The organism is Cupriavidus sp. 207A1, assembly GCF_057798955.1.
Map to the genome: position 1 here is coordinate 112033 of NZ_JBYOJO010000017.1, position 44876 is coordinate 156908.

At 70.3% G+C, this 44876-nt stretch carries 34 protein-coding genes (1 of these 34 running past the window's edge); 19 read left to right on the forward strand and 15 right to left on the reverse strand.

Annotation, left to right across the window (positions count from 1 at the left end; genetic code table 11):
- Positions 1-432, reverse strand: the 5' portion of a protein-coding gene (locus AC3FMM_RS26330; protein WP_116312551.1) for a LysR family transcriptional regulator. It extends 597 nt beyond the left edge of the window; only the first 432 of its 1029 coding nucleotides appear in the window; it begins with the start codon at positions 430-432; its stop codon lies off the left edge, out of view.
- A gap of 240 nt (positions 433-672) precedes the next feature.
- On the opposite strand from AC3FMM_RS26330, the gene AC3FMM_RS26335 reads away from it, so the two are divergent.
- Positions 673-2151: a glycine betaine ABC transporter substrate-binding protein gene (locus tag AC3FMM_RS26335; protein ID WP_115711639.1), complete on the forward strand. Its 1479-nt coding sequence runs from the start codon at positions 673-675 to the stop codon at positions 2149-2151.
- Here AC3FMM_RS26335 and AC3FMM_RS26340 read toward each other — a convergent pair.
- Positions 2148-3566, reverse strand: coding sequence for an aminotransferase-like domain-containing protein (locus AC3FMM_RS26340; protein WP_488687685.1), 1419 nt, complete (start codon positions 3564-3566; stop codon positions 2148-2150). The genes AC3FMM_RS26335 and AC3FMM_RS26340 overlap by 4 nt on opposite strands.
- 157 nt (positions 3567-3723) lie before the next feature.
- On the opposite strand from AC3FMM_RS26340, the gene AC3FMM_RS26345 reads away from it, so the two are divergent.
- The 3 genes from AC3FMM_RS26345 to AC3FMM_RS26355 are packed head-to-tail and all read left to right on the forward strand — an operon-like array spanning position 3724 to position 7118.
- Positions 3724-3909, forward strand: coding sequence for a DUF2970 domain-containing protein (locus tag AC3FMM_RS26345; protein WP_012352788.1), 186 nt, complete (start codon positions 3724-3726; stop codon positions 3907-3909).
- A 13-nt stretch (positions 3910-3922) separates the two neighbouring features.
- Positions 3923-5248, forward strand: coding sequence for a c-type cytochrome (locus AC3FMM_RS26350; RefSeq protein WP_115709446.1), 1326 nt, complete (start codon positions 3923-3925; stop codon positions 5246-5248).
- Between the two features lie 7 nt (positions 5249-5255).
- Positions 5256-7118: an NAD(P)-binding protein gene (locus tag AC3FMM_RS26355; RefSeq protein WP_488687686.1), complete on the forward strand. Its 1863-nt coding sequence runs from the start codon at positions 5256-5258 to the stop codon at positions 7116-7118.
- 7 nt (positions 7119-7125) lie between these two features.
- Here the strand turns inward: AC3FMM_RS26355 and yihG are convergent, their stop codons facing one another.
- Positions 7126-8028, reverse strand: a complete 903-nt coding sequence (yihG, locus tag AC3FMM_RS26360; RefSeq protein ID WP_488687699.1) for a 1-acylglycerol-3-phosphate O-acyltransferase, YihG family — start codon at positions 8026-8028, stop codon at positions 7126-7128.
- A 196-nt stretch (positions 8029-8224) separates the two neighbouring features.
- A complete protein-coding gene (locus tag AC3FMM_RS26365; RefSeq protein ID WP_115711641.1) occupies positions 8225-9181 on the reverse strand; it encodes a SphA family protein in 957 nt (318 codons plus the stop codon).
- A gap of 212 nt (positions 9182-9393) precedes the next feature.
- On the opposite strand from AC3FMM_RS26365, the gene AC3FMM_RS26370 reads away from it, so the two are divergent.
- The 13 genes from AC3FMM_RS26370 (at position 9394) to AC3FMM_RS26430 (ending at position 26996) form a co-directional block, all read left to right on the forward strand.
- Positions 9394-10542 (forward strand): BamA/TamA family outer membrane protein, encoded by a 1149-nt coding sequence (locus AC3FMM_RS26370; protein WP_115709452.1) that lies wholly within the window; start codon positions 9394-9396, stop codon positions 10540-10542.
- 136 nt (positions 10543-10678) lie between these two features.
- On the forward strand, positions 10679-11911 hold the full coding sequence (locus AC3FMM_RS26375) for a formylglycine-generating enzyme family protein (protein ID WP_488687687.1): 1233 nt from the start codon (positions 10679-10681) through the stop codon (positions 11909-11911).
- 58 nt (positions 11912-11969) lie between these two features.
- Entirely contained in the window at positions 11970-13043 is a 1074-nt protein-coding gene (locus AC3FMM_RS26380; protein WP_115709456.1) for an HAD family hydrolase, read from the forward strand.
- Between the two features lie 65 nt (positions 13044-13108).
- Positions 13109-14866 carry an arylsulfatase gene (locus AC3FMM_RS26385; protein WP_116312558.1) on the forward strand — a complete coding sequence of 586 codons (1758 nt, stop codon included), beginning with the start codon at positions 13109-13111 and terminating at the stop codon, positions 14864-14866.
- Between the two features lie 69 nt (positions 14867-14935).
- Positions 14936-17584, forward strand: coding sequence for a fused MFS/spermidine synthase (locus tag AC3FMM_RS26390; RefSeq protein ID WP_488687688.1), 2649 nt, complete (start codon positions 14936-14938; stop codon positions 17582-17584).
- On the forward strand, positions 17581-18555 hold the full coding sequence (locus AC3FMM_RS26395; protein WP_473704041.1) for an AAA family ATPase: 975 nt from the start codon (positions 17581-17583) through the stop codon (positions 18553-18555). The genes AC3FMM_RS26390 and AC3FMM_RS26395 overlap by 4 nt, the downstream gene beginning before the upstream one ends.
- 22 nt (positions 18556-18577) lie before the next feature.
- A complete protein-coding gene (locus AC3FMM_RS26400) occupies positions 18578-19600 on the forward strand; it encodes a DUF58 domain-containing protein (RefSeq protein WP_115709464.1) in 1023 nt (340 codons plus the stop codon).
- The gene (locus tag AC3FMM_RS26405) at positions 19597-20112 is read left to right on the forward strand and encodes a DUF4381 domain-containing protein (RefSeq protein ID WP_115709466.1); all 516 of its coding nucleotides are present in this window, start codon (positions 19597-19599) and stop codon (positions 20110-20112) included. The genes AC3FMM_RS26400 and AC3FMM_RS26405 overlap by 4 nt, the downstream gene beginning before the upstream one ends.
- Positions 20099-21166: a VWA domain-containing protein gene (locus tag AC3FMM_RS26410; protein ID WP_488687689.1), complete on the forward strand. Its 1068-nt coding sequence runs from the start codon at positions 20099-20101 to the stop codon at positions 21164-21166. Before AC3FMM_RS26405 ends, AC3FMM_RS26410 begins: the two co-directional genes overlap by 14 nt.
- A complete protein-coding gene (locus AC3FMM_RS26415) occupies positions 21166-22833 on the forward strand; it encodes a VWA domain-containing protein (RefSeq protein WP_488687690.1) in 1668 nt (555 codons plus the stop codon). Before AC3FMM_RS26410 ends, AC3FMM_RS26415 begins: the two co-directional genes overlap by 1 nt.
- Positions 22830-24245: a BatD family protein gene (locus tag AC3FMM_RS26420; protein ID WP_488687691.1), complete on the forward strand. Its 1416-nt coding sequence runs from the start codon at positions 22830-22832 to the stop codon at positions 24243-24245. The genes AC3FMM_RS26415 and AC3FMM_RS26420 overlap by 4 nt, the downstream gene beginning before the upstream one ends.
- Before the next feature lie 45 nt (positions 24246-24290).
- Entirely contained in the window at positions 24291-25988 is a 1698-nt protein-coding gene (aspT, locus tag AC3FMM_RS26425) for an aspartate-alanine antiporter (protein WP_488687692.1), read from the forward strand.
- 129 nt (positions 25989-26117) lie between these two features.
- Positions 26118-26996, forward strand: coding sequence for a class II glutamine amidotransferase (locus tag AC3FMM_RS26430; protein ID WP_115680231.1), 879 nt, complete (start codon positions 26118-26120; stop codon positions 26994-26996).
- 30 nt (positions 26997-27026) lie between these two features.
- Here AC3FMM_RS26430 and AC3FMM_RS26435 read toward each other — a convergent pair whose 3' ends face one another.
- From AC3FMM_RS26435 to AC3FMM_RS26485, 11 genes are all read right to left on the reverse strand, one after another.
- Positions 27027-29450, reverse strand: coding sequence for a spermine/spermidine synthase domain-containing protein (locus AC3FMM_RS26435; protein WP_488687693.1), 2424 nt, complete (start codon positions 29448-29450; stop codon positions 27027-27029).
- A gap of 40 nt (positions 29451-29490) precedes the next feature.
- Positions 29491-30192, reverse strand: a complete 702-nt coding sequence (locus AC3FMM_RS26440; RefSeq protein ID WP_414249152.1) for a protein-L-isoaspartate(D-aspartate) O-methyltransferase — start codon at positions 30190-30192, stop codon at positions 29491-29493.
- 154 nt (positions 30193-30346) lie between these two features.
- Positions 30347-33127 (reverse strand): Hsp70 family protein, encoded by a 2781-nt coding sequence (locus AC3FMM_RS26445; protein WP_488687700.1) that lies wholly within the window; start codon positions 33125-33127, stop codon positions 30347-30349.
- Between the two features lie 28 nt (positions 33128-33155).
- Positions 33156-35024 carry an Hsp70 family protein gene (locus tag AC3FMM_RS26450; protein WP_488687694.1) on the reverse strand — a complete coding sequence of 623 codons (1869 nt, stop codon included), beginning with the start codon at positions 35022-35024 and terminating at the stop codon, positions 33156-33158.
- The gene (locus AC3FMM_RS26455; RefSeq protein WP_116312567.1) at positions 35021-35593 is read right to left on the reverse strand and encodes a DUF2760 domain-containing protein; all 573 of its coding nucleotides are present in this window, start codon (positions 35591-35593) and stop codon (positions 35021-35023) included. The genes AC3FMM_RS26450 and AC3FMM_RS26455 overlap by 4 nt, the downstream gene beginning before the upstream one ends.
- A gap of 38 nt (positions 35594-35631) precedes the next feature.
- The gene (gene rpoD, locus AC3FMM_RS26460; RefSeq protein ID WP_116312568.1) at positions 35632-37596 is read right to left on the reverse strand and encodes an RNA polymerase sigma factor RpoD; all 1965 of its coding nucleotides are present in this window, start codon (positions 37594-37596) and stop codon (positions 35632-35634) included.
- 329 nt (positions 37597-37925) lie between these two features.
- Positions 37926-38384, reverse strand: coding sequence for an Lrp/AsnC family transcriptional regulator (locus AC3FMM_RS26465; protein ID WP_062799292.1), 459 nt, complete (start codon positions 38382-38384; stop codon positions 37926-37928).
- Positions 38385-38440: 56 nt separating this feature from the next.
- Positions 38441-39004, reverse strand: coding sequence for a cysteine dioxygenase family protein (locus tag AC3FMM_RS26470; protein ID WP_488687695.1), 564 nt, complete (start codon positions 39002-39004; stop codon positions 38441-38443).
- Between the two features lie 200 nt (positions 39005-39204).
- The gene (tolA, locus tag AC3FMM_RS26475) at positions 39205-39969 is read right to left on the reverse strand and encodes a cell envelope integrity protein TolA (RefSeq protein ID WP_115709484.1); all 765 of its coding nucleotides are present in this window, start codon (positions 39967-39969) and stop codon (positions 39205-39207) included.
- 126 nt (positions 39970-40095) lie between these two features.
- The gene (locus AC3FMM_RS26480) at positions 40096-40464 is read right to left on the reverse strand and encodes a VOC family protein (RefSeq protein ID WP_115709486.1); all 369 of its coding nucleotides are present in this window, start codon (positions 40462-40464) and stop codon (positions 40096-40098) included.
- 74 nt (positions 40465-40538) lie between these two features.
- Positions 40539-41234: a TetR/AcrR family transcriptional regulator gene (locus tag AC3FMM_RS26485; protein WP_115711648.1), complete on the reverse strand. Its 696-nt coding sequence runs from the start codon at positions 41232-41234 to the stop codon at positions 40539-40541.
- A gap of 344 nt (positions 41235-41578) precedes the next feature.
- On the opposite strand from AC3FMM_RS26485, the gene AC3FMM_RS26490 reads away from it, so the two are divergent.
- Together AC3FMM_RS26490 and AC3FMM_RS26495 are read left to right on the forward strand one after the other, a co-directional pair.
- Entirely contained in the window at positions 41579-43303 is a 1725-nt protein-coding gene (locus AC3FMM_RS26490) for an AMP-binding protein (protein WP_488687696.1), read from the forward strand.
- Between the two features lie 56 nt (positions 43304-43359).
- Positions 43360-44876, forward strand: a 1517-nt coding sequence (locus AC3FMM_RS26495; protein WP_488687697.1) for a carboxyl transferase domain-containing protein, incomplete at its 3' end; no start/stop codon positions are given.

Here is a 44876-nt window from a genome sequence, read left to right on the forward strand (position 1 = left end):
GTCGGCGGCGCCGGTCAGCACCGCGTGCACCACCTGTTCCGGCGACTGGCTCTGCACCGCCACGCGTTCCGGCGCGCACAGCCCGCGCGCGAACGCCAGTGCCAGCGCCGGCGGCAGCAGGCCCGCGGCCAGCGCGGGCGTGGCGGCAATGCGCAGCGGCCGGCCATCGCCGCGCGCCAGCGCCGCGGCGCGCGTGCGGATCCGTTGCATGCCCGCCAGCGTCTGCTCGACCTCGTCGTAAAGCAGGAAGCCTTGCTCGGTCGGGCTGACCCGCGGGCCGCTGCGTGTGAACAGGGCGAAGCCGAGCTCCGCTTCCAGTTCCTGGATCAGACGCGTGATGGCCGGCTGCGAGCGGCCGAGCAGCCGCCCGGCGGCGGTGACGCTACCGGTGGTGACGACTGCGGCGAAGGCTTCCAGTTGCCGGATATCCATGGGGCTCGAGAGGATTGGGGGCGCGCTAACGGGTTGTATGTCTAAACTGGATTCTGACGCCTTCAACATGCAGATTGCAAATACTATTTCGGGATAAGTTCATGCGCCGCCTATGATGTAGCGATGCCGGGCGCACACCGGCGCCATATCGGGACGGACGTGTTGGCCGGGATTCGTGGAAGTCGGGCAGGCGGCAGGGCATGGCCCGTGCAGCAAAGGCTGGGCCTGGCCCTGGCATGGGTGCTGGCGGCCGCACTCGGCGCAAGCCTGCCGGCCTATGCGGCGGATCCGCTGCGCGTCGGTTCCAAGCGCTTCACCGAGTCCTACATCCTTGGCGAACTGCTGAGCCAGGCCGCGGGGCCGCCCGGCACTGCGCAGCACCAGCCCGGCCTGGGCAATACCGCGATCGTGTTCGCAGCGCTGAAGGCCGGCAGCATCGATCTCTACGCCGACTACACCGGCACGCTGGCCGCCGAAATCCTCAAGCTGCCGCCCGGCGCCGGGCTCGACCAGATCCGGCGCGCGCTGGCGCCGATGGGGCTGGGCGCGGGGATTCCACTGGGATTCGAGAACACTTATGCGCTGGCCGTGTCCGACGCCCGCGCCGGGTCGTTGCAGCGCTTGAGCGATCTTGCGGCGCAGCCCGGGCTCAGGCTCGGGCTGTCGCACGAGTTCCTCGGCCGCGCCGATGGCTGGCCCGGGCTGGCCAGCCGCTATGGCTTGCCGCAACGCCCGCTCGGGCTGGACCACGGCGTTGCCTACGAGGCGCTGGCGGCAGGGCAGGTCGATGCCATCGACATCTATTCCACCGACGCCAAGATCCGCAAGTACCGGCTGCGCGTGCTGGCGGACGACCGGCATTACTTTCCGCGCTACGACGCCGTGGTGGTCTACCGGCTCGACGTGCCGCAGCGCTTTCCGCAGGCCTGGCAGGCGCTGCAACACCTGGCCGGACGCGTCAGCGCTGACGACATGATCGCCATGAACGCGGCGGCGGAGCTCGATGGCCAGCCGTTTGCCGCGATCGCGCGCGCCTTCCTCGACGGTGGCGGAGCGCAGGCAGCGCATGCTGCTGACGCTCAGCGCAGCCGGCTGCTGGCCGCGCTGTTCGGCCCCGACACCGCGCGCCTGGCGCGGCGCCATGTCGGGCTGGTGGCGGGCGCAGTCGGCGCCGCGACGCTGGTGGGCGTGCCGTTGGGGATGCTGGCGGCGCGGCGGCGCCGCACCGGTCAGGTGGTGCTGGGCGCGGTCAGCGTGCTGCAGACGGTGCCGTCGCTGGCGCTGCTGGCAATGCTGATCCCGCTGCTGGGCCGCATCGGCGTATGGCCGGCCATGGTGGCGCTGTTTCTCTATGCGCTGCTGCCGATCGTGCGCAATACCGCCACCGGGCTGGAGCAGGTGCCGCAGGGCATGCGCGACGCGGCGCGCGCGCTGGGGCTGCGCGGCGCGCAGGTGCTGCGCTATGTGGAGCTGCCGCTGGCGTTGCCGGTGCTGCTGGCCGGCGTCAAGACCGCGGCCATCATCAGCGTGGGCACAGCCACCATTGCGGCGTTCGTCGGCGCCGGCGGTTTCGGCGAGCGCATCGCCACCGGGCTGGCGCTGAACGACACCACGCTGCTGCTCGCCGGCGCGATCCCGGCTGCGGTGCTGGCGCTGCTGGTGCAGGCCGGGTTCGAGGCGCTGGAGTGGGCGCTGCGCCGGCAGCGGGATGCGCGCTAGGCCGCCTGCTGCTGCGCGATGAGCCGCCCCAGCGTGGCCACGGCGGCATCGGCCTGGTCGTTCCACAGATGCCCGTAATTGAGCCGGATGCAGTTGCGGTAGCCTTGCCGCGCCGAGAAGATCGGTCCCGGCGCGATGCCGATGCCGGCTTCCAGCGCGGCATGGTGCAAGGCCAGCGCATCGAACCCCGCGGCAAACTCGACCCACAGGAAATACCCGCCCTCGGGCCGCGACACCCGCACCTCTTCCGGAAAGTGCTGGCCGATCGCGTCGATCATCCGCCCCTGCTGCATCTCCAGCACGTGGCGCAGCTTGCGCAGGTGCTTGTCGTAGCCGCCGTGCTGCAGGTATTCGGCCAGCGCCACCTGCGCGGGCACGCCGGCCGACAGCGTGGTCATCAGCTTGAGCCGCTGGATCGCCTCGCCAAAGCGGCCCGGCGCGACCCAGCCGATGCGGAAGCCCGGTGCCAGGGTCTTGGAGAACGAGCTGCAATGCATCACCAGCCCGTGCGTATCGAAGGCCTTGGCCGGCAGCGGGCAGCGGTTGCCGAAGTAGAGCTCGCCATAGACGTCGTCCTCGATCAGCGGTACCTGGTGGCGCGCGAGCAAGGCCACCAGCGCCTTCTTCTTGTCCTCCGACATGCTGGCGCCGAGCGGATTCTGGAATTGCGTCATGAACCAGCACGCCTTGACCGGATGGCGCGACAGCGCGGTGCCGAGCGCGCCCAGGTCAATGCCTTCGGCGGGATCGACCGGAATCTCGACGGCCTTGAGCCGCAGCCGCTCCAGCGCCTGCAGCGAGGCGTAGAAGCCAGGCGACTCGATCGCGACCACGTCGCCCGGCTGCGTCACCGCCATCAGGCACAGGTTCAGCGCCTCGAGCGCGCCGTTGGTGACCACCAGGTCTTCGGCCGGCTGCGGCGCGCCCGCGCCCAGGTAGCGCAGCGCGATCTGGCGGCGCAGCGCGGCATTGCCGGGCGGCAAGTCGTTGACCGAGTACCACGGGTCGAGTGCGCGGCCGGCGCGCGCCAGCGACTTGCCCAGCCGCTCCCATGGAAACAGCTCGGGTGATGGAAACGCAGAGCCGAACTGCACCAGGTCGCGGTCGCGCGCGCCTTCGAGCACGGCGAACACCAGCTTGGAGATGTCCACCTGCGTCGACACCTGCCGCGACGGGCGCGCCTGCGGCTGCGGCAGCTCACGCCGTGCCGGCCCCGCCACGTAGTAGCCGGAGCGCTCGCGCGCCCGCACCAGTCCGCGCTCTTCCAGCCGGTAATAGGCCTGGAACGCGGTCGACGGGCTGACGCCGTACTGGGCCACGGTCTTGCGGATCGACGGCAGGCGCGTGCCCGGGGGCAGGCTGCCGTTGCGGATATCGGCGGCCAGGGTTTCGGCCAGGGCTTCGTACCGTTTCATGGTGGGGGGCAGGGCGGCGGCGGTCAGGGGATTATCGCCCGGACGCAGCCAACTGATACGTAAATTTTCCAGTTATCTGATGCTGGTATGGCTGGCGGCGACGGGCCATAATCGGCCTCTCGTCCCGATACCCGTTGCCCTTGTGCAAGGAGATGCCATGAACCCGTTGAGGCTGTTGCGGACCGTGCTGTGGGGCTTCTTCGGCCTGCGCCAGGGCAGCGAGCACCAGCGCGACCTGGACAACCTGCGCCCGGTGCCGCTGATCGTGACCGGCGTGGCCGTTGCCGCCGGACTGGTGGCCTGCCTGGTGCTGGCGGCCAACTGGGCCGTGTCGGCGGCATGAGCTGACTGCATCCATGCGCTTTCCTTTTCACGGGCCTGGCCTCGCTTTGTTCCGCGCGTTGCGCAATCTCGCCGGGCTGTCCGTGGCGCTGCTGCTGCCCGCGGGCCTGGCGCAGGCCGCCGGCGACGCGCAGCAGGTCGAACGCGGCCGCTACCTGGCCCGCATCGCCAACTGCGCCGCCTGCCATACCAGCACCGGCGGCAAGCCCTTTGCCGGCGGGCTGCCGATCCGCACCGCGGTCGGCACGCTGTATTCGACCAATATCACGCCCGATGCCGCCAGCGGCATCGGCGCCTACACGCTGGCCGAGTTCGACCGCGCCGTGCGCCATGGCGTGGCGCGCGACGGCAAGCGCCTGTATCCGGCGATGCCGTACCCGTCGTACGCGCGCCTGCGCAGCGACGACGTGGCGGCCCTGTACGCCTACCTGCGCGCCGAGGTGGCGCCGGTCGCGCAGCGCAATCCCGCGCCGCAGATGCGCTGGCCGTTCGGCATGCGCGGCCTGCTCGCGGTGTGGAATGTGCTGTTTCTCGATGACGATCCGGTGCGCAACGACCCGGCGCGCGATGCCGCCTGGAACCGCGGCGCGTACCTGGTGCAGGCGGTGGCGCACTGCGGCGCCTGCCATACGCCGCGCGGCACGCTGTTCGCCGAGAAGGGCCTGGACGAGCGCAGCCGGCATTTCCTGTCCGGCGCCAGCGTCGAGGGCTGGTCGGCCACCAACCTGACCGGCGACCAGCTCACCGGACTGGGCGCCTGGTCGCGCGCGGACATCGCCGAGTTCCTGCGCACCGGGCGCAATGCGCACGCGACCTCGTTCGGCCCGATGTCCACGGTGGTTTCCACCGCCACCCAGTACATGAGCCCGGCCGACCTCGATGCGGTGGCCGCCTATCTCAAGTCGCTGCCCGGCGCGCGCGGCGAAGACAAGCCGTTCCGGCCCGATCCCGCCACCGCGCAACAGCTGCGGCATGGCCGCTTCGACCTGCCCGGCGCGCGCCAGTACGCGGTGTTCTGCATGCCGTGCCATGGCGCCGACGGCAAAGGTTTCGCCAGGGTATTCCCACCGCTGGCCGGCAACCCGACCGTGGCCGATCCGGATCCGGCATCGCTGGTCAACCTGCTGCTCGACGGCGCCGTGACCGCCCGGGTGGGCACCGCGCCGTCGGACTACCACATGCCCGGCTATGGCTGGACCCTGGACGACCAGGAGCTGGCCAACGTGCTGACCTTTATCCGCGGCAGCTGGGGCAACCGCGCCGCGCCGGTGGCGGAGGCCGACGTGGCCGCGCGGCGCCGGGCCCTGGCCGCGCAGCGCCAGGCCGACGCCCAACCATGAGCCGCCGATGACGATCACCCGAAGAGACTTCCTCAATGGCACCGCGCTGGCGATTGCCGCGGGACTGGCGCCGGCGCAGCTGCTGCACGCGCAGCCGCGCGCGGGCGCGCCGTCCGCTGCCTACCCGCCGGCGCTGACCGGCCTGCGCGGCAACCATGCCGGCACCTACACGCTGGCTCACAGCCTGGCGCGCGAAGGCGCGAAGTATCCCGCGGTGCTGGCGCGCGAAGCCTTCGACCTGGTGGTGGTCGGCGGCGGCCTCAGCGGCCTGGCGGCGGCGTGGTTCTACCGCCGCCGCTTCGGCGCCAACCGCCGCATCCTGATCCTCGACAACCACGACGATTTCGGCGGCCACGCCAAGCGCAACGAGTTCACGGTCCGCGGCAAGCGGCTGGTGACCTATGGCGGCAGCGCCGAGATGCCGGCAAGCGCGGCCGGCGACGCCGCGGTGCGCGAGCTGCTGGCCGGGCTGGGGCTCGATGCCGCGCAGCCGCCCGCGGCGGCGGCCGCTGACCCGTATGCCGCGCTCGGCATGGGCCGCGCGGTGTTCTTCGACGCCGAGCACTTCGGCCGCGACCAGTGGGTGGCAGGCGACCCCTTCGGCGAAGCGATCGACGCGCGCAGCGGCGCGCGCGCGGGCGGCCCGTCTGGCGGCCCCGATCGTGCGGCCTTGTCGCGCTTCCTCGACAGCGCGCCCTTGCCCGTCGCGGACCGCGCCGCACTGGCGCGGCTGGTCGCCGGCACCACCGATTACCTGCCGGCGCTGGCGGGCGCAGAACGCAGCGCGGCGCTGCGCACCATGCGCTACGCCGCCTTCCTGCGCGACAAGGCCGGCATCGGCCTGGCCGGGCAGCGCTTCCTGCGCAGCCGCAGCCTCGATGCCTACGCGCTCGATGCCGACGGCATTTCGGTGGCCGACGCCATCGCCATCGGCCTGCCCGCCGGCGCCAGCATGCCGGCGCCGGCGGGCAACGCGCGGCTGGGCAAGTCGCCCGCCTCGCGACTGTGGTTTGCCGATGGCAATGCCTCGCTGGCGCGACTGCTGGTGCAGAGCCTGATCCCGGACGTGGCCCGCATCGCCGCGCCGGCGCAGGTGGTGTCGGCCGCGTTCGATTACGGCCACCTGGACCGCGACGGGCAACCGGTGCGGCTGCGCCTGAACAGCACCGCGATCGCGGTCGAGCCCGACGGCCCGATCACGCGCGTCACCTATGGCTTCAGCGGCAACCTGCATCGGGTCGAGGCGCGCCACGTGGTGCTGGCCGGCTACAACATGATGATTCCGTACCTGCTGCCGTCGCTGCCGGCGCAGCAGAAGGCCACGCTGCACAACGAGGCCAAGGCGCCGCTGGTCTATACCAAGGTGGCACTGGACCACTGGCAGGCGTTTGCGGCGCTGCGCACCCGCCGCATCCATGCGCCCGCCATGCCCTACACCGATCTCTGGCTGGAGCCGCCCGCGGGCCGGGAACCCTCCGATCCGGCGGTGCTGCACATGCTCCATGTGCCGACCGTGCCCGACAGCGGCATGCCCGCGCGCGACCGCTTCCGCGCCGGCCGCGCCCTGCTGCTGGGCACGCCGTTCGATGCGATGGAGCGCGACATCCGCGCGCAGCTAGACCGCATGCTGGGGCACCAGGGCTTTGCTTCGAAGGATGTCATCCGCGGCATTACCGTCAACCGCTGGGCGCACGGCTACAGCTACATGCCCGACAGCCTGGCCGGCGAGAACGTGGCGCCTGACGCGGCGTGGCCGGGGCTGGCTGGCGTCGGCAACATCAGCATCGCCAACAGCGACAACGCCGGCAGCCCTTCGCTGACAGCGGCGGTGGCGCAGGGCAAGCGCGCCATCGAGCGGCTGCCCGGCTAGCCGCGTCTCAGCCCTCGCGCGCCGGCGTCAGCGCGTCGATCTCCGCATCCTTGGCCTCCCACTGGCTTGCCAGCCAGTGGTGGAATTCGGTGCGGAAGGCCTTGTCGCTGCCGTAGTCTGCGTTGCAGAAGGACGGCGGCACCGGCAGCTGGCGCATCCGCACCAGCACCGGCCCCGCGCGCCCGCAGGCCAGGTCCCAGAAGCCGGGCGCGCCTTGCGGGTAGACGATGGTGACATCGATCAGCGAGCGGAACTTGTCGCCCATCGCGTTCAGCGCCACCGCCAGCCCGCCGGCCTTGGGCTTGAGCAGGTGGCGGTAGGGGGAATCCTGCGCGGCGTGCTTGGCCGCGGTAAAACGCGTGCCTTCCGCAAACACCATCACGCTGGTCGGCACCAGCGAAAACTTGGCGCAGGCGCGCCGGGCGGTCTCCTGGTCCTGGCGCCGCAAGGCCGGATTGCGCCGCAGCTCGGCCTTGCCGTGGCGCTTCATGAACGGAAAGTCCAGCGCCCACCAGGCCAGGCCGATCACCGGCACATAGATCAGCTGCTGCTTCAGGAAAAACTTCAGCAGCGGGATGCGCCGGTTCAGCGCCCGCTGCAGCACGAAGATATCGGCCCACGACTGGTGGTTGCAGTTGACCAGGTACCAGTCGGCATAGCGCAGGCCCTCGTTGCCCCGGACGTCCCAGGGCTCGCGCTGGATCCACGCGAACCAGCCGGTGTTGCCGGAGATCCAGGCGGTGGCGATGCCATTGAGCAGCGGGTCGATGCGCCGCCTGACGGCGGTGAACGGCAGCGCCAGCTTCAGCAGCGCGAATGGGAACAGCAGGGTGCACCAGAACAGCGTGCTGGCGATCAGCAGGGTCCAGCTGAGGAGGCCGGTGACAAAGGCGAAGCGGCCGCGCGGCACTAGCGCCCGGCGGCGCGGCGGCACGGCGGGGGCTGCGGAGGTGGGGTGGCTGGCGTCGGGGGGATCGCTGGAAGCGGGGGAAGAAGAGGGCAACGTCGTCATGGGCGCCAGTTTGCAGGCAGGAAAGGGATTGGAGCTTGCGCTTGATCAACGCGGACGCTGGCGCGTGGGTATCTCAAGTTGACGCGTGATGCCATCAAAACACCAGTGTCGCCGTGCCCATGAAGGTGTTGGTGCTCTTCAGCCGGTTCTTGCTGGCCACCGTGGGCACCCAGCGCAGGCCGAGCGACAGCAGGCTCCTGGCGCCGATCTTGGTGTCGTAGGTGACAATCGGACCTACCGCCCAGTCATGGCCGCGGAAGCCGTTCAGGCGGTCGGCCAGCGGGCCGCTGTCGTCGCCCAGCTGCTGCGTGGTGCCGGCGATCAGGCCGACGCCGGCGCCGTTGGCAAAGCGCTTGAGCAGCATCGTGTCGAGCGTGAACAGCGGTGCGTTCTGGTAATCGGTGGCGTGGTTGCGGGTGTAGAACTGGATGCCGGCGACGGCATCGAACTCGAGCCCATGTTCGGGGAACAGCCGGGTGTAGGCCACCTGCGGGATGAAGGTCCAGTTGTTGAGACTGGGATTGGCCAGGGCGTTGGGGTCGTACTTGCCGGTCGGCGCCCACACGTTCAGGCTCAGCGCCACGTGTTCGGTCTTGGAAAAATGGTAGCCCGCGATGACCGGCGCGAACGAGATGTCGAACAGGTTCGAGGCGGTGTCCTGGGTGCCGAGGCTGCGGCCGCCGACGGCAAGGTTGGCCGTGACTTTGGTCCACACATACGGGAGCGTAAAGCTGGAGGCGAAGTTCCAGGCGCCGGTGTCGGTGTCCCACACTTTCATCACGGTCGCCAGGGTGAAGGCGATCTTGCCGTCGATGCCGGCCGAAGCCTTGCCCGCAACCGGCACGGTGCGGCTGCCGCCGATCGAGCCGTCGAGGTAGATCTCGCCGACATTGACGATCAGCGCCGGTTCGGGCGACACCACCCCCGCGTTGGGAAGCACGCTGGTGCCGGTCACGGGGCGCCCGAGCGCGCCTTCGGTGGCGTGGGCGCCGACGCAGGCCAGCAGCAGCGGGGCAGTCAAGGCAAGCCGTCGTGCGAAGGTCTTTGGCATGGGCATCAACAGGTAGGACAGCCGGGCAGGGCATGCGGTCGGCGTCCGCGCCGGTTTTTTGACATTGCATACTAGCAGCAAACCCCCGCGTCACTGTTGGCGCGAAAGCTCGCAAGAAAAGCACGTTAAAACTTTCAGCACGGCATCGCAAAGTTTTACTTCACAAGGCCGAAGCCGCCCGGCGATGATGCTTGCCGATGATTCATCCCGCCATGACAAAACGCCTTGCCGTGCTGATGGGCGCACTGGCCGTGTGCTGGTGCGGCGGCGCATGGGCGCAGGCCGACGCGCCTGGCGCAAAGAAGCCGCTGTCGTTCTTCGACCCGGACGACGGCGCGCTGGACCTGAGCGACTTCCTGCTCAACCACAGCGGCGCGCTGCCCGTGCCCACCATCATCACCGAGCCGGCGGTCGGCTATGGCGCGGGCCTCGGGCTGATGTTCTTCTCGCAATCGATGGCCGACGCGGCCGCCAGCGCCAGGGCCAGCGGCAAGGGTCCGGCGCCGCCCAACATCACCGGCATCGGCGGCGCGTATACCGAGAATGGCACCTGGGGCGCCGGCGTCGCGCATTTCCACACCTGGGACGGAGACCGCTATCGCTATCTCGGCGCGCTGGCCAAGGTCGACGCCAACCTCGACTACTACGGCTTGCGCAACCAGCCGCGTGCCTATGCGCTGCGCGGGGTGTTCCTGGTGCAGCAGCTGCTGGTGCGCATCGCCGACACGCGCTGGTACGCGGGCCCGCGCTATGTGTATTTCGATTCGACCGCGACCTTCAGGTTTGGCGATGCCGGCGAGCTCGGCAGCTTCGACCAGACCCAGCGCATCGGCAAGGCCGGCCTGGTGGTCGACTACGACTCGCGCGACAACATCTTCTACCCCAGCCGCGGCAGCTATGCCGAACTCGAGGCGCAGTTCGCGCGCGGCGGCTTCGGCAGTACCCAGTCGTTCAACATGTACAACGCGCGCGGCTTTACCTGGCTGCCGCTGGCGCGCACCGTGATCCTCGGCCTGCGCGCCGATACGCGCTTTTCCAGCGGCGAGGTCCCGTTCTACGCGCAGCCCTACGTCGACCTGCGCGGGGTGCAGAAGGGGCGCTACCAGGACCGCAATGCGCTCGCGGCGGAAATGGAATTGCGCTGGGACGTGACCCCGCGCTGGTCGCTGCTGGGCTTTACCGGCGTCGGCAAGGCCTATGGGCGCTGGCACGATTTTTCCGATGCCTCGACCATCTACAGCGTCGGCGCGGGCTTTCGCTACATGATCGCGCGCAAGCTGGGGGTGTCGATCGGCCTGGATGTGGCGCACAGCAAGGGCCAGAACGCGTTCTATATCCAGGTAGGCAGCGCCTGGCGCTGAGGCGCCAGCGGAATGCGAAAAAAACTTAATTCACTGCTGCCTGAAATCATAAAAAGCTGACTTCTGATTGCCGAACCCATCTGAGATCATTGTTTTCGCTGATCGGCGCAGTGTTTTGCATACAGAGACAATAGGAATGAGCGGACCACGTGATAGCGGCAATCCCGGTGCTGGCCCCGCGGCCCTGGCGGCCGCACGGCGCGGCGGCAGGCGGGCGTGGCTGCTGGCGGGCCTGCTCGGCGTCGGGCTCGCGGCCGGCCTTGGCGGCAGCTACTGGTATCTGAAGGGACGGATGCCGGCCACGCCAGCAATTGTCGTCGGCGATGGCAAGACGGGTCCCGCCGGCATGGTGCGCGTGCCGGGAGGCGACTTCCTGATGGGCAGCGACAGCAAGATGGCGCAGCCCAATGAGAAACCGGCGCACAAGGTGAGCGTGCATGGGTTCTGGATGGACCAGCACCACGTCACCAACGCGCAATTCCGCAAGTTCGTCGAAGCCACCGGTTATGTCACCACCGCCGAGCGCGCGCCCGACTGGGAAACCCTGCGCGTGCAGCTGCCGCCCGGCACGCCACGCCCGCCCGACAGCGCCATGGTCGCGGGCGGCATGGTCTTCGTCGGCACGCCGCGCCCGGTGCCGCTGCAGGACTACTCGCGCTGGTGGCGCTATGTGCCCGGCGCCGACTGGCGCCATCCGACCGGCCCCGGCAGCTCGATCGAGGGCAAGGACAACCACCCGGTGGTGCAGGTTTCGTACGAAGACGCACAGGCCTATGCCAAGTGGGCCGGCAAGCGGCTGCCGACCGAGGCGGAATGGGAATTCGCCGCGCGCGGCGGGCTCGAGCAGGCGACCTATGCCTGGGGCGAGCAGTTTGCCCCCGACGGCAGGCAGATGGCCAATGTCTGGCAGGGACAGCAGAACCAGCCGTTCCCCGTGGTCAGTCCCAAGGCCGGCGGGGCGCTGGGCACCAGCCCGGTCGGCACCTTTCCGCCCAATGGCTACGGCCTTGCCGACATGACCGGCAATGCCTGGCAGTGGGTCGCGGACTGGTACCGCGCCGACCAGTTCCGGCGCGAGGCCGGCAAGGCGCAGCCGATCGACAACCCGGTGGGCCCGCTGGCATCGTGGGATCCGTCCGAACCGGGGGTGCCGGTCAACGCGCCCAAGCGCGTCACGCGCGGCGGCTCGTTCCTGTGCAACGAGGATTTCTGCCTGAGCTACCGCCCCAGCGCACGGCGCGGCACCGATCCCTTCAACAGCATGTCGCACCTCGGCTTCCGCCTGGTGATGGACGAAAGCCGCTGGGCCGAAATGCAGCGGCGGCCGCCGGTGGCGATGGCCGGGTCGGCCAAGCCGGCAGCGCGCTAACGCCGCGCGCGAACCAGGTTTCTTTCCAGCAGGGCAACACGCTACAGGAGCGAGCAACATGACCATGGCAGCGCCTCCCGCAATCCTTGCCAGCCACACGCGCAAGGCCATCGCCGCGCTGGCGCTGGCCGGCCTGGCGCTGGCCGGCTGCTCGACCTCCGCCACCGCGCCGGCGGCGCAGGATGCGGCCGCGCCGTCGGTGCAGGCCGCGGCAGCGGCGCTGCCGTCGTGGCGCGACGGTGCGGCCCGCCAGGCGCTGCTGAAATTCGTCGCCGACGTGACGCGGCCCGGCTCGCCCGGCTTCGTGCCGCCCGAGGAACGCGTGGCCGTGTTCGACAACGACGGCACGCTGTGGAGCGAGCAGCCGCTGTACTTCCAGTTCTTCTTCCTGCTCGACCAGGTGCGGGCGGCAGCGCCGCAGCACCCGGAATGGCGCAATAACCCCGCGTTCAAGGCGCTGATGGCCAATGACATGCAGGGCCTGATGCGCAACGAAAAGCAGTTGCTTGGCCTGATCGCCGAGGCCAACAGCGGCATGACCGTGGACGAATACGACCGCACCATCCGCGACTGGCTGGCAAAAGCGCGGCACCCCAAGTTCAACCGGCCTTACACCGAACTGGTGTACCAGCCGCAGCTGGAACTGCTGTCCTACCTGCGTGCCCACGGCTTCAAGACCTACATCGTCTCGGGCGGCACCATCGACTTCATGCGGCCGTGGAGCCAGGCCATCTACGGCGTTCCGCCCGAACAGGTGATCGGCTCCTCGCAGGCGGTGCGCTACCAGGTGCGCGACGGCAAGCCGGTGCTGGTGCGCGACCCCAAGCTGGACTTCATCGATGACGGGCCGGGCAAGCCGGTCGGCATCTACCGCCATATCGGCCGCCGGCCCATCCTTGCCGTGGGCAACTCCGACGGCGACCTGCAGATGCTGGAGTACGCCACGGGCGGCGACGGCCCGCGCCTGGCCGTGCTGGTGCATCACGACGATGCCGAGCGCGAGTTCGCCTATGACCGCCAGTCCAAGGTGGGCAAGCTCGACAAGGCCCTGGACGCGGCCCGCGCCAGGGGCTGGACGGTGGTCAGCATGAAGCGGGACTGGCAGCAGGTCTATCCGGCCGGCAAGCCATGACCACACGTATCAGCAGCAAACCAGCAGCAAACCGACCGTAACGGGTCAATGAACGGAGGCGGGACATGCACAGAGTTGAAGAACGCATAGTCAGAGGGCGGAGTTCCAGGCTGGCGATGCTGGCCGTGGCCGCCGTGGTGGTCGCCGTGACCGGCTGCGACAAGAAGGAGACCCCGCCCAAGGCGCAGCAGCCGGCGGCGCAGGCGCCTGCCGCCACGCCGGCACCGGGCGCGGCCGCACCGGTACCGGCCCGCGAGAATCCGCCGGTGGCGACCAGCGCCCCGGTTGCCGCGGCCTCCGCGCCCGCGCTGGCGGCACCGGCCGCCTCCGGCAAGAAGCCCAACATCCTGGTGATCTTTGGGGACGACATCGGCCAGACCAACATCAGCGCCTACAGCCATGGCGTGGTGGGTTACCGCACCCCGAACATCGACCGCATTGCCCAGGAGGGCATGCTGTTCACCGACTACTACGGCGAGAACAGCTGCACCGCCGGCCGCTCCACCTTCATCACCGGTGAAGTCGGGCTGCGCACGGGCCTGCTGAAGGTCGGCATCCCGGGCGCGCCGGTCGGGCTGCAGGCGCAGAACGTGACCATTGCGCAGGCGCTCAAGCCGCTGGGCTATGCCACCGGCCAGTTCGGCAAGAACCACCTGGGCGACCGCAACGAGTACCTGCCCACCGCGCACGGCTTCGACGAGTTCTTCGGCAACCTCTATCACCTGAACGCGGAAGAGGAACCGGAGCGCCCGTACTACCCGAAAAACGACGAGGCCTGGGTCAAGGCCAACGCGCCGCGCGGCGTGATCCACTCGTTCGCCGACGGCAAGGTCCAGGACACCGGGCCGCTGAACCGCAAGCGCATGGAGACCATCGACGACGAGACCACGGCGGCGGCGATCGGCTTCATGGACAAGCAGGTGAAGGCCGACAAGCCGTTCTTCGTGTGGATGAATACCACCCGCATGCACGTGTTCACCCACGTGCGCGAGTCGATGCGGGGGCAGAGCGGCATGCCGGGCAACGAGTACGCCGACGGCATGATCGAGCACGACGGCCACGTCGGCAAGCTGCTCAAGGCGCTCGACGACCTGAAGATCGCCGACAACACCATCGTGATCTACAGCACCGACAACGGCCCCAACCAGTTCAGCTGGCCGGATGCCGCGACCACGCCGTTCCGCAGCGAGAAGGACACCAACTGGGAAGGCGCGTTCCGGGTGCCGGCGATCATTCGCTGGCCGGGCCGGATCAAGCCCAACACGGTGTCCACCACGATGATCTCCGGGCTCGACTGGTTCCCGACGCTGCTGGCCGCGGCCGGCGATGCCGATATCAAGGAGCGCCTGCTCAAGGGCACCAGCATCAGCGGCAAATCGTTCAAGGTGCATCTGGACGGCTACAACTTCCTGCCATACCTGACCGGACAGACCAACACCGGGCCGCGCCAGGACTTCTTCTACTTCAACGATGACGGCCAGCTGGTGGCGATGCGCCACAACGACTGGAAGTTCGTGTTCTGCGAGCAGCGCCAGCCGGGCGGCTTCCAGGTCTGGGCCAACCCGTTCACCTGCCTGCGCGTGCCCAAGGCATTCAACCTGCGCATGGACCCCTATGAGCGGGCCGATTCGGTTTCCGACCAGTACTACGACTGGACCGCGAAGAACGCCTACATGATCAGTTATGCGTCGTCGCGGGTGGCACCGTTCCTGCAGTCGTTCAAGGACTACCCGCCCAGCCAGCGGCCGGCGAGCTTCACCATCGACCAGATGACCGAGGCGGTGATGTCGTCGATCGACAGGGGCGCGGCCGGCGGCAAGTAGCCTCCGGCGTGACCGGCCAGCCGGCTTCCACTGCAAAGGCCGGCTGGCCCATTCCACAGGGATCGCACCATGGTAGAAGCGCGCGCCGGCGCAGGCTCCGGCAAGGATAAGGTGCGGTATGCGGCGGCCACCAACGGGCAGGGCGCCCGGGCCGCCGCGCAGGCGGGGCAGGACGGGCAGGCGTGGCATGACGCCGCGCTGGTGCCGGCCCTGCTGCTTTTTGCCTCGGGCACCGCGGGACTGGTGTTCCAGGTGCTGTGGATCAGGCAGCTCGCGCTGGTGGTGGGTGTCGAGGTACACGCCGTCACCACCGCCGTGAGCGCGTTCTTCGGCGGCCTGGCACTGGGCGGCTGGGTCTTCGGCCGCAGCGCCGATCGCCATGGCCATCCGCTGCGGCTGTATGCCTGGCTGGAACTCGCGGTGCTGGTGCTGGGCGTCGGCGCGACGCTGGCCCTGGCGCAGGCCGCCGCGCCGTTTGCCTGGCTGGAAAGCCGGGTGGGCCTGCTGGCGTGGGCGTTGCCGTTCGTGCTGGTGATCCTGCCGGCGGCCGCGATGGGCGGCACGCTGCCGGTGCTGATGCGCGTGCTGGGCTCGCGCCCGGGCCGCGTTGGCACGCACGGTGGCCGGCTCTACGCCGCCAACACCGCCGGCGCCATCGCCGGCACGCTGCTGGCTGGCTTTGTGCTGGTGCCCGGGCTTGGCATCCTCGGCAGCGCCATCGCGGCGGGCATGCTCAACGGCGTCGCGGCGCTGTGTGCCTGGCTGCTGGCGCGGCGGGCAACGAGTCCCTGCGCTCCCGCCAGCGCCCACGCAGCGCAACCTGCCGCTGCCGCCGGCGATGTCGCCAGCGGCCGGCTCGCGCTGCTGCTGTATGCCGCCGCCGGCGGCATCGCGCTGGGCTACGAGGTGGTCTGGTCGCAGGCCATCGTGCAGTTCCTCAGCACGCGCACCTTCGCCTTCACCGTGGTGCTGGCCACCTACCTGGCCGGGCTGGCCATCGGCAGCGCGCTGGCCGCGCGCCATGCCGACCGCGTGCGCGACCCGTGGGGTGCCTTCGGGCTGCTGGTGGCGGCGGCCGGGCTGGTGGCCTTGCTGGAATTCGTGCTGCTGGGCGAATGGCTGCTGCGCGCGCAGGGCAGCCTGTCGGCGTGGGTGCAGGGCCTGAGCGCGAGCCCGCTGCTGGCGGCCTGCGCGCGCTTTGCGCTGGCGGCGCTGACGGTGGTGTTCGTGCCGACGCTGCTGCTTGGGGCGGCGTTCCCGTTCGTGTTGCGTGTCAGTGTCGACAGCCGGCGCATCGGCGCGGGCGTGGGCAGCGTGATCGCCCTCAACACGCTCGGCGGCATCGCCGGCACGGCGCTGGCCGGCTTTGTGCTGGTGCCGTACCTGGGGCTGGTGCGTACGCTGGCGCTGCTGGCGGTCGCGGCGGCGGTGGTCGGCGTGGTGGCGGTGGCGCTGGGCAGCGGGGTGCGGCCCGCGGCGCGCTGGGCGGTGCCGATGCTGGGCGTGCTGGCAGTGATCGCCGCCGCGCTGGCGCCGCCGGACCGCCTCGCCACGCTGCTGGCGCGGGCGCGCGGCGGCGAACTGGTGTTCTACGAGGAAGGGCGCGGCGCCACCGTGGCGGTGGTCGAGCAGAGCTCCGCCACCAACCGCTTCCGGCGCCTCTATATCCAGGGCGTGTCCAATTCCGGCGATGCCATGACCTCGCAGCGCTATATGCGGCTGCAGGCGCTGCTGCCGTTGATCGTGCACAACGGCGCGCCGAAGTCGGCGCTGGTGATCGGGCTCGGCACCGGCATCACGGCGGGCGCGACGCTGGCGTGGCCGGGGCTGGAGCGGCGCGTGGTGGCGGAGTTGCTGCCGCCGGTCGAGCGCGCGGTGCCCAGCTTCAACGGCAATTTCGGCGTCGCCACCGACCCGCGCGTGGAGATCCGCCTGCGCGACGGCCGGCGCGAACTGCTGCAGAGCCCGCAGCAGTACGACCTGGTCACGCTGGAGCCGCCGCCGCCATCGGCTGCCGGCGTGGCCAACCTGTATTCGACCGACTTCTACCGGCTCGCTGCCACGCGGCTGCAGCCCGGCGGCCTGGTGGCGCAGTGGCTGCCGCTGCCGACGCAGAACGACGCCGATACGCGCATGCTGGTGCGCAGCTTCCTCGATGTGTTCCCGCACGCCACGCTGTGGACCACCGAGCTGCACGAGATGCTGCTGGTGGGTTCGATGTCGCCGCTGGCGCTGGATGTGGCGCAGGTCCGCGCGCGCTTTGCGCAGCCGGATGTCGCCGCGGCGCTGCAGGCGGTGGGGGTGCGCTCGGCGGCGGCGCTGCTGGCCACCTGGGTCACCGACCGCGCCGGGCTGGACTGGTATGCGGCCGATGCGCCGGCCGTGACCGACGACCGCCCGCGCATCGAGTATGCCGGCTGGGTCCGCCCCGACGCCTTCCCGGAATCGTTGTCCAGGCTGCTGTCCCTGCAAAGCGAACCGCCGCTGGCGGGCGCCGACGATGCCTTCTGGCGCGAGCTGCGCCACGAGCGCGAGATCCTGCACACGTTCTACCGCGCCGGCCTCGACGCCTACCGCGGCGACCGCGAGGCGTGGGCCAGCCATATCACGCAGGCCATGCGCGCCGATCCCGACAATCCCTACTACGCATGGTTCGTCGGCGGGCAGGCCCGCCGTGCCCCGGCCGCATCCGAGAACACCCCAAGGAACGCCCCATGAGCACACGCGACGACGTCCTGGCCCTGCAGCAGCGCATGGGCGAATCGATCGTGGGCCAGCAGCGCATGATCGAGCGCCTGCTGCTGGGCCTGCTGGCGGACGGCCACCTGTTGGTCGAAGGCCTGCCGGGGCTGGCCAAGACGCGCGCCATCAAGATGCTGGCGCGCAACCTCGATGCGCGGCTGTCGCGGATCCAGTTCACGCCGGACCTGCTGCCGGCCGACATCACCGGCTCGGAAATCTACTTCACCGAAGGCGGCAAGGGCGAGTTCCGCTTCCAGGCCGGCCCGGTGTTCGCCAACCTGGTGCTGGCCGACGAGGTCAACCGCTCGCCGGCCAAGGTCCAGGCGGCGCTGCTGGAGGCGATGGAAGAGCGCCAGGTCACCGTCGGCGGCACCACCCACAAGCTCGAGCCGCTGTTCCTGGTGATGGCGACGCAGAACCCGATCGAACAGGAGGGCACCTACGCGCTGCCCGAGGCGCAGATGGACCGCTTCCTGATGCATGTCAGCGTGGGCTATCCCGAAGCGCAGGCCGAGGCCGACATCGTCAGGCTGGCGCGCGCGGAAGAGGCGGGCGGCGCGGCGGCTGGCGCGAGCGCTCCGGTGCGGCTCGCGCCCGAGGCCATCTTCGCCGCGCGTGCGGCCATCCATGGCATCCATGTCAGCGAGGCGGTGGAGCGTTACATCGTCGCGCTGGTGCAGGCCACGCGCGCGCCCAAGCTTGTCGACGACGATCTCGACAAGTGGATCCAGGTGGGCGTGAGCCCGCGCGGCTCGATCGGGCTGGACAAGGTGGCGCGCGCGCATGCGTGGCTGCACGGGCGCGACTTCGTCACGCCCGAGGACGTGCAGGCCGTGGTCGGCGATGTGTTTCGCCACCGGCTGATCCTGTCGTACGAGGCGCATGCCGCCGGCGTCGGCGCCGATGCCGTGATCGAGCGCCTGGTGCAGCAAGTGGCGGTGGCCTGAACCAGCGCGAGGGCCGCCTTTCATGCGCCTGCCATTCCGCGCCATCGCCCGCGCCGCCCCGGCGGCGGCGCACGCGCCGTCTTCACAGGCGCTGGCCGGAGTCAGCGTGGATGCCGCGGCGCTGGCCCGGCTCGAGGTGGCCGCGCGCGACTTCCATTTCCTGCCGCGCCAGCCGGTGCACAGCGTGCTGGCCGGGCGCCATGCCTCACGGGTGCGCGGGCGCGGGCTGACCTTCGAGGAATTGCGCCTCTACCTGCCCGGCGACGATATCCGCAGCATGGACTGGCGCGTGACCGCGCGCACCGGCCGGCCCCATGTGCGCGTCTACACCGAGGAAAAGGACCGGCCGGTGCTGCTGGTGGTGGACCAGCGCATCAACATGTTCTTCGGCAGCCGGCGCGCGATGAAATCGGTCAGCGCAGCCGAAGCAGCGGCGCTGGCCGCGTGGCGCGTGCTCGCCGAAGGCGACCGCGTCGGCGGCGTGGTGCTGGGCGACGAGCGCATCGAAGCGTTCGCGCCGCGCCGCAGCCGCGACGCGGTGCAGCAGCTGCTGGGCGGCATCGCTCGCTTCAACCAGGCCCTGCGCGCCGACGCGCCGGCGCGCCGCGCCGCCGGGCAGCTCAACGCGGCGCTGGAGCGCACCGCGCGCATGGCGCGCCACGACTGCCTGGTGATCGTGGTCAGCGATTTCGACGGCCATGACACTCGCACCCGCGACCTGATGCTGGCGCTGGCAACGCACAACGATGTGCTGACCATCCTGGTCCACGACCCGTTCCTGGGCGCGCTGCCGGGCTCGGGGCAGCTGGTGGTCAGCGACGGCGAGCTGCAGGTCGAGCTGGGCTTCGGCCACGCCGCCACGCGGCGCGGCATCGCCGAGTTTGCCGATGCCCGCGCCAGGGCACTGCTGGACTGGCACCATGCCATGGGCGTGCCGCTGCTGCCGCTGTCAGCCGCCGAGGAGACCGCGCCGCAGTTGCGCCGGCTGCTGGGCCGGCCGCTGCAGCAGGCACCGGTGCGGCAACGCGCGGGGGCGGCGCGATGAGCCTCACGCACAGCGCCGCCCCGGCGACCCTGGCAACGCTGGCCGACCTCGCCGTGCCGCCGCCGCCGTCGTGGATGCCGCAGACCATCGGCTGGCCGATCGCCGGCGGCGTGCTGCTGCTGGTGCTGGCCTGGGCCGGCTGGCGCGGCTGGCGGCGCTATCGCGCCAACCGCTACCGGCGCGAGGCGCTGGCGGAACTGGCGGCGCTGCCGCAGGACCCGGACCCCGCACACCGCGCCGCGGCCTTGCGCGCGATGGCGGCGCTGCTCAAGCGCACCGCGCTGGCGGCGTGGCCGCGCGCGCAGGTGGCCAGCCTGGCCGGCGGCGGCTGGGCCGAATTCCTGCGGGCGCATGCGGGTCGGGCCGGGGATGTCGCACCGCAGCTGGCGGCCCTGGTGCAAGACGCCGAGTACCGTGGCGACGCCGCGCTGGCGCAATGGCCGGACGCCGAGGTGCGCGCCGTGGCCGCGGCATGCCGGCGCTGGATTGCGGAGCACCATGTACCAGTTTGAATATCCGTGGCTGTTCGCGCTGCTGCCGCTGCCCTTGCTGCTGTGGTGGTGGCTGCCGCCGTACCGCGAGGAAAGCCCGTCGGTGCGGCTGCCGTTCTTTGGCGAGGTCGCCAGTGCCGCCGGGCTGACGCCGGCGGCCGGCGCCGTGGTGCCGCGCCGCAACCGGCTGCAATGGGTGCTGGCGCCGCTGGCGTGGGTGCTGGTGGTGACGGCGCTGGCGCGGCCGCAGTACCTCGAGGCGCCGGTGCAGAAGGTGCAGCCCGCGCGCGACCTGCTGCTGGCGCTGGACCTGTCGCAGTCGATGGACACGCGCGACTTCCGCGATCCGTCCGGCGCGCTGATCCCCCGCGTGCAGGCGGTGCGGCAGGTGGTCGGCAATTTCGTGGCGCGGCGTCCGGGCGACCGCATCGGCCTGGTCGTGTTCGGCGATGCGCCGTACCCGCTGGCGCCGTTTACGCTGGACCACCAGCTGGTGCAGGCGCTGCTGGCCGACCTGCTGCCCGGCATGGCCGGACCCAGCACGGCGCTGGGCGATGCCATCGGCCTCGGCATCAAGCTGTTCGGGCACAGCGAAGCGCCGGAGCGCGTGATGATCGTGCTGACCGACGGCAACGACACCGCCAGCCGGATGCCGCCCGAGCGCGCCGGCGGCATCGCGCGCGAACGCAAGGTGGTGGTGCATACCATCGGCATCGGCGACCCCAACGCCGCGGGCGAAGAGAAAGTCGACCTCGACGTGCTGCAGCGGCTGGCGGCGCAGACCGGCGGGCGCTATTTCTTCGGCGCCGACCAGGCCAGCCTGGAGAGCATCTACGCGACCCTCGACCGGATCACGCCGCATGAGCAGAAGACGTTGTCCTGGCGGCCGCGGCGCGAGCTGTTCATGTGGCCGCTGGGCGCGGCGCTGGCGCTGGTGCTGGCGTACCAGCTGCTGATGTTCGGCTATTCGGCGTGGGTCGCGCGGCCCAGGCCAGCCCGAGCCGGCGTGGTGGAAGCGACGGAAGCGGTGGACCCGCCGGGCGCGATGGCGGATGCCGCCGGGAGCGGGCGCTGATGCCGGCCTGGCTCGAGCCGCTCGCCCACTTCCATTTCCTGCGCCCGTGGTGGCTGCTGGGGCTGCTGCCGGCCGCGCTGCTGGTGTGGGCGGTGCGGCGCCGCGGCGACGTGCGGCGGCGCTGGCGCGACACCATCGCGCCGCACCTGCTCGACGCGCTGATGCTCGGCGAGCGCCGCCGCCTGGCGCTGCGCCCGGTGCACCTGACCGCGCTGCTGCTGGCGCTGGGCACGGTGGCGCTGGCGGGCCCGAGCTGGCGCCAGGAACGCCCGCCGTTCCTCGACGACAAGGCGCCGCTGGCGATCGCCCTGGACCTGTCGCCGAGCATGGACGCGGTCGACGTCACGCCCACGCGGCTGGAGCGCGCCAAGCTCAAGGTCAAGGCGCTCCTGGCGCGCCGCGACGGCGGCCGCACCGCCATCTACGCCTATGCCGGCTCGACCCACCTGGTGTTGCCGCTGACCGACGACGCCAGCCTGCTGCAGACCTTCGCCGATGCGCTGCAGACCCGCATCATGCCGGTGCCCGGGCGCGACATGGCGCAGGCGCTGCGCGTGATCGACGCCGACCTGAAGCGTGAGCCGGTGCCGGGCACCATCCTGTTCCTGACCGACGGCGTCGACCCGGCCGCCGCGGCGGCGTTCCGCGCGCAGGCCGGCAGCGGCCGCAGCCAGCCGGTGGTGCTGGCGCTGGGCACCGCGCAGGGCGGGCCGCTGCGCGATGCCGCCGGCGGCTTCGTCGAGCAGGACGGCGCGCGGGTGTTTGCGCGGCTCGATGTGAAAGCGCTGGAGCGCTTCGGCGATGACAGCGGCGTGCCGGTGGCGACCTTCACGCCGGACAGCGACGACGACGTGGCCTGGGTGCAGCGCCACGTGCAGTCGCATCTCGAACAGATGCAGGCCGGCGACCGCACCCGCTGGAAGGATGAAGGCTGGTGGCTGGTGCCGCCGCTCGCGCTGCTGGCGATGCTATGGTTCCGCAAGGGCTGGACCGTGCGCTGGAACGCGGGCCTGCTGCTGGCGCTGGCGTTGGCGCTTGCCGCGCCGCGCGAGGCGCACGCGCAGTCATCCGCGCCAGCCACGCAAGCCAGTGGGGTACGCCCATGGCGCTTCGTCGACCTGTGGCTGACCCACGACCAGCAAGGCCGGCGCGCCTTCGAGCAGGGCGATTTTGCGCGCGCCGCGACGCTGTTCGACGATCCGATGTGGCGTGGCATCGCCCAGTATCGCGCCGGCCAGTACGCGCAGGCGGTGCAGAGCTTCGCGCGGGTCGATTCCGCACAGGCCGACTACAACCAGGGCAATGCGCTGGCGCGGCAGGGCCAGTACCGGCAGGCCGCCGCGCGCTACCGCCAGGCGCTGAAGCGCCAGCCGCAATGGCCAGAGGCAAGCGCCAACCTGGCGCTGATGGAAAAACTGCTGGCGCAGCAGCTGCCGAAGGACAAGCCGGACCCCGACGACGGCGAAGAACCACCCGACCTGCCGCCGGACCAGGTCAAGTACGACGCCGCGAAGCCGTCGGCACCGGGCGGCAAGTCGCTGCAGGTGGTGCTGACGCAGGACGCCGAGATGTGGATGCGCGCGATCCAGACCACGCCGACCGACCTGCTGCAGCGCAAGTTCGCGCTGCAGCACGGACAGGCGGCGCCGGCGCAGGGCGCGCGATGAGGCGCCACGCCATCCGGCCTCGCGCGTGGCTGCGGCGCGCCGCGCTGCTGGTGCTGCTGCTGGCGGCGTGGCTGTGGCCCTGGCTGGCGCGGGCCGCTGCCGGACCGGCCGGGCCCATCGTGCGTGTCGACGTGGGCGCGCACCAGCCGGTGCTGGCGGGCCAGCAGGTGGGCATCGACGTCACCATCCTCGCGCCCAACTATTTCCTGTCGGCACCCGAGTTCCCGCCGCTTGCGGTGCCGGGCGCGGTGGTCACCTTGCCCGATGCGCGCGCCGTGAATTCCACCGAGACCATCGACGGCGTGGCCTATGCGGGCATTCGCAAGACCTATGCCTTCACTGCCGAGCAGGATGGCGACTTCCGGCTACCGGCCGCGACCATCCGCGTGACCTACGCCGGCGACGACGGCGCGCCGCGCGAGGGCAGCGTCACCTTGCCGCTCACCACGATCCGGGTCGGCACGGGCGGCACCGGCACCGCGGCGGCGGGCGCCACCGCCGGCCGGCGCTTGCTGCCGGTGGCGCGGCTCAGCGTGACGCAGACGCTGGACCACAACCCCGACCACGGCGTGGTCCGGCTGCATGCGGGCGATGCGCTGGTGCGCACCGTCACCACCTTTGCGCCGCAGACCCAGGCGATGATGATCGTGCCGCCGCATGCCGCGTCGCCGCGCGGCGTGCGCATGTTCCGCGCGGACGCGCGGCTGTCCGACCAGGCCCAAGGCGACCAGGCCCAGGCGGCGCCGGAGCCGGGCGGCACGCGTATCGATACGCTGACCTACGTGTTCGAGCGACCCGGCACCTATGCGCTGCCCGCGGTCACAGTGGACTGGGTCGATCCCGCCACGCGCCGGCCGACCAGCTCCGAAGCGCCGGCGGTAAAGGTCGAGGTGGCCGCCGCGCGCAACGCCGGGGCGCTGGCGCCGGGCGGGCCGTCGGCCGGCGCGCTGCCGGGCGCGGGCGGCCTGCCGTGGCGCACGCTGCTGTGGGGCGCGGTCGCGCTGCTCGGCGTCGCCTTGCTGGCGCTGCTGTGGCGGCGGCTGCGGCCGCGCCTGGCGCGCCTGCGGCAACGCCGCGCCGAGCGCCGCCGCGCCCGCGCCGGGGGCGCCGAGGCGCGGCTGGCGGCCACGCTGCGGGCCTGCCGCGCGGGCGATGCGGCCGCCGCCAGCCAGGCGCTGGGCGACTGGACCCGCGCAGCGCATGGCACCACGCCCGCGGCCTGGGCCGAAGCCGCCGGCGATGCCGCGCTGGCCGACGCCGTCACCAGCCTGCAGCGCCATCTCTACGGGGCGGTGCCGGTCCCGTCCGCCTGGGACGGCAACCCGCTCGCGCAGGCGCTGAGCCGCCACGCAAGGCCCGCCCCGCAGCGCCGGCACCACGCCGCGCCGGCGCTGCCACCGCTCAATCCCTGATCCCGCCCTGATCCAGCCGCTCCCCCGAACCCAACCCGCGCCCCCATGACCTGTACCGTTGATTTCCTTGCCGCCAACCCGTTGCTGGTGCTGTTCATCACCGTCGGACTTGGATACTTCGTCGGCAAGGCGCGGGTCGGACCGATCCAGCTGGGAGGCGTGTGCGGTACGCTGATCGTCGCACTGTTCATGGGGCAGACCGGCTGCCAGATGCATGGCGAACTGAAGGACATGGCCTTCGCGCTGTTCATCTTTGCCATGGGCTATTCCGGCGGGCCGCAGTTCTTTGCCAACCTGAACCGCTCGAGCCTGCGCTATATGGTGCTGCCGGTGGTGGAGGCGCTGGTGGTGCTGGCGATCGCGCTCGCCGCGGCGGCCTGGCTGGGCTTCGATCCGGGCACCGCCGCCGGGCTGGCCGCCGGCGCCGCGACCGAGTCGGCGGTGGTGGGCACCGCCGCCGAAGCGCTCAAGCACCTCGGCCTGGATGCCGCCACCGTGGGCCGCTACGAGGCCAATATCGCCACCGCCTATACGCTGACCTACCTGGTCGGGCTGATCAGCATCGTGTTCTTCACCAGCCAGATCGCGCCGGCGCTGCTGGGCATCGACCTGCGCCAGGCCGCGCGCGAGGTCGCGGCGCGCATGGAGGCCGCGTCCGACGACGACGTGGCCACTCAGCCGGCGCTGCCGCGGCTGATCGGGCGCGCCTACTCGGTGCACCAGGCCGCCGGCATGACTGTCAGCCAGCTGCAACACCAGGTCGGCGGCCGGGCGTCGGTGGTCAAGGTGCTGCGCGGCGGGGCCGGCATCGAGCTGGGCGATGACGACGCCGTGCAGGCCGGCGATATCCTGGCCCTGGTCGGCATCCGCAGCAACCTGCTGAAGGCCGCCGCGCTGATCGGCCCGGAAGTGCTGCTGCCCGAGGCGCACACCGATGCCATCCAGCTGGTGGAGAAGCGGGTGGTGGTGAACAAGCGCCGCGTCAACGGCAAGACCCTTGGCGAGCTGGCGCGCCTCGCCGGCCCGCGGCGGCTGCGCGAGGTCTGGGTGCTGGAAGTGCGGCGCTCGGGCCTGTCGCTGCCGATCACGCGCTCGACGCCGCTGCAGCTGGGCGACGTGATCACGATCGTCGGCCTGGAGCCTTCCCTGTCCGAGGCCATTGCCGGCATCGGGGTGGAGGCCAAGGCCTCCGAGGTCACCGACCTGGTGTTCCTGTGCGTGGGCATCCTGGCCGGCCTGCTGGTGGGCACGCTGAGCCTGAGCCTGGGCGGCATGCACATCTCGCTGGGCAGCGGCGGCGGGGCGCTGCTGAGCGGGCTGGTGTTCGGCTGGGCCCAGTCGCGCAAGCCATCGCTCGGCACCTTTCCGGCGTCAGCGGTGCAGATCCTGAAGGACCTGGGGCTGGCGGTGTTCGTCGCCTGCGTCGGGCTGTCGGCCGGGCCGGATGCGATCGCGCTGATCCGCGAGCACGGCGCGGTGCTGCCGCTGATCGGGCTGGCGGTGTCGCTGGTTCCCGCGTGCCTGTCGTTGTGGATCGGGCACAAGCTGCTCAGGATCGAAGGCCCGCTGCTGGTCGGCGCGATTGCCGGGCAGCATGTCAGCACCCCGGCGATCAGCGCGATCCTGGCCGCCAGCCAGAGTTCGGTGCCGCTGCTGGGCTACACCATCACCTATGCCATTGCCAACGTGATGCTGCCGGTATTGGGGCCGATCATCATTTCGCTGGCCTACCGCTTCACCTGAGTCCGGCTGGCCGGGCGCCGGCGGGTGCCTGACAGACCATTTCTTTGCCGTTCGCGCCGCGCCGTCCTACAACTGATGGGTGGGGCGGAGGGCACCGCGCCGCACCCGCAAAGGACAAGGAGGAGCAATATGTGCCGCTGGCTGGCGTACTCGGGCAGATCCGTTGCATTGGAAACGGTGCTGTTCCAGCCGGAACACTCGCTGATCGACCAGAGCCTGAATTCCCGGCTGGGCCATACCACCACCAACGGCGACGGCTTTGGCGTCGGCTGGTACGGGCGCCATGCCGAGGTGCCGTTCCGCTACCGCTGCCTGCATCCGGCGTGGAGCGACACCAACCTGCGCGAGACCGCCAGGGCGGTGCGCGCGCCGATGTTCGTGGCGCACGTGCGCGCCGCCACCGGCACGCCGACGCAGGAAACCAACTGCCATCCGTTCCGCTTTGGCCGCTGGCTGTTCGTCCACAACGGCCTGATCCGCGACTATCCGCTGGTGCGGCGCGACCTGATGATGGCGGTGGCGCCGCACCTGTTCCGCTGGATCGAGGGCTCGACCGATTCCGAGGTGATGTTCTTCCTGGCGCTGACCTTTGGCCTGGAGCGCGATCCGGTCGGCGCGCTGGAACAGATGGCCGGCCTGATCGAGGATGTCGGCCTTCGCCACGACGTGCAATTCCCGCTCAACATGACGGTCTGCGTGACCGACGGCCGGCAGATCGTCGCGGTGCGCTATTCGAGCGAGACCAACTCGCGCTCGCTGTTCCACAGCACCTCGTTCCGGCAGTTGCGCGAGCTCTATCCGGACGACCCGCGCATCGCCGCGGCGGGCGACGATGCCTTCCTGGTCCTGTCGGAGCCGCTGATCGACGTGCAGGGCGTGTGGGAGGAGATTCCCGAGGGCACCATCCTGGTTGCGCGCGGCGGCGAGATCGACCGCCACCGCTTCGTGCCGCGCCTGCCGAGCCAGCCGGCATTGCACGTGGTTCAGGGCAACGCGGCCGCGGGCTGAGGTCGCGGGCTTGGCAGCATCACGCAAGCCTCAGGGGCACGCCAGCGCGGCGGTGGCGTACATCAGCAGCGCCACCAGCACCACCACGGTAAAGCCGGCGTGGATCGCCAGCAGCGTGGCCAGCACCGCCGCCACCACCGAGGCGCAGGCGTTGATGCCCCAGGCCCACGGCACCAGCTTGTCGTCGCGCAGGGCGAGCCCGGACAGCCCGAGCGGGAACGGCATCCCCATCAGGAAGGCCAGCGGCGCGATCAGTGCCACCGCAACGGCGACCCGGGCGGGATCCGGCCAGGCAATCAGCCGCGGGAACACCTCAGGCAGCGCCACCAGGTAGAGCATCGCCACGGCACACACGCCGCCGATTGCCAGCGCCACCTGGCGCCGGCCGCGCCCGGGCCCGGCGCGCGCCGGCAGGCGCGGGGCAAAGCGGCTGCCCAGCCCGGCAAAGCACAGGAACGCGCACAGCACCACCGCCACGGCATAGAGCGGATGGCTCAGGAACAGGATGAATTTCTGGATAAAGGCGATCTCGACGAACATGAAGCCAAGGCCGACCGCGACAAAGTAGAAGCCAGTGCGCGCTACTGGCACCAGCGGCACCGATGACGCTGGCGCGCGCCGCCGCAGCACGCGCAGCGGCACGCCGATCAGCAACAGCGCCGCGGCCGTGGCCTGCAGCAGCGTTGCCACCAGCACCGGATAGCCCCAGTCCAGCAAGGGCAGCCCGCCCTGCGCCTTCAGCGAGATCAGCTCCGGCAGCGTGCGCCATTTGAAGAAGTGGAAGAAGTAGGGCCGGTCGTCGGTGGCGGGCCGCACGTCGAACTTGTAGCGCGCCAGGAAGCGCTCGCGCTCGGGGCCGAGCAGCGCCTGCGCGGCGGCGTAGAAGTCTGGCTGGTCGAGCACGTTGTAGCGGTTGGCCGCGCCGGGCCGGATGCCGGGATGGTATTCGACGTCGAACGAGCGCATGCGGCCGAAGTCGAGCAATGCGCCGATTTCCGCGGGCTGGAAGTCGCCGTGCTTGACCACCAGCGTGGCCGTCTTCCAGCCGCGCAGCAGCACCAGCCGGCGCGACGGATCGGACACCCCCGCGCGCGCCATCGCCGCCACGGCGGTGGCGAACAGTTTCGGGATATCGCGCGGCGGCAGCGAGACCCAGCGCGTGATCGCCAGCAGGCCGCCGGGCCGCAGGTGGCGCAGGTAGGCCTCGAACGCTTCCACGGTATAGAGGTAGCTTTCGGAGAGCGCATACAGGCCCGCCGACGAGGTGCTGAAGGAATCCAGCAGCGCCACCTGGATCAGGTCGTAGCGCTGCCGGCTGGCGGCCAGGAAGCCGCGCGCCTCGCCGACATGCACCTGCACGCCCGCCGCGCTGTACGGCTTGCCCGAGAACGCGCCGAAGCGGTCCTGCACCAGCCCGATCACCTGCGGGTTCAGCTCGACCGCATCGACCGCGCTGGCGCCGTGGTAGAGCGCCTGCAGCACGTCGGCGCCGGCACCGCTGCCCAGCACCAGCACGCGCGGCGGCGCCTGCAGCAGGTGATACGGCAGCGCCGAGGTCAGGTCGCCCAGGTAGGCCAGCGGCTCGCGCCGGCCGTCATGGCGGTTGAGCGCGCTGAGGCCGTCGCCGTCGGTAAACACCGCAAGCTGCGGCGGCGGTTCCGCGGTGGCGTTCAGGCTGAGTCCGGGCGCATGGCGCAGCGGGATCGACGGACTCTCGACTACCGTGATCAGCCCCAGCGGACTGGAGCGCTGCGCCACCACGCGCGCGTCGCCGATGCGCAGCAGCTGGCTCAATTCCTTGTAATCCGACGGCCGCAACGCCATCCAGCTGCCCGGGATGGCCGCGGGTAAGGCTGCCGCCGCCAGCAGCAGCGCCGGCAGCCACGGGCGATGCCAGCGGCATTCCATGCAGGCCAGCGCCGCGGCCGCCATGCCCGTCATGCTGACCAGGCGCAGGGCGTCGATGGGGGCCAGCACGAACAGCGCGGCGATGATGCCCAGGCTACCCAGCCCGGCGCCGAGGATGTCGAAGCTGTAGAGCCGGGGTACCTGCAGCGGGAAGCGGGCAAAGGCCAGGCACACGCTGGTGGCCGCGCACAGGAAGGGCACGAACAGCAGCAGGTAGATCGCCACCAGGCGCAGCGGCTGGGTGGGTTCCCACAGGATTTCCAGCGGGTTGAAGCCGACGCGCTGCGCCAGCTCGAAGCAGACCAGGGCGCTGATGCCGAACAGCAGCGCGCCGCCGGCAAACACCGGCACGAAATGCCGCACCAGCCCCGGCTGCGCCAGTGCCACCAGCGCCCCCGCGGCGCCGTAGCCGAGCAGGGCCACGCTGATCATCATGTAGGCGAAGTGATGCCACAGGATGATCGAAAGCAGCCGCATCAGCAGGATTTCATAACCCAGCGCGGCGGCGGAGAGCAGGGCCAGGGCAAACAGCGGCGGGCGTGGCATCGCGTTCATCGCCTGGGGTGTCCCGCCGGGTGCCCGCGCCTCAGTGCTTGCCGACCAGCGGCACGAAGCGCACCGGCAGGATCTGCCGGGTGCTGACGCTGCCGTCCGGGGACTTTTCGACCAGCAGCAGGTACTGCGTCAGGAACTGCGCGCCCACCGGGATCACCATGCGCCCGCCCGGCTTGAGCTGCCGGATCAGCGGCGGCGGCACGTGGCTGGCCGCGGCGGTGACGACGATGGCGTCATAGGGGGCATGCTCGTCCCAGCCGTAGTAGCCGTCGCCCACCTTGCACGCCACCTGCCGGTAGGCCAGCCGCTGCAGGCGCTCGCAGGCCTGGCGCCCGAGCGGCTCGATGATCTCGATGGTATAGACCGCGCGCGCCAGCTGGCTCAGCACCGCGGCCTGGTAGCCGGAGCCGGTGCCGATCTCGAGCACGCTGTCGCCCGGCCGGACCCGCAGCAGATCGGTCATCAGCGCCACGATATACGGCTGCGAAATGGTCTGGCCATGGCCGATGGGCAGCGGCCGGTTCTCGTAGGCGTGCGGCTTCTGCGGGTCCGGCACGAACTCATGGCGGGGCACCTGGCCCATCACGGCCATCACGCCCGGGGCGATGCCGTGGCTGCGGTTGGGCACGCCGGCGCCGGCGTCGATCGCCACAATCTCGCTGACCATCTCCGCGCGCTGCTTCTGCCGTGCGTCGTCGGCGCGGCACAGCCCGGCCGATGCGATGGCGGCAATGGCGAGCAAGGCGAGCAAGACGATAGAGGGATGGCGGGTGAACGGCTGCACGATGGGACCCCCGGGGAGCCTACCGTCATCGTAGGTCATCGCCTGCCCCGGCGCCGGCAAGTGGCAAACGAGGCGCTTGCGGGCGCTCGCCGCCCCGGGCGGGCTAGCCCGCGATCAGCTTGAGTCCGGCCGGCAACGCCTCGCCGAAGACCCGTCCCTCGTCCGCGGCGTCGAGTTCGACTACCTCGCGCACCATCGCGATCCAGCCCGGCGGCGCGTTGGCGACCTCCAGCCGGCGCACCACGTTCGCGCGCAGCTCGTCGGGCAGGTCGCGGGTGCGGTCGCCGGTCAGGCGTGCGATCTGCACCGCGGCGAACGCGGCCGGCTCCACCTTTTTCCAGTCGAGCGCCAGGATGGCGTCCAGCCACTGGCCGGCGGTGTCGGCCGGCACCACGCTGTGGGCGCTGCCGTAGAACGGCATGCGGGCGCCGATGCGGCCCACCGCCCACCAGCCCTGGTTGTTCTCGGAGGGTTTGCGCAGCCGGGTCAGCAGCCAGCCGGCCAGCTCGGTCTTGGCGTCGACGGGCAGGCGCTCGAGCGAGCCGGCCAGCCGGACCATGTCGGCATAGCCGCCACGGGTGGGACCGGCCGGCTTCTTGAAGTGCGCGCTGCCCGGCGGCTGCAGGTAGAAGGCCATGTCTTCCAGCAGGCGCAGCTGCGCGCTTTCGTCGAGCCCGCCGGCGGCGCGCCGCCACAGCGTCCACCATTCCGACCAGTTCTGGCTTTCGTTGACGTACTGGATGCCCTGGTCGTACTGCGACCACAGCTGCGCGACGCGCCATTCGTCGAGCGGGTAGCCAAAGCCGGGGCGCACGCAATAGCCCGCCAGGTTAAGCCACAGGCGCTCATGGTCCGCCGTGCGGCGGCGGCGCCTGGCGCGTTCCCACAAGGCGCCGAACAGCTCGCGCAGCAGCGCGCTGTCCCACTGCTCGCGCGCGCCCAGGATCTGCTCCAGCTGCGCGCGCAGGCGCTTGACCTCCTTCGGCCCGACCTCCTGCGAACGCGCGCCGAAGGTGCGGTCGATCAACTCCAAAGCCTGCGGCAGAGACGGGTGGGCCGTTGGCGCCGGCGCGGCCGCCGCGGCGTCGTTGCCGCGCAGCTGGAACTCCAGGCGCCAGCGCTGCGCGGCATCGCCGGTGTTGATGCAGTGGACTTCGAGCGTGCCGACTTCGGTCAGCGACGTGGTGATCTGCACCGGCGTTTCGCGCGGGCCGCCGGCGCCGCGCGTCGGCACCACGGTGGCGATCGGCGGCAGGCGCACGAAGTCGCCGCCGGACAGGTCGGTCAGCGCGCCGGCCCGGTAGGGCGTCTCGGCCACCGAAGACACCAGGTGGAACTGCACCGGGTGCCCCAGCCGCAAGGCGAAGGTGCGGTCGCTGAGGTGGATTTCGTGGCCTTCCTCGGTGCCGCGCGGCAGCAGGCAGATCCCTTGCTGGCCCGTGGCGCCATCGTCGAGCACCAGGAAATAGCTGCGCGCCGAGCCGCCGCCGATGCGCGGCGCCTGTCCGGCGCGTGCGCGCGCAGACGCGACCGCGCCGCGCGCCACGGCAATGTCGGGATCGGCGTTGTGCAGCACCTGCAGCGGCGCGCCGCGCCAGCCGCCGAGTGTGTCGGCGATGCGGTCGGCCAGCGCCTGCGCGCGGAACACGCCGCCGTTGAGCAGCAGCGTGTCGGGCACCGGCAGGATATCGTCCGGCGCGCCCTCCAGCTCCAGCGCGGCACGGGCCTGCGCGGCATGCTGGCCAAGGAAGGCGGCCACGTGGCGGGTCACGGCGGGATCGGCGGCATAGGGCAGGCCGAACTCGACGATGGCGCCGCGCGCGCGCCGGGGACGTTCGCTGGCCGGCACGTTGGGGAAAAAGCCATCGACCACCAGCTGCTCGACTTCCTGCCGCGTCACCTGCACCGAGCGCGCGCCGCCGACCAGCCGGGAACCCGCGCCCAGCAGCGTCACGTTGACGGCATCGGGCGCGTCCGCGCCCAGCAGTTGTTCCTTGGCGGCGCGGCAGCGCGCCACCAGCTGCGACAGGCTCGCGGCCGACAGGCGCGGCTGCGCCGGCTCTGCCTTGCCCAGGCGCGCTTCGACCTGATGCGCCAGCCCCAGGTCCATGTTGTCGCCGCCGAGCATCAGGTGGTTGCCCACGCCGATACGGGTCAGCTGCGGCTGCCCGTCCTGCATCGCCACGCGGATCAGGGTGAGGTCGGTGGTGCCGCCGCCGACGTCACAGATCAGCACCAGCCGGGTTTGCGCGAGGTCCTGCTCCAGCGTGTGGCGATGGTGGAACAGCCAGTCGTAGAGCGCGGCCTGCGGCTCTTCCAGCAGGCGCAGCGCGGGCAGGCCCGCCAGGCGCGCGGCTTCCAGCGTCAGCGCGCGCGCGCCCTCGTCGAACGACGCCGGCACGGTCAGCACCACGTCCTGCTGTTCGAGCGGCGCGTCGGGGAAGCGGTGATTCCAGGCCGCGCAGACGTAGCCGAGATAGCTGGCGCTGGCGACCACCGGCGAAATCTTGTCGAGATCCTCCTCGCCGCCCCAGGGCAGGATCGGCGCGGTGCGGTCGACCGAGGCATGCGACAGCCAGCTCTTGGCGCTGGCCACCAGCCGGCCCGGCACCTGCGCGCCCAGCGTCGCCGCCAGGCGGCCGAACACGGTGCGGCGCGCGGCTGCGCTGGCGGCCGATTGCCAGGGCAGCTGCAGGTCATCGCCATTGAGCTCGCCCGACGCCGCGTGGTAGCGCACCGACGGCAGCAGGGGGCGGGCCGCGACCTCGCCCGGCGCGACCAGCTGGTCGATGTCGAACACGCGGATATCGTCGGAGCCGGCCCTGGCGTAGGCCACCACCGTGTTGCTGGTGCCAAGGTCGATGCCGACGATGTATTGCTTCATCGACTGCTTCATCGCCGCTGCCGCGGCTTCAGGCATCGGCGTTGCCGCGCACGTCGAATTGCACCTTCCAGCGTTCGCCGCTGCCACGCGGCACCGCCTCGAGCTCCAGCGTGCCGGCCTCGGTCACGCGCGCATGCAGCCTGACCGGCACCACTTCGCCGGCGGTGCGGCCTTCGGCGGGCAGCGTCGCCTGGATTTCTTCCAGTTCCTGCAGCTCCTCCGGCCCCCAGAAGTCGAGCAGGGTGCCGACCTGGTCCTGGCGCCGCACGGATGAGCCGAAGAAGCGGAAATGCACCGGTTCGCCCACCACCAGGCCGAACTCCTGCGGCGGCAGCTCGGCCTCGGTGCCTTCTTCCATGCCGAACGGCGCCACGCACAGCGCCTGGATCGGCGGCTCGAAGCCCGGCACGGCGGGCATCGACGATTCCACCGCGACGTAGTAGGCGCGTGCGGTGCCGCCGCGGATGCGCACGCCCTTGCCGCGCCGCACATAGCCGTAATAGGCGGCGCCGCGCGCCACCGCCAGGTCCAGTTCGGCACCATCGAGCAGGCGCGCCGGGGCCGCGCCCTCGGCAGCGAGCCAGCCGTTGAGCGTCTGCAGGATGCGCTCGACCAGCAGGCCCGACTTGAACACGCCGCCGTTGAACAGCACGGCGGTGGGGCGCAGGAAGCTGGCGCCTTCCGGCTGCGTGGCCTGCAGGCCTTCGATCTCGGCCAGCGCGCCTGCTTGCCGGCCCAGGAACGCCGCCAGGTGGCGCGTGATGGCCGCGTCCTGCGCGTAGGGCAGGCCCAGCTGCGTCAGGCCGGCACGGGCCCGGGTGACGGGGCGCGCCGCGGCGTCGACTTGCGGGAAGAACCCTTCGAGAATGGTCTGGGTCAGTTCGGCGCGGGTCAGTTCGGTGCGGATCGAGCCGCCGATCAGCTTCGCGCCGCGGCTGGGCACGACCAGCGGCACGCTGTCGGTGGCCGGGTCGGTCAGCAAGGTTTCCTTGGCGGCGCGGCAGGCGTAGGTCAGCGCGCGCAGTTGCCACGGGTCGGCCTGCGTGCCCTGCGCCGCCAGCTTGCGCGCGACCACGTGCGCCAGCGCCAGGTCCATGTTGTCGCCGCCCAGCAGGATATGGTCGCCGACCGCGATGCGATGCAGTTCCAGGTTGCCGTCACGCTCGATCACCGCGATCAGCGACAGGTCGGTGGTACCGCCGCCGACATCCACCACCAGGATGATGTCGCCCACCTTGACCTGCTTGCGCCATTGGCCGGCGCTTTTCTGGATCCAGCTGTAGAGCGCGGCCTGCGGCTCCTCGAGCAGGGTCATGCGGGCATAGCCGGCCGCCGCGGCGGCCTCGGCGGTGAGTTCGCGCGCGGCAGGATCGAACGACGCGGGGATCGTCACGGTGATGTCCTGCTCGCCGAACGGCGCGTCGGGATGGGCCTGGTCCCACGCTTCGCGCAGGTGCGTCAGGTAGCGCACCGAAGCCTCTAGCGGCGACACGCGCGGCACCTCCGGCGGCGCGTCGGCGGGCAGGATCGCCGCGCGGCGGTCGACCCCGGCATGGCACAGCCAGCTCTTGGCGCTGGACACCAGCCGGATCGGCGTGCCCGCGCCGCGGCTGCGCGCCATCTCGCCGACCGCGAAGTCGCGCGTGGCGCTCCATGGCAGGTTCAGGTCGCCCGGCGCCAGTTCGCTTTCGTGCGGCAGGTACAGGAACGAGGGCAGCAGGTCGAGATCCTCGACCGCGCCGGGCGCGGTCAGCTGCGTGACCGGCAGCACGCGCTGGCTGGTCTTCTCGCCATCGCTGGCGGCCAGGTCGACGTAAGAGACCGCGCTGTGGGTGGTGCCCAGGTCGATGCCGATGGCATAGCGGGCCTGGCCGGTGGCATAGCGGGCCTCGCTCATAGCTCCACCTCGGCGGGGGCGATCACGCTGGCGTCGTGGCGCTCGGCCAGGCGCGGCAGGCGCACGTCTTCGACCTTCCAGCCGCGATGGCTGATGGCGCCATGGAACGGCGCGCTGCCCACCACGTTGCCGGTCAGGCGGATCGCGCTGGCATCGAAGCCGTCGGCCAGCGTGACGCGGCTGCCCTCGGCTTCCTCGCGCACCGGCCGGATGGTGAAATGCTCGCGCAGCACCGCGCGGCAGCCATCGTGCACCAGGCGCGCGGCGGCGCCGATCTCGGCGTCGGCATAGCGCGTGATGTCTTCCTCGACGAAGTCGACGAAGCGGGCATCGCGCTGCAGCAGTCCGAGCAATTGCAGCGCGGCCACCGGGCTGGCTTCCTTCAGCGCGGGCGCCGGTTCAGCAACCGGCGCGGGCGCGGGGGCGCTCACCGGGGCCGCCGGCGCAGCGGCCTCGCCCGCGCGCAGGCGCTTGATGCCTGCAGCCAGGTCGCGGTCGCCCAGGATGGCGAAGAACGTGCCCATGGCAAGCGAGAGCCTGCCAAAGAAAGAGAGGTTCGGGTCAGGCATGGATAACACTCCTCTGTGCGCGGATGGCGGAGGACCGCTCAGGCGTCGCGCAGATAGGTGATCAACTGGTCCGCGCGGCTGGGATGCCGCAGCTTCTTCATCGCCTTGCTTTCGATCTGGCGGATCCGCTCGCGCGTGACATCGAACTGCTTGCCGACTTCTTCCAGCGTGTAGTCGGTCGACATGTCGATGCCGAAGCGCATGCGCAGCACCTTGGCTTCGCGCGGCGAGAGCTCGTCGAGCATCTCGCGCACCACCGCGCGCAGGCCGGCCTGCAGGGCGGCGTCGGCGGGCGTGGCGGTGTCCGAGTCGGCGATCATGTCGCCCAGGCTGGTGTCGCCGTCCTCGCCCACCGGGGTCTCCATCGACACCGGCTCCTTGGCGATCTTCATGATCGAGCGCACCTTGTCCTCGGTCATGTCCAGCCGTTCGGCCAGCACCGCCGGATCGGGTTCCTTGCCGGTCTGCTGCATGATCTCGCGCGACAGGCGGTTGAGCTTGTTGATCTGCTCGATCATGTGCACCGGCACGCGGATGGTGCGGGCCTGGTCGGCGATGGCGCGCGTGACCGCCTGGCGCACCCACCAGGTGGCGTAGGTGGAGAATTTCCAGCCGCGGCGGTACTCGAACTTGTCGACCGCCTTCATCAGGCCGATGTTGCCTTCCTGGATCAGGTCCAGGAACTGCATGCCGCGGTTGGTGTATTTCTTGGCGATCGAGATCACCAGGCGCAGGTTGGCCTGCGTCATCTCGTGCTTGGCCTGGCGCATCTGGCGCTCGGCGGCCAGCATCTTGCGGTTGACTGACTTCAGCTCGGCCAGCGACAGCGCCGCGCGGGCCTGGATGTCGATCAGCTTCTGCTGGTGGGCTTCCAGGTCAGGCAGCGCGCGCGCGACCGCGGCGCTGTAGGGGCGGCCTTCGGCGGCCAGGCCCTGGCCCCAGGCGAGATTGGTCTCGTTGCCGGGGAAGCGCGCGACGACGTCCTCGCGTTCCATGCCGCAGCGCTCGACCAGCAGCTGCACCACCTGGCGCTCGATCGCGCGCACCTCGTCGACCATGCCCTGGACGTTGGCGCACAGGCGCTCGATGGTGCGGGCGGTAAAGCGGATCGTGCGCAGCTCCTCGCGCACCGCGTCGCGCGCGGCGGCGAAGGCCGGTGCGGCCGCGCGGCCGGCTTCGCTTTCGGCGCGCATGCGCTCGAACTGCTCGGCGACGCGCGCGAAGCGCTTCATGCATTCGTCGCGCAGCCGGGCCAGGTCGGCTTCGGCGCTTTGCTGGGCGCTGCTGCCTTCATCGGCGCTGTCGTCGTCGTCTTCGTCGGACTCGTCGGCGCTGTCGAGGCTGCTGTCGTCGGCGTCATCCGCGGCGGCGGCGGGCTCGGCGATGGTCTCGTCGCTGAGCCCGTCGACCACGTCGTCGATGCCGATCTCGTTGGCGGCGACCTTGGCCGACAGCTCGAGGATGGCGGCGACGGTGAACGGGCACGCCGAGATCGCGTGGACCATGTTGTTCAGGCCTTCCTCGATGCGCTTGGCGATCTCGACTTCCTGCTTGCGCGTCAGCAGCGTGGCCGAGCTCATTTCGCGCATGTACATGCGCACCGGGTCGGTGGTGCGGCCGAACTCGGAATCGACGGTGGCCAGCGCCACCTCGGCTTCCTCTTCGGCCTGCTCGTCGGAGGCCACCACCGGGCCGTCGCTCAGCAGCAGGGTCTCGGCATCCGGGGTCTGCTCGTAGATCTTCACGCCCATCTCGGCGAAGGTGCCGACGATGCTTTCCATCGCGGCCGTATCCGTGAAGTTCTCGGGCAGGTGGTCGCTGATGTCCGCGTGCGTCAGGTAGCCGCGCTGCCTGCCCAGCTGGATCAGCGCGCGCAGCTGCTGGCTGCGCGCGGCGGCTTCGGCCGTCGGATCAGTGTGTGCCGCGGCCGGGCTGGCCTGGCCGTTGTCCTTGACTGCTGCTGCTCGTGTTTTGGCTGCCGTTCGTTGTGCGCCACTTGTCATTGACTGCTGTTTCCTTCGTGCATCGCGTGTCGACGGCAGTGCGCACGAGGGCGCGCGTGATTCCAACCTGCTGTCAAGGCTCGCGTGGGGTTCGGCGGGGGCGGGGCGGATAACCGTTGGCCGCGGCCGTTTGAATAGGGGCCGCATATTCTACAGCCATTGCTGCGTCGCAGCAGGTTCCGGGCCCGGAATGCGTGGCGGCTAGTCTGCCGGAATGCGTGGTATTTGCAACAGGATGGGCCGAAAAGCGCGGCAGAAGCCGCTGCCATGGCGGAAATTGCGAGAAATTCCGCACCGGGCCGCCGCGCTACGGCCAGCCAAGTGCCGCCTCAGGCATAGTCCAGCGGCAGCGCGGTGGTGTACTTGATCTGCTCCATCGCGAAGCTGGAGCTGACATCGGCCAGCTCGGCGCCCTGGATCAGCTTCTTGTAGACGCGGTCGTAGGCGGCGATATCCGGCACCACCACGCGCAGCAGGTAGTCGGTGTCGCCCGCCATGCGATAGAACTCGGTCACTTCCGGGATCGACGACACCAGTCCGTGAAACTGCTTGAGCCATTTCACGTTGTGCTGGCTGGTGCGGACGGAGACGAACACCGTGACGCCTGCATTGAGCTTGGCGGCGTCGAGCAGCGCCACGCGCTTGCGGATCAGGCCGGCTTCCTCCAGCTTCTGGATGCGGCGCCAGCACGGGGTCGAGCTCAGGCCGACCCGCTCGCCGATTTCCGCCACCGGCAAGGTGGCGTCTTCCTGCAGCAGGGCGAGGATCTGTTTGTCGTAGCGGTCCATGGCGCGTGGCGGTCAGGTGGAAAGGGTGCGCCCGCACCAGGCGCGAAGCGGGTCGGCTAGGCGTCGGCGGGCACCAGCAGGTTCACGCCGGTCGCGATATGGTCGCGGCTGACCCCGTAGAGATGCAGGGAAAGCGCGATCTCCTCGCTGGCGTTGCCGAGCGCGTGGATATGCTGCAGGCCGCCCGGCACGCTGAAGGTATCGCCGGCGCTGCGCGTGACGGTGTTGGCATGGTGCGCATGCCGGCTGGCGGGATCCCACCGGTAGTGCTGCTCGGTCAGCGTGCCGCGCAGCACGCGGTAGGCGCACCAGGTGCGGTGGCCATGCACCGGGCTGGCCTGGCCCGGAAGCCAGACCAGCACCATGGCCGAGAAGCGTTCCAGCGGATCGCCGTAGACCAGGTGCCGGGTATAGGTGTCGGCTGAGCCCAGCAAGGCCCCCGGCGGCAACGCCGCCAGCAGCGTTTCGGTGTCGGGCAGATGCTGCGCGATGTGGCTGGCAACCAGGCGCGCGCTGTTGCTGAAGATGTCGGCGAGGTCTAGCGCCAGCCGGTCGAGCGGGGCGCCGGCCGGGCGGGCGGCGGCAAGAGGAGAGGCAGTAACGGGGGAGGCGGTCGTCATGGCTGGCTTCGTCGGCTTGTTCTTGTCTGTTCATGATATGGACCGGCGGTAGCACAGGCATGCGATTTGTCCTTCCAGGTAGGCTGGAATTGTAATGCTATTCCTGTAGACCGCGAATTATTGGAATTTTGTTCTATCGGGTCGCGGTTGGCGCGATAACGCCCGCTGCGGGTTGCGGGGGCGCCTGGGGCGGCGACGGCCTAGCCGCCTTCGTCCTTGGGCCAGAACGTGATCAGGATATTGGACGGCGCCACGCCGTTGCTGTCGCGCGGCAGCGGATCGGAGCGCTGCACCGCGCGCAGCACCGCGTTGTCCCAGCCGGCATTGCCGCTGGACTTGGCAAGCCGCGTCGACAGCAGCGAGCCGTCGGGCGCCATGTGCACGGCGACCACCGCCGCCGGATTGCCGGCGACATCCTCGTCGAAGATGATGTTGGGCTTGACCCGCTGGCGCACGCGCTCGGCATAGCCCGAGGACGGCCTGGCCGACGAGCCGGAACCGGCCCCGGTGTTGGCCGTGGCGCCGGCACCGCCGGCCTGCGCGCGCAGGCGGGCCAGTTCGGCCTGGCGCTCGGCGTTGCTGGCCTGGCGCTGCGCCTCCGAGGCCTTGCGTTGCGCATCCTTGCGTGCCGCTTCGGCGCGGGCCTGGTTTTCACGCTGCCGCGCCTGCTCGGCCTCGCGCTCGGCCTGCCTGGCCTTGCGCTGCTTTTCCTGCAGCGAGATATCGGCGTCTTCTTCCTCGACGGGCTGCGGCACCGGCGCCGGCTTGACGGCAGGTTCGGGCGCGGTGGCTTCGGGGACGGGCTCCCACAGTTCCGCCGCGACGCCGGTGGGCACGGCGTTGCGCCAGCGCACGCCGTAGTACAGCAGGGCCCCCAGCAGCAGGTGCATGAGCAGGGCCAGCAGGAAGCAGGTCAGCGTGCGCCGCTCGCGCACGGGCTGGTAGGGATAGGCGGCGGTCTGCATGGTCCTTGGGTGCGGCGGAAACCAGGCCATTTCATTCTATGAGGCGCAACCGCATCAACCAAGGCAGGGCGGCGCAGGCTGCGCCCGCCGTTGTCTCGCCAAAGGCACGGCAAGGCCGCGCGGGCTTCAGCCCCTGGTGAAGATCTCGAGGAAGTGCTTGCTGGGATCCTCGAAATAGATGCGCCGGCCACCGTCATCGGTATTGACCTCGCCGGGGCGCCGCCGGTACGGGTCGGCCCAGTACGTGAGCCGGTGCGCGCGGACCCGGGCAAAACCGTGGTCGAACTCGGCGTCGCTGACCAGGAAGGCATAGTGCTGCATGGCGATCTCGCCTTCCGCGTCCATGAAGTCGAGGGTCACGCCGTTGTCTAGCGCCACGCCGAGGAAGGGGCCGAACGGCTCGGCTGGCGGACGGCCCAGGACCTCGCACAGGAAGTCCGCGGAGGCCTGCTTGTCGTGAGAGAAGACGATGGTGTGGTTAAGCTGGACGGCCATGTCGCAATCTCCGTGCTGGGGTGGATGCCTCCTCCAGCGTACAAGGAAATCGCCGGTTTGGCCGGGGGATCGGGTCAGGCGCCGTCCAGCTTGCGCAACGCCGCGCCGACTTCGCCATGGAACGCGCGCAGCGCTTCCAGCTCGATATTGGCCGGCTGCAGCGCGGGCCACAGCAGGGCCACCATGCCCGCGGCGGTCTTGTCGATATCGACCTCGCGCTCGCGCGCGATGGCATCCCACAGGATATGCTCCATCGGCCCCAGGATGGCGGAGCGCAACAGGCTCAGCGGCAGGTCGGCGCGAATCTCGCCATGTTCGCGGCCGCGCGCCAGCAGTTCCATCAGCGGCGCCGTATAGCGGCGCTGCAGCGGCACGAACTCCTGCCCGAGGTCCGGCCCCTTGGCCCGTCCTTCGGACAACACCAGCGCGCACAGCCCGGTGCCCTGGATCAGAAACAGGCGCAGGTGCGTCTTCACGTAGAACGCCAGCTGGTCCCTGGTGCTCTGGTGCCGCGGCATGCCGCGCTCGACCGCGTCGATGATTTCGTCGTACCAGTCCTCGATGACCCGCACGCACAGCTTGCGCTTGCTTTGGAAGTACGTGAACACCGTGGCCTCCGACACGCCCAGGCGCTGGGCAATCTCGGTGGTGGTGGTCTTGTCGTAGCCCAGTTCGGCGAACACCTCGCGGCTGACGCGCAGGATGTCACGGATGCGTTGTTCCGCCCTGGCGCCGGACGGGATCCGGCGGGTGGCGGCGTTGTCTTCCATGGTGGCGGTTCCCGGCAGGCGAAAGCGCGAATGATAGGCCGCATCCCCGATTGGGGGGTGCGGAACTGCGGCAGCGCGGACCAGGCGGTTGCCGCGCAATGCCGTCACATCGTACTCCATTTCACGCGAAGTTGAGTAAGCCTCAAATTAATGTTGAATTTTCCGGCCGGCCCGTATACCTTTTCGTCATTCCGCTGTGACGAGACCGGAAGTCGAATGACCATCCGGCAGCACTAGCAGCAGCTTCACGGGGTTAACCCCGACTGAGCGATTCACCCCGGCGATATTCGTGATCTTGAGTTTCGCTCAACTCAAGTCGAAACCGACGCGCTTTGGAGACAACGATGAAGATGCAGGGAGAGCCGCTTCCCACCATTCTGCCGATCGGCGGGCTGTCGCACGTCCGAGGCGACACCAGCATTGCGCTGTCCGAGCAGACCGTGCCGGCGCTGCTGGCGCAGACCGTGGCAGCGTTCCCGGAACGCGAGGCCGTGGTCTTTCGCGAGCAGGGCGTGCGCTGGGACTGGCGCGAGTTTGCCGACGCCATCGATGCGCTGGCGGCCGGGCTGCACGCGCTCGGCCTGTCCCGGGGCGATCGCGTCGGCATCTGGGCGCCGAACCGGGTGGAGTGGCTGGTGACGCAGTTCGCCACCGCCCGGCTGGGCCTGGTGCTGGTCAACATCAATCCGGCATACCGGCTGGCGGAGCTGGAATACGCGCTGAACAAGGTTGGCGTCAAGGCCATCGTTGCCGCCGAGGCCTTCAAGACGTCGCGCTACCTCGAGATGCTGCAGGCGCTGGCGCCGGAGCTGGCCACCAGCGCGCCGGGCGCGCTGCAGGCCGCGCGGCTGCCGTCGCTGCGCTGGGTGATCCGCATGGGCGAGGGCGAGACTCCGGGCATGATCCGCTATGCCGAGGTGCTGGCGCGCGGCGCCGGCGTGGCGCGGACGGAGCTCGACCGCATCACGGCGCAGCTCGACCGCCATGACCCGATCAACGTGCAGTTCACCAGCGGCACCACCGGTGCCCCCAAGGGCGCCACGCTGACGCATCGCAATATCGTCAACAACGCGCGCTTTATCGCCATGGCGATGCGCTTCTCCGAGCAGGACAAGCTGTGCATCCCGGTGCCGTTCTACCACTGCTTCGGCATGGTGCTGTCGGTGCTGGCGTGCGTGTCGACCGGCGCGGCGATGGTGTTCCCGGGCGAGGCCTTCGACCCCGAGGCCACCATGCGCGCGGTCAGCGAAGAGCGCTGCACCGCGTTGCACGGCGTGCCGACGATGTTTATCGCGCAGCTGGACCATCCGCGCTTCGCCGACTACGACTTCTCCTCGCTGCGCACCGGCATCATGGCCGGCTCGCCATGCCCGATCGAGACCATGAAGCGCGTGGTGGCGCAGATGAACATGTCCGAGGTGACCATTGCCTACGGCATGACCGAGACCAGCCCGGTGTCGTTCCAGAGCAGCACCACCGATCCGCTCGACAAGCGCACCACCACGGTGGGCCGGGTCCAGCCGCACCTGGAAGTCAAGATCGTCGATGCCACCGGCGCGACCGTGCCGGTGGGCGAGAAGGGCGAACTGTGCACGCGCGGCTATTCGGTGATGCTCGGCTACTGGGACGACGAGGCCCGCACCGCCGAAGCCATCCGCGACGGCTGGATGCACACCGGCGACCTGGCCACCATCGACGAAGAGGGTTACTGCAATATCGTCGGCCGCGTGAAGGACATGCTGATCCGCGGCGGCGAGAACATCTATCCGCGCGAGATCGAGGAATTCCTGTTCCGCCATCCCAAGGTGCAGGCAGTGCAGGTGTTCGGCGTGCCCGATGCCAGGTATGGCGAGGAGGTGTGCGCGTGGATCGTGCTGAAGCCGGGCGAGAGCGCCACCGAAGACGAGATCCGCGCGTTCTGCCGCGACCAGATTGCGCACTACAAGATTCCGCGCTATATCCGCTTTGTCGACGAGATGCCGCTGACCGTGACCGGCAAGGTGCAGAAGTTCGTGATGCGCGACCAGATGGTGCGTGAACTGAACCTCGATGAATCCAGGACGGCCTGAGCGCCGGGCCCGAGAGATAACCCTACACAACCGATAACCGACTGCCCGAGGCCCCTATGGCGGTAATTGAAACCAAGCTGAACGCCCGCTCCGAGTCGTTCAGGACCAATGCGCAGGCAATGCAGGACCTGGTTGCCGACCTGCAGGAAAAGATCGCCAAGCTGGCCGAAGGCGGCGGCGCGGCCGCACGCGACAAGCACCTGGCGCGCGGCAAGCTGCTGCCGCGCGAGCGCGTGCAGCAGCTGCTCGATCCCGGCACGCCGTTCCTCGAGCTGTCGCAGCTGGCCGCGTACGACATGTACGACGATGCCGCGCCCGGCGCCGGCATCATCACCGGCATCGGCCGCGTGGCCGGGCAGGAATGCGTGATCGTCTGCAACGACGCCACCGTCAAGGGCGGCACGTATTACCCGATGACGGTCAAGAAGCATGTGCGCGCGCAGGAGATCGCCGAGGAAAACCACCTGCCGTGCATCTACCTGGTCGACTCGGGCGGCGCCAACCTGCCCAACCAGGACGAGGTCTTCCCCGACCGCGACCACTTCGGCCGCATCTTCTACAACCAGGCCAACCTGTCCAAGCGCGGCATCCCGCAGATCGCGGTGGTGATGGGCTCGTGCACCGCGGGCGGCGCCTACGTGCCGGCGATGAGCGACGAGTCGATCATCGTCAAGAACCAGGGCACCATCTTCCTGGGCGGCCCGCCGCTGGTGAAGGCCGCCACCGGCGAGGAAGTCAGCGCCGAGGACCTGGGCGGCGCCGACGTGCATACGCGGCTGTCCGGCGTGGCCGACTATTTCGCGCAGAACGACCATCATGCGCTGAGCCTGGCGCGCAACATCGTGCAGCACCTGAACCGGCGCAAGCCGGACCAGATCCGTCTGCACGAGCCGGTCGAGCCGCTGTATCCGGTGGAAGAGCTGTATGGCGTGATCCCGACCGATACGCGCAAGCCGTACGACGTGCGCGAGGTGATCGCGCGCCTGGTCGACGGCTCCGAGTTCGACGAGTTCAAGGCCCGCTACGGCACCACGCTGGTGTGCGGCTTCGCCCGCATCTGGGGCTATCCGGTGGGGATCGTCGCCAACAACGGCATCCTGTTCTCGGAGTCGGCGCTCAAGGGCGCGCACTTTATCGAGCTGTGCTGCCAGCGCAAGATCCCGCTGGTGTTCCTGCAGAACATCACCGGCTTCATGGTGGGGCGCAAGTACGAGAACGAGGGCATCGCCCGCAACGGCGCCAAGATGGTGACGGCGGTGGCGACCGCGCAGGTGCCCAAGTTCACGGTGATCATCGGCGGCTCGTTCGGCGCGGGCAACTACGGCATGTGCGGGCGCGCGTATTCGCCGCGCTTTTTGTGGATGTGGCCGAACGCGCGCATCTCGGTGATGGGCGGCGAGCAGGCCGCGAGCGTGCTGGCGACGGTGCGCCGGGACGGCATCGAAGCGAAGGGCGGCCAGTGGAGCGCGCAGGAGGAAGACGCCTTCAAGCAGCCGATCCGCGACCAGTACGAGCACCAGGGCCACCCGTACTACGCCAGCGCGCGGCTGTGGGACGACGGCGTGATCGATCC

What these genes read in the sequence shown, in the direction of transcription:
- AC3FMM_RS26355 (WP_488687686.1), top strand. Translation starts at nt 5,256, where the DNA reads ATGACGATCACCCGAAGAGACTTCCTCAATGGCACCGCGCTGGCGATT.
- AC3FMM_RS26480 (WP_115709486.1), bottom strand. Translation starts at nt 40,464, where the DNA reads ATGGCCGTCCAGCTTAACCACACCATCGTCTTCTCTCACGACAAGCAG.
- AC3FMM_RS26410 (WP_488687689.1), top strand. Translation starts at nt 20,099, where the DNA reads ATGTACCAGTTTGAATATCCGTGGCTGTTCGCGCTGCTGCCGCTGCCC.
- AC3FMM_RS26450 (WP_488687694.1), bottom strand. Translation starts at nt 35,024, where the DNA reads ATGAGCGAGGCCCGCTATGCCACCGGCCAGGCCCGCTATGCCATCGGC.
- AC3FMM_RS26465 (WP_062799292.1), bottom strand. Translation starts at nt 38,384, where the DNA reads ATGGACCGCTACGACAAACAGATCCTCGCCCTGCTGCAGGAAGACGCC.
- AC3FMM_RS26415 (WP_488687690.1), top strand. Translation starts at nt 21,166, where the DNA reads ATGCCGGCCTGGCTCGAGCCGCTCGCCCACTTCCATTTCCTGCGCCCG.
- AC3FMM_RS26455 (WP_116312567.1), bottom strand. Translation starts at nt 35,593, where the DNA reads ATGCCTGACCCGAACCTCTCTTTCTTTGGCAGGCTCTCGCTTGCCATG.
- AC3FMM_RS26435 (WP_488687693.1), bottom strand. Translation starts at nt 29,450, where the DNA reads ATGCCACGCCCGCCGCTGTTTGCCCTGGCCCTGCTCTCCGCCGCCGCG.
- AC3FMM_RS26365 (WP_115711641.1), bottom strand. Translation starts at nt 9,181, where the DNA reads ATGCCAAAGACCTTCGCACGACGGCTTGCCTTGACTGCCCCGCTGCTG.
- AC3FMM_RS26395 (WP_473704041.1), top strand. Translation starts at nt 17,581, where the DNA reads ATGAGCACACGCGACGACGTCCTGGCCCTGCAGCAGCGCATGGGCGAA.
- AC3FMM_RS26485 (WP_115711648.1), bottom strand. Translation starts at nt 41,234, where the DNA reads ATGGAAGACAACGCCGCCACCCGCCGGATCCCGTCCGGCGCCAGGGCG.
- AC3FMM_RS26340 (WP_488687685.1), bottom strand. Translation starts at nt 3,566, where the DNA reads ATGAAACGGTACGAAGCCCTGGCCGAAACCCTGGCCGCCGATATCCGC.
- tolA (WP_115709484.1), bottom strand. Translation starts at nt 39,969, where the DNA reads ATGCAGACCGCCGCCTATCCCTACCAGCCCGTGCGCGAGCGGCGCACG.
- aspT (WP_488687692.1), top strand. Translation starts at nt 24,291, where the DNA reads ATGACCTGTACCGTTGATTTCCTTGCCGCCAACCCGTTGCTGGTGCTG.
- AC3FMM_RS26405 (WP_115709466.1), top strand. Translation starts at nt 19,597, where the DNA reads ATGAGCCTCACGCACAGCGCCGCCCCGGCGACCCTGGCAACGCTGGCC.
- AC3FMM_RS26375 (WP_488687687.1), top strand. Translation starts at nt 10,679, where the DNA reads ATGAGCGGACCACGTGATAGCGGCAATCCCGGTGCTGGCCCCGCGGCC.
- AC3FMM_RS26400 (WP_115709464.1), top strand. Translation starts at nt 18,578, where the DNA reads ATGCGCCTGCCATTCCGCGCCATCGCCCGCGCCGCCCCGGCGGCGGCG.
- AC3FMM_RS26385 (WP_116312558.1), top strand. Translation starts at nt 13,109, where the DNA reads ATGCACAGAGTTGAAGAACGCATAGTCAGAGGGCGGAGTTCCAGGCTG.
- AC3FMM_RS26390 (WP_488687688.1), top strand. Translation starts at nt 14,936, where the DNA reads ATGGTAGAAGCGCGCGCCGGCGCAGGCTCCGGCAAGGATAAGGTGCGG.
- AC3FMM_RS26490 (WP_488687696.1), top strand. Translation starts at nt 41,579, where the DNA reads ATGAAGATGCAGGGAGAGCCGCTTCCCACCATTCTGCCGATCGGCGGG.
- AC3FMM_RS26350 (WP_115709446.1), top strand. Translation starts at nt 3,923, where the DNA reads ATGCGCTTTCCTTTTCACGGGCCTGGCCTCGCTTTGTTCCGCGCGTTG.
- AC3FMM_RS26470 (WP_488687695.1), bottom strand. Translation starts at nt 39,004, where the DNA reads ATGACGACCGCCTCCCCCGTTACTGCCTCTCCTCTTGCCGCCGCCCGC.
- AC3FMM_RS26420 (WP_488687691.1), top strand. Translation starts at nt 22,830, where the DNA reads ATGAGGCGCCACGCCATCCGGCCTCGCGCGTGGCTGCGGCGCGCCGCG.
- AC3FMM_RS26445 (WP_488687700.1), bottom strand. Translation starts at nt 33,127, where the DNA reads ATGAAGCAATACATCGTCGGCATCGACCTTGGCACCAGCAACACGGTG.
- rpoD (WP_116312568.1), bottom strand. Translation starts at nt 37,596, where the DNA reads ATGACAAGTGGCGCACAACGAACGGCAGCCAAAACACGAGCAGCAGCA.
- AC3FMM_RS26370 (WP_115709452.1), top strand. Translation starts at nt 9,394, where the DNA reads ATGACAAAACGCCTTGCCGTGCTGATGGGCGCACTGGCCGTGTGCTGG.
- AC3FMM_RS26430 (WP_115680231.1), top strand. Translation starts at nt 26,118, where the DNA reads ATGTGCCGCTGGCTGGCGTACTCGGGCAGATCCGTTGCATTGGAAACG.
- AC3FMM_RS26380 (WP_115709456.1), top strand. Translation starts at nt 11,970, where the DNA reads ATGACCATGGCAGCGCCTCCCGCAATCCTTGCCAGCCACACGCGCAAG.
- AC3FMM_RS26345 (WP_012352788.1), top strand. Translation starts at nt 3,724, where the DNA reads ATGAACCCGTTGAGGCTGTTGCGGACCGTGCTGTGGGGCTTCTTCGGC.